Source organism: Candidatus Saganbacteria bacterium (assembly GCA_026387835.1).
Classification (GTDB): Bacteria; Margulisbacteria; WOR-1; order JAKLHX01; family JAKLHX01; genus JAPLKZ01.
Genome location: JAPLKZ010000010.1, coordinates 317,879 through 363,715 on the forward strand (window position 1 = coordinate 317,879; position 45,837 = coordinate 363,715).

The following is a 45,837-nucleotide window of genomic DNA, read 5'->3' on the forward strand; positions in this document are numbered from 1 at the left end:
CAAAAGTGAAGTCTCTACAGGCTACGCCACTTTATACGGGGATATGGCCGGAGGCCTTTCGGTAATTAAAGATGTCCCTAAAACCACTGTTTATGAGCTTGCGGATTATAGAAATTCGGTCTCGCCGGTCATACCGCGCACAATAATCGAAAGAGCGCCCACGGCGGAACTAAAGCCGGGCCAGAAAGACCAGGACACCCTGCCTGAGTATGATGTGCTGGATAAAATAATCGATCAATATGTCGAAAAGGATAAAGGCGCCGGCGATATAGCAAAAAAAGGGATTAGCAAAGAAGTCGTTGAAAGAACGGTCCGCATGATAGACATGAATGAATACAAAAGACGACAGTCCGCCCCCGGGATAAAGATCACTCCGAAAGCTTTCGGAAAAGACAGAAGGCTGCCCATAACAAACCGTTATCCCGGATAACATATCCGGATTTGTCTGTTTACATTCTTTATAAATGAATATATAATTTCTAAAACAATGAGTTTGGAACGCGTCACTATCCCGCGGATGCTGAAAGACTGCGCCGACAAGTTCGGGCCTTATGTCGCGCTGCAGATGAAGGCTGAGAATGGCGGTTATAAAAAGATCACCTACGCCGAGCTTCACGCTGCCGTACAGGACATCGGATTCTTTCTTCTTAAAAACAGGATAAACAAAGGCGACAGGATCGCCTTGTTCTGCGAGAACAGGCCTGAATGGCCTTTTGTTTATTTCGGTATAACTAGTATCGGAGCGATAGTGGTGCCGCTCGACCCGAAATTGGAATCCGGAGAGATATTAAATCTTTTAGAGAACAGCGGAGCACTGATGGCCTTTTGTTCGGACACGCTTCTTTCAAAATTGGAAAATATAAAGGCGCGGGTCCCGTCATTGAAAGAGATCTTGAACATCGACAAAGACCTTGAGGGCATCTTGAGCTCGTCTTACTTTGACGCCATGCCGGTCGACCGGGCGGAACCCGATGATATCGCGTCCATAATCTACACGTCCGGAACGACCGGCAATCCCAAGGGAGTTATGCTTTCGCATAAAAATATTCTTTCGAATGTGGTTGAAATAGCCCCGATATTTCACATGATAGGCCCGGGCGATAATTTCCTGTCGGTGCTGCCGAACTATCACGCTTTCGAGACGACGGCCGGCATGTTCTGCCCGATCTATTTGGGCGCGACGATCACTTATGCCGAAAGCCTTAAATCTTACAGCCTCATCAAGAACATGCAGGAGACCAAGGTGACGGTCCTTTGCGCCGTGCCGCTTTTATACAAACTTTTCCTTGACGGGATCAAGCGGCAGGTAGAGGAGAAAGGGGGGTTCGCCAGGGTCCTTTTTGCCCTTCTTTTTCTGCTTTCGCGGCTGTCACGGTTATTCCGGGCCAATATCGGAAGGTTTCTTTTCGGCATGGTCCACAGGACGTTCGGAGGAAATATAAAATTCTTTGTCTCGGGCGGAGCCGCGATCGACCCGGATATAATAAAAGAATTTGACCTGATGGGTTTTACCATCCTGCAAGGTTACGGTCTTACGGAGACAGCCCCCATCCTTTCCGCCTGCACCCTGGATAATAATGTCTTTGGTTCAGTCGGAAAGGCCCTGCCCGGCATTGAGATAAAGATATCGAATCCAAACAGCCGGGGAATAGGAGAGATCACGGCAAAAGGCCCCAACATAATGAAGGGATACTATAAAAACCCGGAAGCGACCGCAGAGATCTTAAGGAATGATTGGTTTTATACCGGCGATCTCGGGCGGATCGATGACAAAGGCAATATCTACATCACCGGCAGGTCCAAAGATGTGATAGTGCTGGGGTCCGGCGTCAATGTATATCCTGACGAGGTTGAATTCATCCTTTCCAAAAGCCCGTTCATTCAGGAGATCTGCGTCTTCGGCGGTTCTATCAGAAAAGGTGCAAAGGCCGGGACAGAAGAAGTCCGGGCCGCGGTGGTGCCGAATATCGAAAAGATCGCGGATTGGGTACTAAAAAGAAATTCCCATCTGACGGACGATCTGATATCCGAGATCCTCGGCAAGGAAATAGACAGTTACGGAAAGTTGTTGACGGAATATAAAAGGGTCTCTAAATATTATGTTTCGAGAGAAGAGCTCCCAAAGACCGCGACAAAAAAGATAAAAAGGTTCCGGGTAAAACAGACTTTTAAGGAGTAAACATGGAAAACCTCGATCAGGAAATAAGATCCATCATTTCAAGGGTGATAAAACTCCCCGAAGACAAGATCGAACCGAACACGGACCTTTTTAGGGACCTGGGGGTGGATTCCCTTCTCGGGGTCGAGATATTTGCGACGCTCGACAAAAAATACAAGATCGATCTTCCGGAAAAAAAGCTGGAAAAGATCCGGACTCTAAATGACATAATAAGCCTTGTCAAAGAAAAGACGGGCGGATGAAACCGTGAATGAAGACACCTCTTCATATTGGCGGAAGGTCCTGAAACTTGACGAATTGAACATTTGTGATGTCGCCTTGAAATGCGACAGGCATCTGATATCGCTCAGACGGCCTTTAAGGGCTTTTGCATCTTTGTTGTTCTTCAAGATGTTCCGCCTGTCTTCATCCGGGGTGGAAAACCTTCCCGAAAAAGCGCCTTTCATCATCGCATCCAATCATGCAAGCAGTTTTGATTTCCCTGCCGTCTTTTTGTGCCTTCCAAAATTTCATCGGGATAAGGTTTGCGTTATCTATAAGGGGCTTTACGATAAGATCCCTTTTGCAAGGATGTTCATAAAAAGTTTTGCCCCATCATTCTCCGTGGACAGCAAAAGTGATTTTTTGAGCGCGATGTCCACCGCTGCGAATGCTCTGATGTGCGGCAGGATCCTTTATATAGCTCCCGAAGGGACCAGGAACTCGGGGGAGATCCTTCCTTTTAAGGTGGGGGTCGGTGCTCTCGCAGTTGAGACCGGGACTCCTGTTGTCCCGGCTTATATTAAAGGCTCCGACAAGGCTCTGCCTAGAGGCAGTTTCATCCCGAGGAAGCATCCCATAAAAGTATTTTTCGGAAAACCGCTTGATCCGCGGCCTTATTTTGAGAAAAAAAAGAGCACTGCTGCTTATGATGTATATAAAGAATTCGCGGACGACCTCCGGCTTTCAATAATAAGGCTTAAAGAAAAGGCCTAAGAATGATTTGATTTACAATATCGGGATCTTGTTATATCATATCCTTAGCTTTCACTTTTATTCATCAAGGAGTAATAAATGAAAAGAGTTTTCGTTTTGGTTTTCGTTCTTATGTTCCTTTCTTCCTTGGTTTTTGCGTCGCCCCGTCCTGTCCCTGGCATCTCACCCGCCAAAGGGAAGGTCATTCCCGAGACCCCTTTCCTGAAACAGGATGAGCAGAATACGCCCACTATGGGAGAGCTGTCTCAGCCTATGGTGATGAAAAGGCTGAACCTTCCTGCGCTTCTCACCAGAAAGGATTACCGTCTCGGGATAAGGTTCGGCTTGATGGCCCCTTGCGACAGCGTGTCCGTCACGAAGGATTGGCCTTTTGCCATCGGTTTTGATTTTGACGGCAAGCTCAATAAAAATCTTGATATCGGGCCCAGGATCACTTATGTGAACAAGAAATTCAATAATGGCACAAGCGTCAATGCTAACTATGGTTTTCTCATGCTCGGCTTCGGCGGCAGGCTATACCTTGCATATTTTGGTGACTATGGCAGCGCACACGGTTTTCTCAACGCTTACCTAGCGGGGGATATTAATTATGCGATAGCAAATAAGGGCTTTGATCTGTTGCCCTCTTCGTCTTCTCCTTCGTCTTTCAGCGGTTTCGTGGCAAATGCCGGCATTGGTATGGAGGCGGCATTTAGCCCCAATAACACCGGGTTCGTGGATGTCCGTTATCAAAAAGGCAGCACTAAGGACTCGAACGGGATAAGTTTTCCTGATGAAGGGTTCTTGTTAAGTCTCGGAACACGATTATCCTTCTTTTAAGAAGGGCTTGAATTGATATAACATTTGCTATATAATTTAATAAATTTTTTATAAGGGGGTAATCATGAAAAAAGTATTGTTTGCAGCGCTTGCCGTTTCTTTTATTATCATTGGCCTTTCCGCTGTATCCCAGGCCGCCACACCTGGCAGTGTTGCCGTCCCGGTGGGGGAAAGCATGTCAAAAGCTACTCTTGTCACGCAGGTAGATCTCCCCGCATTAATGAACAGAAAAACGTACAGGCTTGGGGTAAGGGGCGGGCTTATATCTGTTTCAGACACGACAAACATTCAAGCCGAGGGTACCGCTACATTCGGTTTTGATTTTGACGCGAAGCTTAATGAAAACCTCGATACGGGCCCGAGATTCACTTACATCTGGAAACGTTATAACAACGGGACCACCGTCAACGGGAGCTACGGCATAATGGCTTTCGGTTACGGGGCAAGAATATATGTCACCTATTGGGGCGATTACGGAAGCACTCACGGGTATTTGAATGCTTACCTGACGGGCGATATTAACTACTGCGCCGCAAACAGATTGACGGACAGTCGGACGGGTGGTTCTCCGTCCTCATTTTCCGGATTCGCGGCCAATGCCGGGGCCGGAATAGAGGCGGCATTCGGACCAAACACGACGGGTTTTGTCGAATTAAAATATCAGAAGAGCGGGCTTCGGGATTCTAATAATGTAGAACTTCCGCTCGACGGATTTGTGTTTAACCTTGGGACAAGGCTGGCATTCTTTTAGAAATTGATTTAAAAGGAGAGGATTATGAATAGACGCGTGTTTTGGGGATCATTGGTGATCTTGATCGGCATTATTCTGCTTCTTGAGGCTGCGGGAATTGTCACAGGGAATATCTGGAGATATTTCTGGGCGGTATTATTGGTCCTTATCGGAATAGGAATACTGGTACCTGAAAAATAGTGTTCACCGGACTGCTGTTGCCCTTCTGAAGAACAAAAAGAGTGCCGGTAAAAAACTTATTACGGCTCCTATCAGAAGCGTGTGCGGGGCACCTATGAAATGCGCCAATGCTCCCGCCTGAAATGCCCCTATCGGCATCAGCCCCATAAAGGACATCGAATAAAAGCCCATAATACGCCCGCGCAATTCATCCGTGACCGTGTACTGCAGAAACGTGTTGACCGATATGGCCTGTGTCACTATATTAAACCCCAATATCAGCAGCGCCGCGCATGAAAGAAGGTAGTTCCTTGAAAACGAGAACAGCACGGCCGCCAGCGCCATCATCGTCGTGCTTACGATTATCGTCCTGGTAAAATCTTTTTTTGCCCCGAACTGTGCAAGAAAGAAAGCCCCGAGCAACGCACCAACCCCTGAAAATGACATCAGGACCCCAAGTCCTTGCGCCCCTACATTTAGTATGTCTTTTGCAAATACGGGCATAAGCACGGCATAAGGCATTATGAACAATGACGTGAACGCCATGAGCACCAGCGAGAGCAGCACTTTCCTGTTTTGCAGCACATATTTTACTGAATCCATGAACGCTTCTCCAAAGTTCGCCTTTTGCATGGTTTTTACTTTGAATATACCTTTTATCATAAGCAGGCTTACTATAACTGCCAGGAACGAGACTGCGTTAAGATAAAAACAAAGTCCGACGCCGAAAGCTCCGATCAGATATCCCGCAACAGCCGGACCGATCACCCTTGCACTGTTGAAGGAAAGTGAATTGAGCGCTATTGCATTTGAAAAATGATTGCGTTCCACAAGGTTCACTACGAACGCCTGCCTTACCGGAGAATCGACAGCGTTGGCCAATCCAAATACAAGCGCCAAAAGACATAGATTAAAATAGTTGATCTGCCCGGTGGATATCAAAAGTCCTATCAAGAAAGAAGCAATGGCAAATACTATCTGTGTGGCAAGGAGCAGTTTTCGCCTGTCCATGCGGTCCGCCATGAACCCGCCCAGCGGGGACAAAAGAAGCACCGGGATGCCCGCGATAAAGTCCACCAGCCCCAGAAGGAACTTTGAATTTGTTATGTCATATGCAAGCCACCCTTGCGCTATCATCATCATCCAAAGACCCACAAGAGAGACGAACTGGCCGATCCAGAAAATGCGGTAATTCTTGAACCGCAGCGCATGGAACGCTTGCGGCAGTCTTTCCCAGATATCTTGAGCTGCTTTATTATTTGCCATATTTATATAATAACTTTGATGGATCGCGAGAAATTGCTTGTTTTGACGTTAGAGCACGGATGTTCTTTAATCAGTTAAAAGTTAAAGAACTTTGTCCCCGAAGAGGTCCCCGGATTTTCCTGCTTTCTTAACGGCTTGACGCTGGGCATTGCCTGCTTCGGCAATATAGGATTAAACGCTGCGGCGGATGGTCTTTTCTGCTGGGGCTCTTTTTGCATTTCATCCCGCATTTTCTGGAAGTTTAGCACCACTTTATCCGCGCTCTCGGTCGAAATTCCGCTTTTTTTATCCGCAAAATAGATTATGTCGGTGTCCCTCACCGGTCCGTAGACCTTTATCCCGACTCCGTCGCCCTTTTCGCCTTGAGGACGCGGCTGTGTTCTATCTGGATGGATTCGACGGTCTGGACCATGTCCGTTGTGTGCCCTTTTATATGTATTATATCCCCGACCTTTAACGGCCTCTTAAGTGTTGTTGTTACTACATGGAGCTTGTCAAAGTAATGCTCGGCGCTGCCGATGACTTTTTCTTTTGGCTTGGACGCCTTCCTGGATGCCGTTTTTTTCGCTTTCTTTTTTAATACCATAGAAATTTTCCTCCTTTTTATGTTTTGGCGAAATTATAGCATAATTTTTCACCAAAAGTATTTAATGGTATATCGTCTTGCGTGATATACTAAAATCATGACAACCTTGATACTTATGCGCCACGGCGAAACGGCCTCAAATGTGGAACAGATCTATCAGGGTCAAGGCGATGGAGAGCTTTCGAAGAATGGGATAGAACAAGCCGGGCATGCCGCCAATTTTCTTAAAAAGACCGGCATTTGCGCTGTATACTGCTCTGACCTTAAAAGATCTGTCGATACGGCAAGAATTATCGCCAAACCGCATGGGCTCAAGGTCAGGCCGCTTAAAGATCTGAGAGAAAGATTTTACGGGGAATGGGAAGGGTTGAAATATTTTGAGATAGAGAAAAAATATAAGGGCCTTTATAAACTGTGGCTTATCCATCCAAATAAAGCTGACATTCCAGGGGCTGAAAAACTAAAGGGGCTGCAAAAAAGGGGCGTAAGAGCGGTTGAAAAGATAGCAAGATCTCATAAAAATAAAACGGTTTTAATCGTAGGCCATGGGGGCATTAACCGCACCATATTATTCCATTATTTAATGCTCGGCCTGGACAACTTCTGGCGTATTAGGCAGGAGAACTGCGGTATGAATATAATCAAGTTCGCGGCTCCCTATCCGAGGATCGTCCTGCTCAACAGCACTTCACATCTCGGTAAAGATCACATAAAAGAGAACACTTTATCATAACCTTTCGGGCCCACAAACGCCTTTCTTTTTCTGATAAAATAGAAATTGGCGCGAATTTTATTGAAAGGAGAAACTGATGTTCGAGAACATAGCGAAAAAGTACTGTAAGAAGAACTCAAAGGCTGCCGGGATGACAATTGAAAAAGTTATCGGCAGGGAGGTCCTTGATTCAAGGGGCAACCCGACCGTTGAAGTGGATGTCATAACAAAGAACGGCACGCTCGGAAGGGCGATAGTGCCTTCCGGCGCATCAACAGGCATCCATGAAGCGCTTGAACTCAGGGACGGCGATAAATCAAGATATCTTGGCAAAGGCGTTCAAAAAGCCGTTGCCAATGTTTCTATTATTGAAAAAGAACTCAAAGGGAAGTCCGTGACAAGCCAGGTAGAGATAGACGAATTGATGATAAATCTCGACGGCACGGCGAACAAGAGCAAGCTCGGGGCTAACGCCATTCTCGGCGTTTCTCTCGCGGTCGCAAGGGCTGCGGCAAACGGGCTCGGGATCTCATTGTATAAATACTTCGGCGGTAAAAAAGGCGTAACTCTTCCCGTTCCCATGATGAACGTCCTGAACGGCGGCGCTCACGCCGGGTGGAATACAGAGTTTCAGGAATATATGATCACCCCTACCGGCGCTACAAGCTTTAAAGAAGGGCTCAGGATCTGCGCGGAAGTCTATCACAACCTTAAAAGTCTTGTAAAAGCAAAAGGCGCGCCTACGACTGTCGGCGATGAAGGCGGCTTTGCTCCCGCGCTCGGTTCGAACGAAGGAGCCCTTAAACTTATTGTTGAAGCTATCGAAAAGGCGGGATATAAACCCGGGGCCCAGGTAAATATCTGCCTCGATCCTGCTTCATCGGAGTTCTTTAAAGACGGGAAATACGAACTGAAAAGCGAAGGGAAGTCCCTCTCGCCTGCCGAGATGGTTGACCTATATGTGGAATTAGTTTCCAGATATCCTATCATTTCAATAGAAGACGGCCTCGCGCAGGAAGACTGGGAAGGCTGGTCGCTCATCACAAAAAAGATAGGCAAAAAGATACAGCTTGTGGGTGATGACCTTTTTGTCACGAACATCAAGCTCCTGGAAAAAGGTATCGAGCAGGGCGTCGCGAACTCCATTCTTATCAAGCTTAACCAGATCGGATCGCTGACCGAGACGCTGGCTGCCATCGAGATGGCAAAAAAAGCAAAGTATACTGCGGTCGTTTCTCACAGGAGCGGAGAGACCGAAGACACAACAATAGCGGATCTCGTAGTCGCAACGAACTCCGGAATGATCAAGACCGGCGCGCCGGCCAGGTCTGACAGGGTCTGCAAATATAACCAGCTGCTGAGGATTGAAGAAGAACTCGCCACAGAAGCTGTTTATCCGGGTCTTTCGGCTTACAAAAATCAATAGAAGGAGGAAAACATGTCTGAAGCAAGTATAGTTCTGCCGATTTTGAGGCCTCTTGAGATCCATCTGCTCTGGTTCGTTCTGGGTTCCGCGGTGATCGCTCTTTTGTACGGTATGTATATGGCGTGGAAAGTCCTCAGGGCCCCTCAGGGTTCTAAGGAAATGGTTGATGTGGCCAAAGCGATCCAGGAAGGATCCACGGCATATTTGGCCCGACAGTTCAAAGTAATGGGCATATTTATCGCCCTCATAACTGTCGGCCTTTACTTTATGTACGTGCCTGTTTATCCGAACAACCCTTCGCTCCCGATCGGCATTGCGGTCGCATTTCTGCTGGGAGCCTGCGCTTCGGCAGGAGCGGGATTTGTGGGCATGAGCCTTGCCGTCCGCGCTAACGTGAGGGTGGCAAACGCCGCACTCACCAGTTTTAAAAAAGCCCTCGAAGTCGCTTTTCAGGCCGGCACTGTTTCAGGGATGTTCACGGTGGGTCTCGGTCTTTTGGGTGCGACAATAATATTCATGATATTCAAGCAGGACGCGATGAAAGTATTGGTCGGGTTCGGGTTCGGAGGATGCCTGGTCGCGCTTTTTATGAGGATAGGCGGCGGTATCTATACAAAAGCTGCTGACGTCGGAGCTGACCTGGTCGGTAAAGTTGAAAAAAATATCCCCGAAGACGATCCCAGGAACGCAGCTGTCATCGCTGATAATGTAGGCGACAACGTCGGCGACTGCGCCGGTATGGCCGCGGATGTTTTTGAAAGCTATGAAGTCACGTTGGTTGCCGCATTGATACTTGGTGCGGCGACTCTGGCTGACAAGGGCTTTCAGGCTCTCTTTGGCGGAATGGCCGCTCTTATGGCCCTTAAGCTTATAATGTATCCCCTGCTGGTCAGGGCCGTGGGCGTATTTGCATCGATCTTAGGGACCTGGTCAGTCAGAGGAAAAGATACTGAGGAGATCGGTGATCCGATGAAGCCCATCAATTTTGGTTTTTGGGTCGCTTCAATAACTTCTATCATCGGTTTTGTGGCTATCTGCTATCTATATCTGAATTATCCCGTCAAAGGCGCTGAATGGTGGAGGTTTGCACTGGCAACTTTTGTAGGTATAGTTCTGGCGGTCGTGATAGAAAACCTGACCAATTACTTTACTCACACAGAAAATAATCCTATTAAGGAAACGGTTGAATCTGCCAAGACCGGCCCGGCAACACTGATACTGTCGGGTTTTGCGCTCGCTCAGGAATCTTCTGTTTGGTCCATTGTCGCTATCGCGGCAACGATCTTCGCATCAATGGCAATATTCGGCGGGAATTTGGCTCTATCCGCATACGGCGTTGCGCTGGCGGGCCTTGGGCTTTTGACAACGACGGGGTTCATTCTTGCTATGGACACCTACGGACCTATATCGGATAACGCTAACGGCATATTTGAAATGTCCGGAACTTACAGGGGCGAAGGCAGCAAAGCTGAAAAAATAGTCACCAAGCTGGATGCCGTAGGCAACACGACAAAAGCTCTTACAAAAGGTTTTGCTATCGCGACAGCGGTGATCGCTGCGATCGCACTGTTTCGGTCCTTTGTTGAAGAAGGAGGACTGCTTAAAACGGGTATCCAGCTGAATATGTCCGACGTGTTTATCGGTCTGCTCCTTGGCGGCGCCGTGACGTTCCTTTTTTCTTCATTCCTTATCAAAGCGGTGGGAAGAGCTGCCCAGCTGGTCGTTGAAGAAGTCCGGAGACAGTTCAGAGAGATCCCGGGGATCATGGAAAGAAAGAACAAACCGGAATATTTTAAGTGCGTTGATATCGTAACCTTTGCCGCGCAAAAAGAATTGATCGGTCCCGCACTGCTGGCTATCTGCACCCCGATTGCTGTGGGTTTTGCTTTGGGAACAGCAGCACTCGGAGGTTTTCTCGCGGGAGCAATCTTAGTCGGGCAACTGCTTGCGGTTCTTCTGGCAAATTCAGGCGGCATCTGGGATAACGCGAAGAAATCTATCGAAATGGGGATGTTAGGCGGAAAGGGCTCCGAAGCTCATAAAGCGGCTGTCATAGGCGACACGGTCGGAGATCCGTTCAAAGATACCGCCGGACCGGCGCTTAATCCTCTTATCAAGGTAATGAACCTTGTTGCTCTTTTGATAGTACCTATCATATTTACCGGCGTGGAAACAAAGGTCAAATGGACAATAGTGACCGTTTCAGTATTGCTCATAATACTTGCTGTCTATTTGAATAAGAAGGGTAACGCGGCAAAAGTTTAAAGCTGAAGATTTGTTAAAGGAGCCTGAACCTTAACGGTTCGGCTCCTTTTTTAATTTGACAAGATGACCCTGTTGTTCTCGCTTAAGCACCTTGGGTTGAGTGCAGTCGAAGCCCTCATCTCCATCATGCTATAATATCCTCAAATCATGCATGATTCCCATCTTTTTAAGAATCTGATAAAGTATCTTGAAAAAGAAGAATCTTCCTGCGGCAAAATCAAGAAAATATTCATAAATATATCTGAATTCGGCTCGTTGACAAAAGAGCATTTTATCGGCCATTTCAAGGAATTCTCCAAAGGGACAAAATGGGAAGGTCTGAAGATCGACCTGAAAAAGATCCCGTACGGTCCGGAGTTTGAACTGACAAAGATCGAGTACGCAAAATGAAATACGCAGTAATTAAAAAAACTGACCTTAATAAATGGCTCGAGCGCCTGATGAAAAAGGCCCGCGTTTACGGCCCAAAGAAAAAAGAGAGTCTTTTCGTCTTCAGGCCTATCAAAGACCCGGAAGAGATCAGTCTGCAGTATATCCCGACTATTCTTCCCCCGAAAAAATATTACTTCCCGCAAAAGGAAAAGCTGATCAATTTCAACGCCGAAAAGTTCACCGAGGAAAAAGGGACCAAAGACCCGGAAGAGTTCATCCTTTTTGCTGTGCATACCTGTGATATTGCCGGTATTCAATGCATGGATGTCGTCTTCAGGGAAAATCCCGCGGATCCATACTATCTCAGCAGAAAAAGCAAGATGACGATCATCGGCCTTGAATGCCTGAAATACTGCGATGATATCGCCAGCTGTTCTTCAATGGGCAATCATGAGCCCCGCGGCGGATATGACCTGATGATGGTAGATATCGGGAACAGTTTTGCCCTTCATGTGAACTCCGAAAAGGGTGAGAGCCTTATCAAAAATCTCAAATACATACGCGAGGCAAACGATAAAGATATGGCCGCTCTTGCCTCCGTCAGGGAGGAAAAGAAAAAGGTTTTTAAAGAAGAGCTTAAGGCCCCTCTTTCAAAAATATACGAGGCATTCGACAATTCTTTCAAATCCCCGGTATGGGAGGATGTCGGAAAGCGGTGCGTCGGCTGCGGGAATTGCACTGCCTCCTGCCCCACCTGTTACTGTTACGATGTCATTGATGAGATGGAGCTCGATTTGACCAATGGGACTAGATACAGGATTTGGAACTCCTGCCAGATGGATGATTTTGCTAAAGTCGCCGGCGGAGAAGATTTTAGAAAAGGCCGCGATTCAAGACAGCGCCACAGATATTATAGAAAATTCAAATATCCGGTGGACAAGTTCAACAGATATTTCTGCACGGGCTGCGGGCGCTGTACAAGGGCTTGCGTTGCGCAGATCAGCCTTCCCGAAACAGTGAATGCTGTGATAGACGGGTACAGGAGTAAAAATGCCGGCTAAAGAAAAATTAAAAGAAAAGATCCTTTCTTTTCCGCACAAATCGGTGAAAGCGGAAATAATAGACGCCTATATGGTGGGTGCGAACGAGAAATTCTTCAAAATTAAACTTGAAGAAGGCAAAGAACTTGGGCACGAACCGGGACAGTTCGTTATGGTGTCTATCTTTGGTTTTGGTGAAGCGCCAATCTCGATCGCCTCCTCCCCCACTGATAAAGGATACTTTGACCTGACCGTAAGGAAGGTCGGGGTTTTCACAAATGAACTTCATAAATACGGCAAGGGCGATGTGATCGGCATCAGGGGACCTTACGGAAAAGGATTCCCAATCGATAATATGTTCGGTTACGATATCCTGGTCGTCGGCGGAGGGCTTGGCATGGTGCCGCTGCGTTCATTGATACGCTATGTAATGGCAAACCGCAATGATTTCGGGAACGTTCAAATACTTTTGGGGTGCAAGTCGCCAAATGAGCTCCTCTTTAATGAAGAAGCGAACGAATGGATGAAAAGGGCCGAAATAAAAAGGAACTGCACCGTAGACAAGGCCGATGAAGAATGGAAAGGTAACGTCGGGGTAATTACGACCCTGATCCCTGGTGTCGATATAATCCCGGAGCGCACTTACGCTGTGGTCGTCGGCCCGCCTATCATGATGAAGTTCACCCTTGTCTCACTTCTCGAAAAGAAAATACCTGAACACCAGATAGTCCTTTCTTTGGAGCGGAGGATGAAGTGCGGGCTTGGAAAATGCGGGCATTGCCAGATAGAGGGCGTGTATGTCTGCCAGACAGGGCCTGTTTTTACATATAATCAGTTAAAGAACTTTAAAGGGGAATGCTATGAAAAAGGTCTTTAAAAAACCGAAACTTGCGTTCTTCGACTTTAGCGATTGCGAGGGCTGCCAGCTCCAGTTCGCCAATATGGGAGAAACTCTGCTGGAGCTTCTAAAACTCGTCGACATCGTGAGCTTCCGCGAGATCATGTCTGAGAACGGTCAGGACTACGACATCGCTTTTGTTGAAGGCAGCATAACCTCTGATAACGACGTGAAAAGGATCAAGGCTATCAGAGAAAAAGCAAAAGTTGTAGTCGCCCTTGGCGCGTGCGCTACCATCGGAGGCGTGAACGGCATGAAGAACCGCACGCCGCTTGAAGACGCGAAAAAGCTTGTCTACGGAGATATGGCCGGCAGCATCAACACGATAAAGACAATGCCTTTGCGCGAGGTCATAAAAGTGGATTATTTTATCCACGGGTGTCCCGTGTATATCCCGGAAGTGGTCACAGTTGTCAAATGTCTTCTGCTGGGTAAACCCTATGTGGTCCCGACCTATTCCGTCTGCAACGAATGCAAAACAAACGAGAATGTCTGCAGGTATGAAAAGGACGAGGATTGTTTCGGTCCCGTGACAAGGGCCGGCTGCAACTCCTGGTGTATAAATAATGGGAACAAATGCTACGGCTGCAGGGGGCTTGTGGACGATCCCGCCGCCAACGGACAAAAAGAGATCCTGAGCAAATACGGGCTTGATCTTAACGAGATCCTGAACAGGTTTACTTTATATAATGACAGCCTTGGAGTAAAATATGACAAAGAGTTCAAGCAGTAATTCAAAGAACGTAAATATTGATATCCACTACCTGACAAGGGTGGAAGGACACGGTAATATCGTCGTTGATGTAAAAAACGGCGTGCTGGAAAAATGCGAGTTCCAGGTCATAGAATCTCCGAGGTTCTTCGAATCTATGCTCGTTGGCAGATCGATATGGGAAGCGCAGCATATTACGAGCAGGATCTGCGGCATCTGCGCCTGCGGTCACAGCCTTGCCAGCATTAAAGCGGCGGAAGCGGCGCTTGAAGTGACCCCGTCAGACGATACGGCTTTGCTCCGAAAACTTTTATTGAACACGGAAATGCTCGACAGCCATATACTTCACATTTACATGCTTGTCGCGCCCGACCTTCTCGGCGTAAAGAGCATTTTCCCTCTGGTCAAGACCCACAAGAGCATGATAGAGATGGCGCTTAAGATGAAAAGGATGAGCGATTTCGCCGGGGAAGTGCTTGCCGGCCGTCATATCCACCCCATTAGCTATGTGATCGGAGGCCTGACCCAGGTCCCGGCAAAAGAAAACCTGCAAAAGCTTCTTTCTATGATGATAGAATGTCGGGGATACGGAGAAAAGACCGTCAAAACTTTTAAAAAATTGAGCTTCCCCTCTTTTGAGCATCCGACACAGTATCTTTCACTTACAAACGAAAGTGGTGAATATCCTATGTACGACGGTGACTTGGTAGTGTCCGGATCGCAAAGGACCGGCATAAAAGATTACAAAAGATTATTACACGAAAAACCTGTCGGTTATTCAAGGGCAAAACTTTCTTTTATTAACGGACAACCTTATTCTGTGGGGGCCCTTTCGCGCCTTAATAATAATTTTAAAAAGCTTAATAAAAAGGCAAGGCTTGTCGCGGAAGAGCTGGGTTACAAAGTCCCGTGTCACAATCCGTATTTGAACACCGTTGCGCAGCTCATAGAATGGGTGCATTGTCTTGAAGATTCGATCTCTATCCTCGAAAGGATCTTAAAGGAAGGAATAGATAGCGCTAAGGTCGTGGTGTCATCCTGGCCAAAAAAGGGAGAAAAGCGTTCGTACAGGCCAAATTCGGGAACCGGATGTGTCGAGGTGCCGAGAGGTTCTCTGTTTCATGAATATACCATTGATGAGACCGGCCATATAACCGCGGCTAATTGCGTCATCCCTACGAACCAGAACATTGCCAACCTTGAAGAAAACATGAGAAAGATCGTGCCTGAGATGCTGCCTGAAAAGTCCCAGGATGAGATCCGTCTCGGACTTGAGATGCTCGCGCGTGCTTACGACCCCTGCATTTCCTGCGCCACGCACATGCTAGATGTCAAATTCATCTGAAAAACTGGCCATTATCGGCCTTGGCAACCCTTTAAGGAAAGACGACGGAGTCGGAATAATCGCACTTAATCGTTTGAAGTTATGCCTAAAAAGGCCTGATATCGACTATTTTGATTTCGGTACGGGGAGTTTTGATATCCTTTTCAAGATAAACGAATACAAGGCCATTCTTATAATCGATGCCGTAAATGCCGGCATGGAACCGGGGGACCATAAGATATTTCCTCTTGAGGCCGTTGAATCGGAGATCATCACGGACATGGGGTCTACGCACGGGTTCGGCCTCAAGCAGCTGAGGATGCTATGCTCTTCTTTCGGGTCTTCTGGCAAGGTTTTTGTCGCGGGCATCCAGATCGTTGATGTTTCCGAGGGGAACGGAACCTCGGACCTTGTCAACAAAAAACTTGACTCCGCTATAGATAATATTTCCCTCTATATCAACAAATACCTGTCATCCTAAGCATTGGGATATTGAAAAATCCCCGGGATTGTTATACAATATCAGTTAGTAATTTCTTTGAGGAGGTTCAACATGGCACACAGGATCAATGATACTTGCATCGCCTGCGGGACTTGCGAACCGGAATGCCCGGAAAAAGCAATAAGTGTTGGCGATCCTATATACATAATAGAGGCGGCAAAATGTACTGATTGCGGAAAGTGCGTGGAAGTCTGTCCCGTCAGTTCGATTGAAAAGGCATAGGGCCTGATGTTGTTATCATGAATACTCGGTTATCATAATAACGTTTTTGGGCGCAATTTTGCGCCCTTTTGATTTTTTTGGAGGTATTAATAATGAAACTGTCTAAAAACGCCGAGATCATCATTGAAAAAAGATACCTTCAAAAGGACAAGAACGGAAAACCGGCCGAGACAGTCTCCCAGTTTTTTAAAAGGGTCGCAAAAACAATAGCCGCCGTCGATAAAAAATATGACCCCGGATCAAAGGTCTCCGATATAGAGGCTGAATTCTATAAAGCGATGAGCGAAGGGGAATTCCTGCCTAACTCTCCCGCCCTTATGAACGCCGGCGCGGAAGCCGGGCAGCTTTTCGCCTGTTTTGTGCTTCCTGTCGAAGACCGCTTGAAAGATATATTTGAGACCCTCAAGAACACGGCCCTTATTCAACAAAGCGGCGGGGGAGTAGGGTTCAACTTCGGCCGCCTCAGGCCCAAAAGCTCGGCGGTAAAGTCGACACGAGGGGTATCTTCGGGCCCCGTTTCGTTCATGAAGGTTTTTGATGCCGCGACAGAAGTGATCGGACAAGGCGGCAGAAGACGCGGCGCGAATATGGGCATTTTACCGGTGGACCATCCCGACATAATGGAATTCATTTCTTCCAAACAAAAAGAAAAAGCCCTTTCAAATTTTAATCTTTCTGTTGCTGTGACCGATAAGTTCATGGAAGCCGCAAAAAAAGGCGCTAAATACAATCTAATTGATCCCAGGACAAAAAAATCCGCCGGGAACCTTAATGCGGGAGACGTCTTTTCCGAGATCGCCCGCTGGGCCTGGGAATGTGGAGATCCCGGAATTGTCTTTATCGATGCCATCAATAAAAACAACCCCGTCAAAAAGATGGGGGCCATAGAAGCGACAAACCCATGCGGGGAGCAACCATTATTGCCGTATGAATCCTGCTGTCTCGGCTCCGTCAACCTTTCAAAGGTCGTAAAAAACGGGGGGCCCGATCTTAAGCATCTTAAAGAGCTTGTCCGGTTAGGGGTTCACTTCCTTGATAACTTGATAGATGCAAACAAGTTCCCTATTGCCGAGATCGAAAAGGCGACCCTGGCCAACAGAAAGATCGGGCTCGGGGTAATGGGATTTGCTGATATGCTCATCAAGCTGGGCATCCCTTACGACAGCCCAAAAGCTGTGGCTCTCGCTGAAAAGCTTATGAAATTTATCAGGGAAGAAGCGCAAAAGATGTCCCAGGAGCTCGCGGCGACAAGGGGTTCGTTCCCTAATTTCAAAGACAGCGCTTATAAATCAAAGGTCAAGGCTATGCGCAATGCCACCGTTACCACGATCGCTCCGACCGGAACTATCAGCATAATCGCCGGCTGTTCTTCCGGGATCGAACCAATCTTTGCGGTGGCTTATGTCAGGCTGCTCGCTGACGGTCAGGAGATCGTCGAGTGCTGCCCTCTTTTTGAAGAGATGATGAAAAAGCGCAAACTTTACAATCACGAATTCTGCAAAAGGGTCCTTTCCGAAGGCGGAATAAACGAGATGTCCAGCATACCCGAAGATATAAAAAAACTATTTCTCCCGGCAGTCGGGATCTCATATGAATGGCACGTGGCCATAGCGGCAGCATTTCAAAAATATACCGACAATGCCGTTTCAAAGACCGTCAATCTTCCTTCGTCCGCATCAAAAGAGGATGTTAAAAATGTGTTTCTCTCCGCATACAAGAACAAATGTAAGGGCATTACCGTGTTCCGGCAGGGATGCAAAAAAGAGCAGGTCCTTTCCATCAAACCCGAAGATACGGGGCGCATTGCGGTTGAAAGCGAATTCGCCGGAGGGTGCCCCGTGAGTTACTGCGTAGATTGAAATATCCCCTTGACAGCCCATATATGTAGCGTGATATACTCATAGTCCCCACTAAATAGGGTGGTTTTCCATGAAAAGGTAAAAAGGGCTATGAAGTGTCCCGCGTGCGGAAAAGACGATGATAAAGTGCTTGAGTCCCGCTCTATAGACGACGGCTCTGCCGTCAGGAGAAGGAGAGAATGCATCGACTGCAAAGCGCGTTTTACTTCTTATGAAAGAGTGGAAGAAAAGCCTCTCGTAGTAATAAAAAAGGATAATACCCGTCAGCCCTACAGCAGAGAAAAACTTGTGGGCGGCATCAGGAAGTCCTGCGAAAAAAGGCCGGTCTCTTCGGATGATATAGAACAGATCGCCGACGATGTCGAAAAGTTTTTGTACTCCGAGTACGGCAGGGAGGTCCCGACGTCCCAGATCGGCGAGATCGTGATGGACAAGCTTCAGAATATCGACCAGGTCGCCTATGTGCGGTTCGCATCCGTATACCGGCAGTTCGAAAAAGTCACGGACTTTGTTAAAGAGATAAAAAGCCTGAATTAACGGCCAATCAACAGAAGGGGGAATTACCATGTCCAGCGAAGAATTGAACTTGTCCGAAAACGCGATAAAGGTCCTTGAAAAAAGATATTTAAAGCGCGACGAGAAAGGGAATGTGACGGAAAATCCGGAGGATCTTTTCCGCAGGGTATCAAAAAATATCGCCTCTGCGGAAGTGAGGTTCTCGTCGACAATAGAGGCGAAGCAGGTGGAGGACGAATTTTTCCGGATGATCTCCTCACTGGAATTTCTTCCGAATTCCCCTACTCTCATGAACGCCGGGAGGGCCTTGCAGCAATTATCCGCGTGTTTCGTGCTGCCTGTCGATGATTCTTTGGAAAATATCTTCGAGACGGTAAAAGAGACCGCGATGATCCACAAGAGCGGCGGCGGGACCGGGTTTTCTTTTTCTCATTTGAGGCCAAAGGACGACATCGTCCTGACGACCAAAGGGGTTTCTTCGGGACCTGTATCTTTTATGACCGTATTTGACGCCGCGACCGAAGCGGTAAAACAGGGCGGCACCCGCCGCGGCGCCAATATGGGCATACTTCGCGTGGACCATCCGGATATCCTTGATTTTATTACCTGCAAAAGAGATAACAATAAAATAAACAATTTTAATATTTCGGTAGCTGTCACTGACGAGTTCATGGAAGCGGTGGAAGAAGGCAGGATGTACGATCTTGTTAACCCGCGGACAAAAGAAAAAATGCGCAGCCTTAACGCCAAAGAGGTTTTTGACCTTATTACCGAGATGGCATGGAAGAACGGCGATCCGGGGATCATCTTTATCGACAGGATGAATGCTTTTAATCCCACTCCTCTTATAGGGGAGATCGAGGCTACAAATCCCTGCGGGGAGCAGCCTCTGCTCCCTTACGAATCCTGCAATCTCGGCTCGATCAATCTTGCAAAGATGGTAAAGAAGTCTTCGGGCGCGCAGCATGAAATAAACTGGGAAAAGCTGAAAAAGACCGTTCATTTGTCGGTAAGATTCCTTGACGATGTGATTGAGATGAACAAATACCCGCTTAAAAAGATCGAGGATATGACAAAAGCCAACCGCAAGATCGGCCTCGGGATAATGGGATTTGCCGATATGCTGATCATGCTCGGCATTCCTTACAACACGAAGAAGGCTATGTCGACAGCCGAAAAAGTGATGCGGTTCGTCCAGGAAGAAAGCAAGAAGGCGTCGGAAAAACTTGCATTTGAAAGGGGTGAGTTCGCGAATTTCAAGGGCAGCATATATGATGTCCAGAACGGGCCAAAGATAAGGAACGCAACGACCACGACCCTTGCTCCGACAGGGACCATCAGCATAATCGCTGCCTGTTCTTCCGGAATAGAGCCCCTGTTCGCCATCTCATATATAAGACGGGTGATGGACAACGCTGAGATGGTGGAAGTGCATCCGTTATTCAAAAAGATAGCAATGGAAGCGGGCTTTTACAGCGACGAACTTATGAAAAAGATCGCGGAACACGGCAGCGTGCAGGGGATAGAAGAAGTTCCCGAAGATATCAGGAGGGTATTCGTTACGGCTCACGATATAAACGCCGACTGGCATATAAGGATGCAGTCCGTTTTCCAGAAATACACGGACAATGCCGTTTCAAAGACCGTCAACTTCGCGAATAACGCGACAAAAGACGACATCAAAAACTCGTATCTTTTCGCATACAAAGAAGGCTGCAAGGGCATAACCATATACCGAGATAAAAGCAGGGAGACGCAGGTCCTGAACATCGAAAGTAGAAAAGAAGAGAACAGGAAGCCTCACGGAATAGTCCCGAGGGAAAGGCCGAGCCAGACGCTCGGCAAGACGATCCGCATCGGGACCGGCTGCGGCAATCTTTACGTGACCGTAAACGAGGACCAGTCGGGGTTGTGCGAGGTATTTGCAAAGATGGGGAAATCAGGGGGATGCGCGGCATCGCAGTCGGAGGCGATCAGCCGTTTGATATCCTTGTGCCTAAGGTGCGGGATAGATAAGGAAGCTATCTTAAAACAGGTGAAAGGCATCAGATGTCCTTCTCCTTTATGGGTGAACGGCGGAATGATCCTTTCCTGCCCCGATGCTATCGCGAAGACGATCGAGCAGTACATCGGCAACGGGAACGGCCACGGCCACGTCGATGATATGCCGGATATCGATCCGGTTATCGCCGCAGCAGCCACCGCAAAAGCAAAAGAACCCGTTCCCGTGACCGTTTCTTTCATGGAAGAAAGAGATATCAAGACCGACATGTGCCCGGAGTGCCCCGAGTGCGGCAGTATGGTCGATTTTACGGAAGGATGTATCGTCTGCAGGTCGTGCGGATACTCTAAATGCTGGTAGCTTTCATCGGTGACGGAGAAGGCAAGACATCCGCGGCAATAGGCCATGCTATTCGCGCAGCCGGCCACGGCAAAAAAGTTGCCGTTATTCAGTTCCTTAAAGGCCGGACAAATACGGGTGAATATAAATATTTTTCTAAGTGTCCTTCGATAGAACTTTACCTCGCCGGCGAATCGTCTTTTGTCCTTGATAAAACTCCGAAGGAAACCCACACAAAAAAAGCAAAAGAAGGGATTGCTCTTGCAAAAAAGCTTGCCGGCTCACAGAAATATTTCCTTCTTATCCTTGACGAGATACTGGACGCGCAGGCCGCGGGATTGATATCGACAAAGGATATTGGGGAGATCATTGATTTGGTGCGGGTCCCGATCGGATCGGTGACTCTTCATGCAATTTTAACCGGCCGCGTCCTGCCGCCGGAGCTGTCAAAGAAGATCGATCTTATCACCCAGATGAAGAAGATAAAACACTATTATGATCTTGGGGATAAGGGGATAGAGGGGTTGGATTGGTGATTTTATCCCGTTTTCGCTTCGAGCTTTTTCTCCTATTTCTTAAGACTGTTCGGTTTTAGGCCTTTCCCTTTCCAGAAACTGCCGAAAGATCTTCGATAAGGCGAACTGTACATTTGCGGCTGAGCTGCTTTTCCATATGCAAGTCATCTCGGCAATTTCGGAAGCCGCGAAAAACACAAAAATCTCCTCCCCTAGAGGATTCTGTCCACTCCTTTCTGTTGCCTGTTAAATCATCTCTTGCCACTGCGTTTGTCTCTAGCGAATCGTCGATTTTTAATGTGGCATTTTCCCATTCTTCCTCATACGGGATTCTAAGGTTTCTCCCGGTAATACCGCTCAACCACTTTGCATATGCCCGGCCATCCTCCAGGTTTAAAAATACCGCGCTCCTTTGTTGCGATGAACCTGCGAGAGCTTTTATGAGGAGATCCGCACCATCACCTGTGATTGGATATGACGTGCTTTTTACAAATCGACCGAATTGACCGGCCGTAAGTTCCCCCACCATAATATTAAAACCCTGAGGATAGGCTCCTATGAAGTTTGGGACCCCCTTATATGATGCCCCTAGTTTCTTGTCAACAACTATCTTCATTTCTGTTCTTGCATAATATTTTTCTTTGTCGTTCATTGCTTCATATATTGCATCTTTCTCCCTCATCAAAGATAAAACTTCTTCTCTTTGTGGATATATTTGTGAATATATTGTCCCCTTATCAACAAATATGCTTATTTGTCTTGCTCCTCTTAATGTTCTTAATGCCTCTCTCATTTGGACCCTTGTTATTTTTGTTCCGTCTGAATTTCTCCATTTTTCACCAATATTAATTTTGATAATCATGTTACATCCTTTTTTGCTTTGGTATTACCATCTGATAATATATCGAACGGCTTTTCAAGATATTTCAATGGTTTTGGGTGGGTAAGAATATTTTAGGTTATTTCGATCGATCGCCGTTCCGGGCGACGACAGATGATTATTATCGTGGAGCCGATACTAAATATTGTTGTTTTTGTCTGCGCGCGAATGCAATCGCGAGATCGTTTCCTGTAGCGTTCCCATCGGGCATATCACGCACCAGCTTCTCGGTTTATAGATCGCTCCGACAATAGTCCCTAATACAGTTGTTAATATACACATTGATATAAAAGCCGCTCCTATGGTGATCCAGTTCCCTCCCGTTCTAATGATAATTGATATCAAATACCCAATTAATAGAACAAATACCGACCATCTGAACCATTTCTTTGAGAATATTCCGGGCAAATTATTCTTCCGGCTGAAGAACGGGACAACAATTTCCAGAAAAGATCCGCGCGGGCATAAGAACCAGCACCAGTATCTTTTTTTGAAGAATGAAAGAGCTGAAAAGAATATTATCATGCCAAGGACCAGATAGCCGATCACGGGCCATATAAGGCCGCCGATCAAGATGATAGGTAAAAGCCATATCATTATTAATTGCGATGTTTTATATTTAGCGGTAACCATTTATTTTCCCTTCAATACTTGTTCGAGCGCCACGGAAGCCATCAGCGCCGCGCATGCTATCACCCTCGGGGCCAAAGGGGGGGTTTCTTTTCCGGCATATGTTTCCTCATCTCCGACTATATAGACGTTTTTTCTGGCTTTCCTGATCTTGATATGCGTCTCATTTTTTATGCCCGCCATACCGCTCCCCATGATCAGGATCTTGTCTGTATTTCCGAAGCTCTCAAGGAATAGTTTCTTTGACTGAGCATTATCAAAAGCTTCGAAAATAACATCTCTGTCTTTGTAGTATTCTAAAATATTGCTTCTGTCGAGATGGATCTTTTTTGCCTTTATCTTTGCGTCGGGATTTATAAGGAGTATTTTCTTCGCTGTTGTATCGACTTTAGAGGCCCCTATCTCGCCGAGAAAATAATTCTGCCTGTTAAGATTGCTTGCTTCAATGACGTCCTCATCAATGATCTCAAAGTCCTTGAACCCTGACCTTACTATGGCATTGGCTATATTTGAACCTAACCCTCCGCAACCCGCAATGCCAATCTTTGTCTTTTGAATGATGCCGAGCTGTTCTTTTGTAAAGTATTTTAGTAGCCCTTTTTCAAATTCGTTCATTTACCCGCCCCCGACAAAAGATATTATTTCGATCTTGTCGTTCTCGTTCAAATAAGTCTTGCCCCATTCTTCACCTTTAAGGATCTTCCCGTTGTGCTCGATAACGGCTCTCGCGGAGTCGAGTTTGTGCATGCTTGCCAGATACCTGATGTTCACGGACCGGGGAGTTTCTTTTTCTTCGCCGTTTACTATAATCTTCATTTTTCTCCTCCGTTTTTCCGCGACAGCACGAACAGTCCTGTTGTTGCGAACATGTTGGGAAAAATGAAGGCTTTTTTCTTTTCCCCGATAAATATCTTTCTTTCAATGTTTATCCTGTTCTTTTTGCAGAAATCGATAAAATCATATATCGTCAAGAATCTCACGTTCGGTGTTTCGAACCATTTATAAGGGAGTGATGCTGTGACCGGCATCCTTCCTCTTAAAACAAGCTGTAATCTTGATTTATAGTAGGCGAAATTCGGGATCCCTACGATGACCTTATTGCCCACCCTGATAGCGTCGTCAAGGACCTTTTCCACGTGCGCTACCTGCTGGAGACTCTGGTTAAGTATGACGTAGTCGAACGATTTATCCCTGTATTCAGAGAGGCCTGAATCGATGTCGCCGTGAAAAACGCTCAGCCCTTTTTCAACGCACTCCCGGACAGCTTTTTCGTCGATCTCTATGCCGACGATCCTGGCCTTTTTTTCCTGTTCAAGCAGCTGCATCAGCTCGCCTGGGCCGCATCCGAGATCAAGGATGCTTGTCCTTGCATCTACGATCTCAAGTATCTGCCTGTGGTCCGGCCTTAGTTTCCCCCAGTCGATCATGTTAATCTCTGCCCCTTTCGACTTTCGCCAGAAAATGTTTTATCAGGTGTGTAAGTTCTTTTGTCTCAAGCAGAAAAGCATCGTGTCCGTATGTTGAATCGATCTCGCAATAAGATGTGTCGAGCCCTGCTCTTTTGCATGCTTTGACGATCTCCTTTGAGTGGTGCGTCGGATAAAGCCAGTCCGATTTCATCGCGATTGCAAGGATTTTTACGTCGCCTCCAATGAGCGCTTCTTCGAGCGGTTTGCCTTTAGATGCATCATAATAGTCCATGGCCTTTGTTATGTAAAGATATGAGTTCGCATCAAATCTTTTTACAAAACTATCCCCTTTGTATTGCAGGTATTTTTCAACCTCGAAATGCGCGTCAAACTTGGCCGGCAGTTTCTTTTCATTCTTTTGCCTGCCGAATTTTTCTTCCATCGAGACATCGCTCATATAAGTTATGTGCCCAAGCATGCGTGCAAGCGCCAGCCCTTTTGCCGGAATTTCCTGCCCGTAATATTTCCCCTCGTTCCAGTTTGGGTCAGACATTATTGCTTGTCGTCCCACTTCGTGGAACGCTATCTGCTGCGGGGAGTGCTTTGATGATGTGGCAATCGGTATCGCGCTGTGTATCATGCCCGGATATTTTACCAGCCATGAGACTGCCTGCATGCCGCCCATCGATCCTCCCGCAACCCCCAGAAGTTTCTTTATGCCAAGATGCTCGACCAGTTTTTTCTGTGCACTGACCATATCTCCGATCGTTATGAACGGAAAATCCAGAGAATAAGGATTGCCGGTGGCCTGATTTATTGATGATGGCCCTGTGGATCCGCTGCAGCCGCCAAGCACATTTGAACATATGATGAAATACTTATCCGTATCAAAAGCTTTTCCCGGACCGACCATTTCATCCCACCAGCCCGGCTTTTTATCATCTGCACTGTATCTTCCGGCAACATGGCTGTCTCCTGAAAGTGCGTGAAGAAGCAGGATGCCATTTTCCGCATCTTCATCAAGCTTTCCGTAAGTCTCGTATGCGAGGGTTATCGGGCCAAGCTTCTCCCCGCTTTCGAGGATTAAGCCATGCGAGCCTTCCCCAAAAGTGAAGTATTTCTTTTCTACGGTCCAGATACTCCCCTTTTTTATCATATTTTTCTACTCTTCAAATAACCAGGTCGAAAGGTACCTTTCCCCGGTATCAGGAAGAAGGACGATTATCGTTTTGCCTTTGGATTCCGGTCTTTTTGCCACTTCAATCGCTGCCCAGAGTGCGGCGCCGCTCGAAATGCCGACCAAAAGTCCTTCTTTTTTTGCAGCGAGTCTGGCCAACTGTCCTGCGTCTTCATTCGAGACCTTTATTATCTCATCTACCGTCTTTGAGTTGTAGATCTTAGGAACAAACCCCGCCCCTATCCCCTGTATCTTGTGAGCTCCAGGAGAACCGCCCGACAGTACCGGAGAATCTTTCGGTTCCACTGCTATGATCTTTACGTCGTTCTTCTTTTTTTTGAGGGCTTCACCTACTCCGGTAATTGTCCCTCCGGTCCCGACTCCCGCGATAAATATATCAACCTTTCCGTCGGTATCGCTCCAGATCTCTTCGGCAGTGGTCTTCCTGTGGATCTCGGGGTTTTCCGGGTTCTCGAACTGCTGCGGTACAAAGCTGTTGGGAATGCTCTGGTGCAGCTCCTGTGTTTTCGCAATAGCTCCCGACATTCCTTTTGTCCCGTCGGTCAGGACAAGTTCCGCGCCGAAGATCTTGAAAAGCTTTCTTCTTTCGATGCTCATGGTCTCGGGCATCGTAAGTATAAGGCGGTATCCTCTTGACGCGCAGATAAATGCCAGGGCTATGCCGGTATTACCGCTCGTCGGCTCGATTATCACGGTGTCTTTTTTTATAAGCCCTTTCTTCTCCGCGTCTTCGATAAGGGCTATCCCGAGCCTGTCTTTTACGCTTGAGAGTGGGTTGAATGATTCGAGCTTTGCAATGACCGTTGCCCCCAGACCCTCGGCTAATTTGTTGATCCTGACCAAAGGCGTTCTGCCGATAGTCTTAGTTATGTCTTCAAATATCTTTGTCATCGGTTCATCCTCCTTTTAAGCTTTGTTTAATGCCTGGTCAATATCTTCTATTATATCCTCAACATTTTCTATCCCAACAGACAGCCTGATAAAATCGGGCGTTACCCCGGTCGCAAGCTGCTCCTCGCTTGAAAGCTGCTGATGGGTCGTCGTGGCCGGGTGTATCGCAAGGGTCTTCGCATCCCCGACATTGGCAAGATGCGAAACCAGCTTTAGAGAGTTGATGAACTTTTTGCCGGCCTCAAGCCCCCCTTTTATTCCGAACCCGATTATCGCTCCCGCACCTTTTTTTAGATATTTTTTTGCCCTTTCTCTTTCTGGGCTTGAGTCGAGTCCCGGATAATTGACCCAAGATACTTTGTTGTTACACTCAAGATGTTTTGCGACCGCAAGCGCGTTCTCGCTATGCCTGATCATCCGCAGATGCAACGTCTCCAGGCCCTGGATAAACAGGAACGAATTGAACGGCGATGGCGCCGGGCCCAGATCACGCAGAAGCGTGACCCTGGCTTTTATAATGTAGGCAATATTGCCCATTGGTTTCAGGGCCTCGACAAAGTTTATCCCGTGATAGCTTGGGTCCGGATCGGCAATCAGGGGGAACTTTCCGTTCGTCCAGTCGAATTTTCCAGAGTCTACTATGACTCCGCCGAGCGACGTACCGTGACCCCCTATGAATTTTGTCGCCGAATAGACGACTATATCGACTCCGTGCTCGATCGGCCTCAATAAATATGGGGACACGGTGTTGTCAAGAATGAACGGGACCCCGTTTTCGTGAGCTACTTTTGCAATAGCTTCCAGATCGGCCACATCCAGTTTCGGGTTGCCGATGGATTCGGCATAAACTGCCTTTGTCTTCGGGGTGATCGCTTCTTTCAATGCCTTGATATCGTTCGATTTTACGAACTTCACTTTTATGCCGAACTTGGGGAACGTATAATGAAAAAGATTGTAGGTGCCCCCGTAAAGATTATCGGCAGAAACTATCTCGTCCCCGGCTTGCGCTATGTTCAAAAGGGCCAGCGTTATCGCCGATTGTCCGCTTGACAGCGCGAGTGCGCCGACCCCTCCGTCGAGCAACGCCATTCTTTTTTCAAAAACGTCCGTCGTCGGGTTCATCAGCCTTACATATATATTGCCGAACTCCTTCAGCGCAAATAAATTGGCAGCATGATCGGTTGATTTGAACTGATAGGATGTGGTCTGGTATATAGGCACGGCTCTTGAACCTGTTGTCGGATCCGCTTCCTGTCCCCCGTGTAATAATACCGTTTCGAGTCTTATCTTTTTTCCCTCATTTGTCATCTTTGTTCTCCTTTATTTTTTTGCCGGTCCTTTAGGCCTTGTTTTTCCCAAGCCTAAGAGGACCCGCTTTTAATTTTGCTTAGACTGGTTTTTCCCGACACGCATACCGTCATCGTCCATAGGTCCACCTCCTTTTATATAAAGTAATTTGTCCCCTTGCTTTTTAACTGGTTTTTTTCAATAAGGTCCTGTAATGTAATCCCGGACAGGTATTTTTTTATGTTTTGTGCCATCCCGTCCCACACGTCCATTGTCACGCATTGAAGGGCCCTTTTGCATGAATCGGGATCGTCAACACAATCGACAAAATTGATTGGCCCCTCGAGTAATGATACGATTTCTTCCAAATTTATCTTTGCCGGCTTTTTTGCCAAAATATAGCCGCCCTTTGAGCCGCGGATCGAATTTACCAGCCCCGCATTTTTAAGCGGCGGGATAAGCTGCCATAAATATTTTTCCGAGATCTCCTGTCTTTTTGATATGTCCTTCAATAAGGCCGGCCCCTGGCCGAAATGGAGCGCCAGATCGAGCATTAACCTCACTCCATATCTCCCTTTTGTAGACAGCTTCATAAATAAAACCTCGGATAATCTATCTCTACTAATTCTATCGCATTACTAGACATTATACTTGCATTTAATTTCCCTGTCAAGGCCTTACTTTTTATTTAGTTAATCTGCATTATTGGCTGTTCCAGAGAGGTAGTCCCGTGGCTTTGTCTTTTCCCCTGATAAGTTCTCCTCCTGTCAACTCTTGAACGTGAAATTCTGCCACAAATATCTCCGTTCCCGGTATCAAATGCCGCCGAAAGCTTTTCCGTCAAAATCCGCAAGAGTGATGTGGGCATGCACAAATATTTCGCCGTCTTTGATCGATATGTTGCCTGTACATGAAGATATCTCAAGCTTTTTATTGATCTCGACGCAGCCCGTGTACTGTTTTTGTTCCTGGTCATAGTACCCGAGCTTTGCATTTCTGACCGCTCCGATCAGATTAAAAACGCCAAGGCGGATGTTTTCTTTCTTGCACAGATCGTTCAATGACGCAAGCAGGTCTTCGCCTGATTCGAACCTGCCGATGAATGACCTTCCCTCCTGCGGTTTTATATACATGTCTTTATTATACTAATGTTATAATTTGATTGCCAATGCAAGACCAAAAAGAACATGCAAACAGGATTATCGGCATATTATCAAAAAAATATCCGGATGCCGGCATAGCACTTCAATATAAAACCCCTTTTCAGCTTTTGGTCGTTGTTATCCTGTCAGCGCAATCGACAGATAAACAGGTCAACAAACTTTCTCCTGCCCTTTTTAAAATACTTAAGACGGCGAAAGACTTCGCGAAGGCCGACGTCAAAGAGATAGAAAAATATATCTATTCTTCCGGGTTTTTCAGGGCAAAAGCAAAAAATATAAAGGCTATGGCGCAGATGCTGCTTTCTGATTATGGCGGCGTTGTCCCCGATTCAATGGAAGCGTTGATAAGGCTACCAGGGGTTGCAAGGAAAACTGCGAATGTAGTTCTTTTTAATGCTTTTAATAAGAACGAGGGGATTGCTGTGGATACTCACGTTATCAGGCTTTCTCAACGTCTCGGCCTTTCAAAATACTCAGACCCGGTAAAGATAGAGCGGGACCTTATGGAGCTTTTCCCTAAAAATATGTGGGGCAAGATAACATATTATCTGATCGAGCACGGCAGGAATATCTGCGACGCGAAGAGGCCTAAATGCGAGATATGTCCGGTAAAAAAGCTTTGCCCCTATTTTAAGTCGGTTCTATACTAGCTGTTATTCCAGCGGTATCGATGTTCTTTCAATATCCTCTTCGGCCTCATCCCTATATTGTCCCGGTTTGTCCTTCGCGTGCAGTATTTGAATTGATATTTTTGTAAGCCTTACGTCGTGAACGGTTTGCACGTCCGGACCAAGGGCAAATATGACAAATGATTTTGTTATGCTACTTTTGCAGGAGATTACATCAACAGTGCGGTCTCCGAACATTGTTTCTCTTTTTATTGCTTCTTCCAGCGAAACCGGGAAAGCCGTATTGGCAAATTCCCAGCCTATAGCTCTTGTCCTGGGATGGCCTACGGTCTCTGCCCAGGGTGTATTCCATCTTGCCAGGTTCTCTGCCCAGCGCACCAAAAACGGATATTGTTCCCTGCTCCAGATACATCCCAGAGAGATCCCCAGCTTTAAATTCCTTACAACGAACCACCCGAAGGGGCTTGTTTTTGGCATGTGCATCGTGGCGCAGTCGCTTTCCGGAACTTTCGGGAACACGCTCAGGTCGATCAGCGACCCGTCTTCCGCGGGCGCCAAAGGATATTCAAACTCTTCCCCTCTTGTTAAAAGCTGCTTTGTCGGTTCGCCTGCCCGCGGAGTAAAGAATTCATAAGGAAATGTCACGCCTCTCGTTCCTTTTGGCAGGTATGTCACTGAATCTGCCATAAATTCCCAGCTGAATGTCATATGCTGGGCAATGGTCGCTATTCTTGTTGTGCTTGCTAGTCTGTTGGAAAATGTGTCATCGAAGCCTATTGCCTGTGCTCCCCTGGAAAATCCGATCTCCCTGTTCACTGCTGTATTTGTGATCGGCAGTTTTGCGTTCATTGTCAGGCCGTTTCTGTTTATTTTAGACAAGGCGGCTGTCCATGGAACTTTATTGACTTCGCCGTGAGCGCCCCCAAAAACTTTCAGCTCTCCTCCGCCGAAAATCGGGAAACACATGTTCAGTCCGGTTATTCCGGCGAGTAGCGGGCCGTCGCATCCCGCACCAAAAATTTGGTATTCCGGTCTCCTGAGATCGAATTTGTCGGGTTCCTGTGATTGCCACGGCGGTATCCATAGCGGGTTTATTGTTTTCCCTGCACTTTGTATCAGTATTTCCGGGATAGATCCGCCTACTTTGTGTATTGTAATTCTGTCGATATTTGTCCCTTTTCTGTCAGTTGAAAGTGCCGCCTGAACTGCCTTCCTCCCGTTAAAAACAGTATCCCGGGTTATTGTGGCCGAAAACGTCGTTTTCATGATATTAGTCTCCTTTAAGTTTTATCGTCAATATATCTATCGAATGGATTATTTGAAAATTTCAGTGAATTTTGGGGTCGGGTTATTTTGTTCTAGAAAAGAGAGTTTGCCGTCATATCCGCGGGTTTTTTAAGGCTCATGAGGCCGACAATTGTTGTTCCGATATCGGGAATAATCCCTTCGCTTTTCAAGCTGACTTCTTTCCCGATGATCCAGAACGGAACTTTGTTTAATGAATGCTGGGTGCTGACGATCTCTTTCCCGTTCGTTTCAAAATACATCTCGTCACAATTGCCGTGATCCGCAGTTAAGATAAAGACCCCGCCTTTTGAAGTCCACGCCGGCACGAGCTTTTCAAGGCATTTGGAAATATCGCATATCGCTTCTGTCGCAGCTTTTAAATTCCCCGTATGTCCGACCATGTCGCCGTTCTGGAAATTGTGCACTATGAGGGAATATTTGCCGCTTTCTATAGCTTTAAGTGAATAATCGGTCTCAAGGAAGGCCGTCATCTCCGGCACCCAGTCGTAATGTTTTCCCTCCTGAGTTCTTTCCTTGAGCTTCATGTCCTGGGCTAGATGCCTGTCTTCTCCCGGAAAAGGTTCCGCCCTTCTTCCCGAGAACCAGGCTGTTACGTGCGCGAATTTTTCCGGGCCTGCAAGACGCAGCTGTTTCAGCCCGGCCCTCGAGATGACTTCTCCAACGGTGTCCGGTATTTCCTTTTCCGGAAAGGCTGTCAGCCCGTGAAGACCGGGATAATACTCTGTCATCGCCACAAAAACGAACGGCTGGATACCTTTTTGAAGGCCAAGTATTTGTTTATATATATCTTCATCTATAGGCTTCGTGCCTTTTTTGTAATCAAAGAATTTTTTATCCTGCTCGCAGAACGTCGTTGTCAGCTGTATCGTCCTGTCCTGCCTGAAATTAAAGTAGATAACGGAATCTTTTGGTTTTATGCCTTTATAATCGCCGATTATCGTCGGTCTTATGAATTCGTCCGTATCCCCTCTTTTGTACGAATCCTCTATCGCCTGCCTTGCAGTATCGGATTTATATTCTCCCTGTCCGAGCACTAAAGCTTTCATTGCGATCAGCGTCTTGTCCCATGCCGTGTCGCGGTCCATCGCGATCTCGCGCCCCATCACTGAAGCAATCTTTACCACACCGGAAAGCCCGAGCTCCGCAATCTTATCCTCGAGCATCTTCAGGTAGATCTCTCCCGCAGCCTTAGGGTTTGTATCGCGGCCGTCGGTGAATAAATGAATTTTGACGTTTTTGAGCGTGTTCCTTTTTACAAGATCGAGAAGTGCATAAAGATGCAGGATGCTCCCGTGGACTGTCCCGCCATGCCCCTGGAGTATTCCCATAAGATGGAGCGTTGAATCGTTCTTTTTACAGTTGTCTACAGCTTTCGTCAAAGCTTCGTTCTTGAAAAAACTCCCATCGTTTATCGCGACGTTTATCCTCTCGATCGATTGGTATACAACCCTTCCTGCTCCCATATTGAGATGATTTACCTCGGAATTGCCCATCGTTCCTGCCGGAAGGCCGACAGCCAGGCCGCTGCATTCCAGCTTTGAATAAGGGTGTTTTTCAAAAAGTTCTTTTATAAAAGGTGCATTGCCTGACTTTATCGCGTCATAGATCGCGTTGCTTTCGTCCTGTTTCCCGAGCGCGAAGCCATCGAGGATGCATAGATATACCCTGTTATTTCCCACAGCAATATTATACTACAAGTTGGCCATATGATACTTGACCGTTTCGCTCAAGTATAGTATTATTTTATTATGAGACTCACAACTAAAGGCGAATATGCGGTAAGGGCCCTGATCTATCTTCTTCAAAAATCAGAAGAAGGTCCGGTCCAGATAAGAGAAATATCGGATAGCGAGTCGATGTCAAAGTCCTATATCGAGCAGCTTTTTAACAAGATGAGAAAGGCCGGGCTGATAAAAAGTTCGCGCGGGTCAAGGGGCGGCTATGTCCTCGGGAAAAGCCCGAAGAAGATAACCATCGGGGATATTATACGGTGTGTTGAAGGCCCGATTTATCTTACTCTCTGCAGCGGAAGCGGCGGGAACAATTGCAGCAGGGCTTCAAGCTGCAAGTCGTACCCTATGTGGAAAAAGATAAACGAAAAGCTTGAATCCGCTTTGGACTCGGTCAACCTTGGGGACCTAAAATAATTGCGTCTCCCCCTGACAAGGGGGAGAAACCGCCGAAGGCGGAGAGGGGGTTTATGAAAAGAATATATTTAGACTATGCCGCGACTACGCCCGCGCACCCGCAGGTCGTTGAGGTGATGCAGCCGTACTTCAATGAAATTTTCGGAAATCCCTCTTCGATCCATTCTTTCGGACAAGAAGCACGGGCCGCGGTCGAAGTTTCCCGCGAGAAAGTCGCGGGTTTGATCGGCGCCAGGACAGATGAAGTTGTTTTTACTTCCGGCGGTACTGAGTCGGATAATTTTGCTGTTAAAGGCGTTGCTTTTGCTAACCAGAAAAAGGGAAATCATATAATAATCTCGGCGATCGAGCATCACGCAGTGACAGAGCCGTGTGCTTTTCTTAAAAAGCTGGGGTTTGATATTACTGTACTCCCCGTTGATGAACAAGGGCTTGTTGATCTTGAAAAAGTCAAACAAGCAATTACAGATAAGACTGTTCTGGTATCTGTTATGCATGCTAACAACGAGATCGGCACAATAGAGCCGGTCGAAGAGATAGGAAAGATTGCCAAAGAAAAAGGTGTCTTTTTCCATACAGATGCCGTACAAACTGCGGGTGCTATCCCAATAGATGTAAATAAGATGAACGTTGACCTTCTTTCAGTTTCTGCCCATAAACTTTACGGGCCTAAGGGTGTTGGCGCTTTATACATCAGAAAGGGAACCAAGATGGTCCCCTTCATGCACGGCGGCGGCCAGGAAAAGAACCGTAGGGGTTCGACCGAAAATGTTCCCGGAATAGTCGGTTTTGGAAAGGCCGCGGAACTCGCCGCCTTGGAAATGAATGAAAGGGCAAAACATCTTATTCCTCTGAGGGATAAACTGACTACGTCCTTGTCTGAAAAAATAGGCGACAGCATCCTGAACGGACATCCGGTTAAAAGGCTTCCGAATAACGTGAATTTCTGTTTTAAATTTGTCGAGGGTGAATCAATGCTTTTAACCCTTGATATGGAGGGGATCGCAGCATCCACGGGTTCCGCATGCTCTTCCGCAACACTTGAGCCTTCTCATGTGCTTCTTGCAATAGGAAGGCCGCATGAGATCGCCCACGGCTCGATCAGGTTTACTTTAGGAAGGCTGACTACAGAAGAAGATATCGACCATGTTATAGATGTGTTCCCGAAGATCGTCGAAAAGCTGAGGAAGATGTCGCCGTTATACAAAGGAGGATAATAAATGCCCACTTACAGTGAAAAGGTGATGGACCATTTTAAGAACCCCAGGAATGTAGGCGAGATAAAAGATCCTGACGGCGTTGGGCATGTCGGCAACCCTGTCTGCGGGGACATAATGGAGCTCTATATTAAGGTAAAAGATAAAATAATAACGGATGTTAAGTTCAAGACGTTCGGCTGCGGCGCGGCAATAGCCACTTCTTCGATGATAACCGAGCTTGTTAAGGGCAAAAATATCGATGAAGCTCTTAAAATATCAAACCGCGCTGTCGTCGAAGCGTTGGGCGGCCTTCCTCCGGTAAAGCTTCACTGTTCTGTGCTCGCGGAGGACGCCTTGAAATCCGCGATAGACGATTATCTGAAGAAAACTACAGGAAAAGGTCTGGAAGGATTCAAACCTCACGATGACCAACCGCCGCAGTAAAAAAGTCCTTGCCGCGATGAGCGGCGGTGTCGACAGCTCCGTTGCTGCCGCGCTTTTAAAACAAAAAGGATATGATGTCGTCGGCATTACGCTGGATATCTGGCCTTCAAGGCCCGGCCGGTTCGCCGGCTGCTGCAGCGCAAGTGCTGTCGATGATGCGAAAAGTGTCGCGGACAAGCTCGGTATCCCGCACTACGTGCTAAATTTTCGGGATGTTTTCAAAGAATTTGTGATCGATGATTTTATTTCGCAATACTCATCCGGAAAGACCCCCAATCCCTGTGTCAGGTGCAATCAATATATCAAATTTGACCGTCTTATAAAAAAAGCTGACGAGCTCGGGGCGGAATTCGTGGCGACCGGCCATTACGCGATGATAAAAAATGTCAAAAAAAGATGGCAGCTGCAAAGATCTCCCGACAAGCTCAAAGATCAATCTTATTTTCTCTACCCTATCAGCCAAAGCGCTATGCCGAGAATTTTATTCCCTGTCGGCAGTATCACAAAGACGAGGACAAGGCAGATAGCAAGGGCACTCGGTCTGAAGGTTGCCGATAAAAAGGATAGCCAGGAGATCTGCTTCGTTGAAGACAATAATTACGGGCGGTTCCTTTCCGAAAATATCGAAGGTATATCAAAGCCCGGCCCTATTTTTGATACCGACGGGAACCGTGTCGGGATGCACAGGGGAATAGCTTTTTATACGATCGGCCAGAGAAGAGGCATCGGACTTCCGTTCGGGAAGCCTTTTTACGTTGTCAGCATCGATAAAGACAGCAATTCGATCGTTGTCGGCGATGAAAAGGCTACTTTCGGAAAAGAACTCTTCGCTGATAACCTCGTCTGGACATCCATAGATGCCCCGGCAAAGCCTTTCAACGCAAATGCAAAGATCCGGTATGCTTCTGAAGAATCGCCCGCTACGGTCATCCCGGCCGCTGATGGCAAGGTCCTGGTCAAGTTCAAGAGACCTGTAAAATCGATAACGCCGGGGCAGTCGGTCGTGTTCTATAATAAAAATATTGTTTTGGGGGGTGGGATAATTTGCAGCAAGAGTTGACATCAAAGATTGCCGAATTAAAAAAACAAAAGAACGCTGTTATCCTCGCGCATAATTACCAGCTGCCTGAAGTACAGGATGTCGCTGACTTTGTAGGGGATTCGCTCGGCCTTAGCATGGAAGCATCAAAGACAAATGCCGATATAATAATTTTTTGCGGCGTGCATTTCATGGCGGAGACGGCGAAAATCTTAAATCCCAAGAAAAAGGTTTTGATGCCGGATCTGAAGGCCGGCTGCCCTATGGCAAATATGATAACTGCGGATCAGCTTGTCGGATTAAGAAAAAAACACCCGGCCGCAAAGGTCGTATGTTATATCAACACTACTGCTACGGTAAAAGCTCATTGTGATATCTGCTGTACTTCCGGCAACGTGCTTAAAGTTGTCGGTTCATTAAGGGATGGGGAGATCATCTTTATTCCGGACCAATACCTGGGCAGCTGGGTATCAAAGCGGCTAAATAAGCAGATGGTCCTCTGGCCCGGGTTTTGCAATATCCACGTGAAGATACTTCCGGAACATATAACCGCGAAGAAAAGGCTTTACCCGAACGCACTCGTAATGGTCCACCCGGAATGCACGCCTGCCGTCATTGACCTCGCTGATAAAGTGGCCAGCACTTCCGGGATGATAGATTTTCCCCGGACCTCTCCCGCAAAAGAGTTTATCGTGGGAACGGAGACCGGGATTATCCACCGGCTGAACAAAAAATATCCCGACAGGAAATTTTATCCCGCTTATGAAGGGGCCATTTGCCCCAACATGAAACTGACAACGCTTGAAAAAGTCATGTGGTGCCTCGAGGAAGAGGAAGATGAGGTCTTTGTTTTGGCTGATATCGCAGAAAAAGCCGGGGCCTGCATCGGCAGAATGTTGGACTTATAATTCGTTTTTATCTTTTACCGCTCCTGCAGCAATGACGGCTTTATTCAGGTGTTTATCTCTCCATATCAAGGCTGCCGAAAGCGCCGCCTGCATAAGTGCCGCTGCCAATAAATTCGTGAAGCAATCTATCAAAGAAGCGGTCCTGCCGCGCACAAGGGCCTGATGAAGTTCGTCCGTCAGGCCGTATATATATGTTAGAAAGACGCAGTACACTACCTGCCAGTTATAGGGGATTTTACACGACATCCTTACTGCAAAGAATATGAGGGCGTAAAGGGCCGAATATTCTATTATATGCACCAGTTTGATATGAACGAGCATGGGCGCGTGTTTTGCCGGCTCGGGGGGCGCGCCCGAAGATAAATAAAATATCATCGCCATATATAAAAGCGCGGGGATCCAGTAGATCGTTTTTTTCATGTCTTGCCGCCGGTCAGGGGCTTACGTCTTTTCTGGTTAGCGGCTTGTCGATTATCAGGCCCTCACTGCCAAGCGATATCTCACGTTTTCCGTTTATAATTATCTGGACCTGCTTTATCCCCTGCAGCGCTGTCAGCGTGTAAACTATCTGGGCGAGGCTTCCATACACTTTTGAAGTCCCTCCTCCGTACATTTCCAGCTCTTTTGTAAAATCGACGTTGACTATATTGCCCTTTTTATATGCCACCCTGACCTTCGTCCCTTCCGGTATTTGAGAATACAGCCCTTTTGCTTTTTCTTCCGAAGTCGGGCCCTGGAGCAGCTGCTCGATCGCAAAATAATAAAGGTCGGCTTTTTGGGCCGGGGTCCTTTTTTCGTAACCTTAACTTGCTTTCCCTGCTGCCCGATGTTCTGCGTAAAGACTATGGCCGCTACCGCGACTACCGCGAGTATTAAAACCGCCCATAACAGCTTTCTCATCGAAACCGCCTCCTTTTTGTCATAAATGGCTTAATTCTTCTTGTTTTTCCCTTTTTTTTCTTTCTTGGGGGGTTCGCTTTCCTCTGCTTTTTGTTCTTCTTTGGCCGGGGATTCATTTTCTTCCCTTGGAACTATTACGATATCAACAACCTTGTCTCCTTCGTCCATCCTCTGGACCCGTACTCCGCTTGCCGCCCTGCCCTGAGAAGATATCGCGTCCGTTTTCTGCCTGCTCATGGTGCCGTTCTTTGTCGTTATGAGTATCTCGTCACCGGGAAGCACTATAAGAAGCTTTGAAACTTTGTCGCCTTTCCTGAGCTTCATGAGCCGTATGCCCTTACCGCCGCGGTGCTGTACTCTGAAATGTTTTTCGAGCGTTCTTTTCCCGTATCCGCTTTCTGTTATTCCGAGAAGGCTTGAGCCTTCTTCAATCACTCCCATCGAGATCACCTTGTCTCCTTTGCTTAAGTTTATCCCCCTTACGCCGCCGGCTGCCCGGCCCATGTCCCTCACGTCCTTTTCTTTGAACCTTATGGCTTTGCCTTCTACCGTGACGAGCATTATTTCTCTTGATCCGTCCGTCTCTCTTACCCAGTTGAGTTCGTCTCCGTCTTTAATGCCTATCGCTATTATCCCGCTCCTTCTGATGTTCGCAAAATCTTCGAGTGGTGTTTTCTTGATGACCCCGTTCTTGGTTGCCATCATCAGGAATGATTTTTGCTCGAAATCCTTTACGGGAAGTGCCGATGTGACCACTTCTTTCTCCGCGAGCTGAAGAAAATTGGCGATAGACTGGCCCTTTCCGACCCTGCTTGTTTCCGGTATTTCGTAAGCTTTGATCTTATAGACCTTCCCTAAATTTGTGAAGAACAGTATAAAGCTTTTTGAGGAGGCTATGATCAGTTTTTCTATCTGGTCCTCCTCTCTCGTGTTCATCCCCGAGATCCCGCGCCCGCCCCTGTGCTGTGATTTAAAGGTCGTGACCGGCATCCTCTTTATGAACCCGTCCTTGGTGATCGGGATCACGACATCCGTATCCGCGATAAGGTCTTCGATGTCGATATCTTCCGCTCCGGCTCCGATATGCGTACGTCTGTCATCCCCGTATTTTTCGTTGATCTCCCCGAGTTCTTTTTTTATGATGTCCATTATTTTCTGTTTACTCGCCAATATCGCTTTGAGTTCGGCAATAAGTTTTAATACTGCCTTGTATTCTTCCTGGATCTTCGTCCTCTCCAGCTGGGTCAGTTTTTGCAGGCGCATGTCAAGGATGGCCTGGGCCTGTATCAGAGACAGACCAAAGCTTTTTATCAGCCCCTGCCTTGCCTCTTCAACGTTCTTTGAAGCTCTGATCAGCTTGATCGCCTTGTCCAGGTTGTCAAGGCAAATTATCAGACCTTCCAGTATGTGCGCTTCCGTTTCCGCCTTTTTCAGGTCGAATTTTGCCCTTCTGGTGACAACTTCGTCCCTGTGCTTTATATACTCGGAAAGCATGTCTTTTAATGTAAGAAGCCTCGGTTCTCCGTCCACCAGTGCGACGGAGTTGATCCCGAAAGTTGTCTGCATGTTGGTATGCTTATACAGCTGGTTGAGAACGATTTCTTTGTTCGTGTCTCTCTTCAACTCTATATAGACCCTGGTACCGCTCCGGTCGGATTCGTCCCTTAGGTCCGATATTCCCTGCAATTTCTTTTCTTTTACAAGAAAAGCTATCTGCTCTACCAGGTTCGCTTTGTTGACCTGATAAGGAAGTTCGTTAATAATGATCGCCTCTTTCCCGCTCTTCAGCTCTTCAAAGATCACCTTCGCCCTTATAGTAAGGATCCCTCTTCCGGTCGTATAGCCGTCCTTTATCCCCTGTCTTCCGCAGATTATCGCGCCTGTCGGGAAGTCGGGGCCTTTGATGATCTTCATCAAGTCTTCGTTCGTGGCCTCCGGATTGTCGATCAGTTCTACCGCTCCGTTTATGACCTCGGTCAGGTTGTGAGGGGGTATGTTTGTGGCCATGCCGACTGCGATCCCTGAAGATCCGTTCACCAAAAGGTTTGGAAATTTTGAAGGGAGGACTTTCGGCTCTTCCAGGGATTCATCAAAGTTGGGCATGAAGTCGACTGTTTCTTTTTCGAGGTCGGCCAGCATTTCTTCCGCCATCGCCGAAAGACGCGTTTCGGTATATCGCATCGCCGCTGCGCTGTCCCCGTCGACGGAACCGAAATTCCCCTGGCCGTCTACCAGCATGTACCTTAGAGAAAAGTCTTGCGCCATCCTGACCATCGCATCGTATACCGCCATGTCTCCGTGCGGGTGGTATTTACCAAGGACTTCTCCGACAAGTCTGGCGGATTTTTTATGCGGCTTGTTGTGCGCAAGGCCCAGCCCGTCCATAGCGTACAGGATCCTGCGGTGGACCGGTTTTAAGCCGTCGCGGACATCCGGCAGCGCGCGCCCCACAATAACGCTCATCGCGTAATCTATGTATGACGAGCGCATTTCGTCTTCTATATTTATTTTATCCGGTCTGGCTTTTGGCGGGCCGTCATCCCCTGCCGGCGGCAAAGGATCGTTCCCGTCGCTGCCGCCCCCTTCTGTTTTCGTTTTCTCCTGTTTTTTCTTTTTCTCGGGGTTTGTTTTTGCCGCGCTTTTGGAGGGGCCTTTTTTTGTTTCCTTTTTAAGTTGCTCTTCCTGTCTTTTGTCCGCGATCTTTTTATCTATCTCGCCATCAACTTTGGCCATGAGCTCTTTCGAAAATTTTTCCTCCGGCTTATCCGGGCCCTTTGTAAAATCTATTTCCTGTAAAAACTCCTCGTCTCCCAATGTCGTTCCCCTTTCTGTTTGACTGTCGTACGGGCCCCGATCTGATCGGGGCCCCTCCATTTATATGTCCAGCCAGCGCACCTTCTTGGCAAACTGCACAATAAAATCTTTTCTGGGCCCTACTTCGGATCCCATCAGCATCGTAAATATTTCGTCCGCCGTTTCTCCGTCCTCTATGTCCACCTTAAGCATCGTTCTTTTGTCGGGATTCATGGTTGTCTCCCATAACTGTTCAGGGTTCATTTCTCCCAGCCCTTTATATCTTTGGATCGAAACGCCCTCTTTCCCCGACTTTTTCAGCGTAGTTTCCATTTCTTTTTCGGAATAGATCCATGTTTGGGCCTTGCCTTTTTTTAACAGATACAGCGGCGGCTGGGCAATGAACAGGTTCCCGTTCTCGATTATCAGCCTGGCGTACCGGAAAAAGAACGTCAGAAGCAGTGTTCTGATGTGGGCTCCGTCGACGTCCGCGTCTGTCATTATTATTACTTTGTGGTATTGGAGTTTTTTCAGAAATTCTTCATGGGACAATTCCTCTTCTTTTTCTTCGCCCCCGTTACATCCGCCCCGTAACCCTGTTATGACCCCGCTTCCTATAGCTGTGATCATTGTCCGTATCTCGTCGTTATTCAGTATTTTGTCTAGTCTCGCTTTTTCGACGTTCAGGATCTTTCCTTTCAACGGCAGTATCGCCTGGAACATCCTGTCGCGGCCCTGTTTGGCGGACCCTCCCGCGGAATCGCCCTCTACAAGGAATAATTCGCATTTTGCGGGGTCTCTTTCCGTGCAGTCCGCCAGTTTGCCCGGCAGTGTCGCCGTATCGAGCGCGCTTTTTTTTCTCTCCAGTTCCTGAGCTTTTCTCGCGGCCGCCCTCACGCGCATGGCTATCAGGGATTTGTCCGTTATGGCCCTTCCTGCCGCCGGATTTTTTTCAAGATAATTCGTTATCCCCTCATCTACGAGCGAATCCACGATGCCTTTTATCTCGCTGTTGCCGAGCTTCGTCTTTGTCTGGCCTTCAAATTGGGGGTTTGGGACGCGGAGGCTGATGACGCACGAAAGCCCTTCTCTCACGTCATCCCCGGAAAGGCTTTCGTTGTCGGATTTGATCAGTCCGTATCTTTTTGCAAAGTTGTTGACGGCCCTTGTTATTGCTGTTTTGAATCCGATAACATGAGTGCCGCCTTCTTTTGTTTTTATGCAGTTTACAAAAGAAAAGACGTTCTCGTCATAATAATCCTTGCAGTGCTGGAGCGCCACTTCGACGACGATATTATCCTTTTCCCCCGAAACATAGATCGCCGGTTTATAAAGCGGGTCTTTGCCTTCGATTATATGCTTTACGTACTCCGCGATGCCTCCGTCATATTTGTATGTTTCTTCTTTCCCCTTCCCTCTTTCTTCGGTGAACTTTATTTTCAGCCCTTTGTTCAGATATGCCATCTCTTTCAGCCTGTGCGCCACGGTCTCGTAATCATAATCCGTTTCTTCGAATATCTCCTTGTCCGCGAGGAACGTCACCTTTGTCCCCGTTATTTCTTCCGCCGCCTTGTCTTTGGTTCTTTTCGGAAGAAAAGCCTCGCCTCTTTCAAATTTCTGCTCGTATACCTCGCCGTCCCGCCTTATTTCTACCTTCATCCACTCCGAGAGGGCGTTCACGACCGAAACGCCGACACCGTGAAGGCCTCCGGACACTTTATAGCTCCCCGCGCCGAACTTGCCGCCGGCATGCAGTGTTGTCAGGACCACTTCGGCGGCCGGTTTTTTTGTTTCTTTATGGATATCTATCGGGATCCCTCTCCCGTTATCCTGCACCGTGACTGAACAGTCCTTGTGTATCGTCACTTTAACGTCGTCGCAAAAACCTGCCAGAGCTTCATCCACGCTGTTGTCAACGACCTCGTATATTAGATGGTGAAGCCCGGACTTCGATGTCGAGCCTATATACATGCTCGGCCTTTTTCTGACCGCTTCTATGCCTCCCAGTATTTTTATTTTAGAAGCGTTATAATCGCTCTTTTTCGCCATTTATTTAGTTCCTCTCCTTTTCTTTTTTACAGCCTATCCTCACTTTTATGTCCTTTACGACCGTTTCGCCGAGTTCATCGTTGATCTTTTTGATGCTCCCGTTTTTATGAAAGACGATTTCCTGGCTTAATGACGGATTTTCCGTTACTATGAACAGAACCCCTTTTGAAATTCTTTCCGCCCAGCTTTTCCCGCTCGCGTCTATATTTTTGTCCCAGACATCTAGAGCCCCGTAGCTTTTCAGTTTCCGGTCCAGGGCCGGGTTTTTTTTGACCAGCCCTGCCAGCGCTTCTTTCGCCGTCTCTATCATGCCGGCGTATCCGTTGTCCTTATCGGCATTATTATATAGATATAATTTTCGTCTCCCTCGGGCCTTATGATGCCCGGGCTGATCGGTCCGGCAAATTCCAGCGTCACTTTCTCGCTGTCGATCACTTTTAATGCGTCCGTTATAAGCCTTACATTGAAGGCCACGTGTGATTTGGCCTCGCCTTTTAAGTCCACATCCACTACCTCGTCGACACTTCCCACGTCCGGCGAGTTCGCTATTATATGCAATTTCCCTTGTTCGATCCTGAGCTTCACGATATTCGAGCTGCTTCCCGCTATAACCGCCGCCCTTTCGGTCGCCTCAAGAAGTGCCCTTGTTTCGGTTGTCAGCTTGACCTCGCTCGATTTAGGCAATACCTGCTTGTAATCCGGGAACTGCCCCTGTATCAGGCGGGAAACAAGATAGACATCTTTGAATTTGAATGCTATCTGTTCATTGGATATGCTTATCTTTAATTCTTCGTCGTTCCTGTTCTGGATTATCCTGCAAACTTCCAGCAAAGCTTTTGCCGGCACGATCACGCTCGACACTGCGAGGACCGTGCCTGTATTTGCCCCCCTTTTCGCGAGACGGAACCCGTCCGTCGCTACCATCCTTATATTGCTGTCGTCCTTTTCCTGGGGGTTTTTGCCCGTCTCTAAAAGCACCCCGTTCAGAATATACTTATCTTCGCTGGTGGACACGGAAAAGGCCGTTTGTTTGACCATATCGGTAAATGTCTTTGGTGATACAGTTATTGTCTTCGCGTCTTTTATTCTTGGCAATAAGGGGAATTCTTCGGCCGACATCCCGTTTATCGTTGATGTCGATTGTTTGTAGGATATTTTTACGGCGCCTTTGTCTGTTTTTTTAATATTTATGTTTGTCGCCGGCAGTTTTGCCACGATACCTGCCAGTGTCTTTGCCGGAATAAGTACGGATCCGTCCTCTTTTATCGACGCGGGTATTGTTACCTCAAGTCCCATCTCAAGGTTGTTGGCCGACAGTTTTATCCCGTCCTTTTTTGTTTCAAAAAGAACGTTCCCTATTATCGGCAGAGTGCTTCTTGTGGCAACAATGCGCTCGACGGCCTGCATTCCTCCAAAAAGATCGTCTTTTACACAGAGAACATCCATGATTATCTCCTTCTTTCTATTTATTAAATAAGACAGTATTAGTTATAGTCGCTGTGCATTTGTTGATAACTTTTTTATTTAAATAACAAAAGCAAAAAACACAATCGCAGCCAACAACAAACTGTTGACGCGCACAGGACAAACTATGGACAACTATTAATATTTTTTCTCACCCCCCTTTTCAACAGGTTCCCAACACTTTACTGACAAAGAGACTTGACCAGCTGAGTTATAGTATTTACCGCACCCGCGATATCCTTGTCGTCTTTAATACAGGCGCGTATTTTTTCTATCGCATGCATGACCGTAGTATGGTCCCTTCCGCCGAAAGAACTGCCGATCTTGGGAAGAGAAGCGCTGGTGAGCTCCCTTGACAGGAACATGGCTATCTGACGTGCGGTAGCGATCTCCCTTGTGCGGGTTTTTGCGGACATATCGTCGATCTTCAGGCTATAATAGTCCGCCGTAGCTTTTTTGATCATTTCTATGGTTACCGGCGGCTTGCTTTTCGCAGGAGAAAAGATGTCTTTCAGAAACTCTTCCGCGTTCGAAGAAGTGATGTCCCGGCTTTCTATGGCGCTATGCGCGATCAGCCTGATAAGCGCCCCCTCGAGCTCCCTGATATTAGCCGTTATTTTTGTCGCGATAAGCGTAAGGACATCATCCGGCACGGAGATCTCTTCCAATTCGGCCTTTTTCTTCAGGATCGCAACGCGCGTCTCAAAATCAGGCTGCTGAATATCGGCGATCAGCCCCCACTCAAACCGGTTCCTTAACCTTTCCTCTACGTCTTCGATCTCCTTTGGAGGCCGGTCGTTGCTGATAATTATCTGTTTATTGGCTTCATAAAGTGCGTTGAATGTGTGAAAGAATTCCTCCTGGGTCCGTTCTTTTCCTTTTATGAACTGAATGTCATCAATCATAAGCACGTCCACGCCGCGGTATTTGTTACGAAAAGCATTCATCCTGTCGTACCTGATGGAATCTATGACCTCGTTTGTGAATTTTTCGGATGTAAGATAGGCGACCTTGGCCTTGGGATTGGTCTTTAGTATATGAAAACCTACGGCCTGCATCAAATGGGTCTTTCCCAGCCCTACCCCGCCGTATAAGAACAAAGGATTATATGCTTTGCCGGGCGACTCGGAAACGGCAAGTGTCGCCGCATGGGCAAACCTGTTGCCGTGGCCGACAACAAAATTGTCGAAAGTATACCTCGGATTAAGGAAAGGCGCGGTGATGACCGCGGACTTTAAAGATGCCGGGTTTTTTTCTTTCTCGTCGTCCATGTCCGAAAGATCATCTCTGGGTATGACCACAAATTTGATCGCCCTTACATTGCCGCCCCCGGATTCATTTATCGACAGCAGGATCGAAGAATCGCATTTTTTTTCGATCAGCCAGTCCTGAGAAAAGACATTAGGGACGGCAAGAAGAAGGATCCCGTCTTCTATGGCGATAGGCCTTGTAGATGAGATAATGGTTTCGTAGATGGGCTTACTTAATCGCTTGATCAAAGCAGCCGACGCCCTTGACCAGAGATCTTTCAAAGCCGTTTCAGTAGTCATAATTTATTACAAATTATCCACAGACAGCATCTCATTAATAATCATTTAATGCTACCTCTTTGATATAAAACATCATCAAATTTACCCTTTAATATGAACAAAAACCAAAGTTATCAACAACCATATCCACAGGCAGCAAAAAGTTGTGGAAAACCAGAAAACGACTAGCATTAATATTTACTGAAACAATCATATTCTTTCAAAGATATTATAACACACAAAACCGCCGTTTGCTTGACATAAAACAGATGAATATGTATAATAAAAACACAGGGGAATATGGTAAAAAGAACTTTTAAACCGAGCAACATCCACAGAAAAAGAGTGCACGGATTCATGTCAAAAAACTCCAGCATGGCCGGAAGAAAGGTCTTGTCAAGAAGGCGCAAAAAGGGAAGAAGCCGGCTTGCCCCTTGAAAAATGATCGTTCACGCTCAAAAGCATCCCCGGGCATGAATACAAAAGACAGAAAGTTCTTCGGAGACATTGCGACCGTTAAACTGCTGAACC

The 45,837-nt window shown here is 47.2% G+C and carries 49 protein-coding genes and 1 pseudogene (1 of these 50 running past the window's edge); 28 read left to right on the forward strand and 22 right to left on the reverse strand.

The window, feature by feature from the left end; all coding sequences use genetic code 11:
* The 7 genes from NTZ10_05660 to NTZ10_05690 all read left to right on the forward strand — a co-directional run.
* Window positions 1–430, forward strand: partial view of an NAD+ synthase gene (locus NTZ10_05660; GenBank protein ID MCX5749710.1) — the 3' end only. 1,190 nt of this gene lie to the left of the window's left edge; only the last 430 of its 1,620 coding nucleotides appear in the window; its start codon lies off the left edge, out of view; the stop codon is at window positions 428–430.
* Between the two features lie 57 nt (window positions 431–487).
* Window positions 488–2,179, forward strand: a complete 1,692-nt coding sequence (locus NTZ10_05665) for an AMP-binding protein (GenBank protein MCX5749711.1) — start codon at window positions 488–490, stop codon at window positions 2,177–2,179.
* 2 nt (window positions 2,180–2,181) lie between these two features.
* Window positions 2,182–2,421, forward strand: a complete 240-nt coding sequence (locus NTZ10_05670; GenBank protein ID MCX5749712.1) for an acyl carrier protein — start codon at window positions 2,182–2,184, stop codon at window positions 2,419–2,421.
* A 4-nt stretch (window positions 2,422–2,425) separates the two neighbouring features.
* Window positions 2,426–3,154 carry a lysophospholipid acyltransferase family protein gene (locus NTZ10_05675; protein MCX5749713.1) on the forward strand — a complete coding sequence of 243 codons (729 nt, stop codon included), beginning with the start codon at window positions 2,426–2,428 and terminating at the stop codon, window positions 3,152–3,154.
* A gap of 78 nt (window positions 3,155–3,232) precedes the next feature.
* Entirely contained in the window at window positions 3,233–3,973 is a 741-nt protein-coding gene (locus NTZ10_05680) for a hypothetical protein (GenBank protein ID MCX5749714.1), read from the forward strand.
* 64 nt (window positions 3,974–4,037) lie between these two features.
* Entirely contained in the window at window positions 4,038–4,724 is a 687-nt protein-coding gene (locus NTZ10_05685) for a hypothetical protein (protein MCX5749715.1), read from the forward strand.
* 24 nt (window positions 4,725–4,748) lie between these two features.
* A complete protein-coding gene (locus tag NTZ10_05690) occupies window positions 4,749–4,904 on the forward strand; it encodes a DUF5668 domain-containing protein (GenBank protein MCX5749716.1) in 156 nt (51 codons plus the stop codon).
* A 3-nt stretch (window positions 4,905–4,907) separates the two neighbouring features.
* Here NTZ10_05690 and NTZ10_05695 read toward each other — a convergent pair whose 3' ends face one another.
* From NTZ10_05695 to NTZ10_05705, 3 genes are all read right to left on the reverse strand, one after another.
* The gene (locus NTZ10_05695; GenBank protein MCX5749717.1) at window positions 4,908–6,149 is read right to left on the reverse strand and encodes an MFS transporter; all 1,242 of its coding nucleotides are present in this window, start codon (window positions 6,147–6,149) and stop codon (window positions 4,908–4,910) included.
* 74 nt (window positions 6,150–6,223) lie between these two features.
* A complete protein-coding gene (locus NTZ10_05700; protein ID MCX5749718.1) occupies window positions 6,224–6,469 on the reverse strand; it encodes a hypothetical protein in 246 nt (81 codons plus the stop codon).
* 14 nt (window positions 6,470–6,483) lie between these two features.
* Window positions 6,484–6,735 (reverse strand): translation elongation factor-like protein, encoded by a 252-nt coding sequence (locus tag NTZ10_05705; GenBank protein MCX5749719.1) that lies wholly within the window; start codon window positions 6,733–6,735, stop codon window positions 6,484–6,486.
* Window positions 6,736–6,832: 97 nt separating this feature from the next.
* Here NTZ10_05705 and NTZ10_05710 point away from each other — a divergent pair, with 97 nt between their 5' ends.
* From NTZ10_05710 to NTZ10_05775, 14 genes are all read left to right on the forward strand, one after another.
* Window positions 6,833–7,468, forward strand: coding sequence for a histidine phosphatase family protein (locus tag NTZ10_05710; protein MCX5749720.1), 636 nt, complete (start codon window positions 6,833–6,835; stop codon window positions 7,466–7,468).
* A 130-nt stretch (window positions 7,469–7,598) separates the two neighbouring features.
* Window positions 7,599–8,873: a phosphopyruvate hydratase gene (eno, locus tag NTZ10_05715; GenBank protein ID MCX5749721.1), complete on the forward strand. Its 1,275-nt coding sequence runs from the start codon at window positions 7,599–7,601 to the stop codon at window positions 8,871–8,873.
* 12 nt (window positions 8,874–8,885) lie between these two features.
* Window positions 8,886–11,138, forward strand: coding sequence for a sodium-translocating pyrophosphatase (locus NTZ10_05720; GenBank protein MCX5749722.1), 2,253 nt, complete (start codon window positions 8,886–8,888; stop codon window positions 11,136–11,138).
* A 147-nt stretch (window positions 11,139–11,285) separates the two neighbouring features.
* Window positions 11,286–11,528 (forward strand): hypothetical protein, encoded by a 243-nt coding sequence (locus NTZ10_05725; protein ID MCX5749723.1) that lies wholly within the window; start codon window positions 11,286–11,288, stop codon window positions 11,526–11,528.
* Window positions 11,525–12,571, forward strand: coding sequence for a 4Fe-4S dicluster domain-containing protein (locus NTZ10_05730; GenBank protein MCX5749724.1), 1,047 nt, complete (start codon window positions 11,525–11,527; stop codon window positions 12,569–12,571). Before NTZ10_05725 ends, NTZ10_05730 begins: the two co-directional genes overlap by 4 nt.
* A complete protein-coding gene (locus NTZ10_05735; protein ID MCX5749725.1) occupies window positions 12,561–13,427 on the forward strand; it encodes an FAD/NAD(P)-binding protein in 867 nt (288 codons plus the stop codon). Before NTZ10_05730 ends, NTZ10_05735 begins: the two co-directional genes overlap by 11 nt.
* Window positions 13,411–14,181 carry a cytochrome B gene (locus tag NTZ10_05740; GenBank protein MCX5749726.1) on the forward strand — a complete coding sequence of 257 codons (771 nt, stop codon included), beginning with the start codon at window positions 13,411–13,413 and terminating at the stop codon, window positions 14,179–14,181. Before NTZ10_05735 ends, NTZ10_05740 begins: the two co-directional genes overlap by 17 nt.
* A complete protein-coding gene (locus tag NTZ10_05745; GenBank protein ID MCX5749727.1) occupies window positions 14,159–15,505 on the forward strand; it encodes a Ni/Fe hydrogenase subunit alpha in 1,347 nt (448 codons plus the stop codon). Before NTZ10_05740 ends, NTZ10_05745 begins: the two co-directional genes overlap by 23 nt.
* A complete protein-coding gene (locus NTZ10_05750) occupies window positions 15,489–15,965 on the forward strand; it encodes a hydrogenase maturation protease (GenBank protein ID MCX5749728.1) in 477 nt (158 codons plus the stop codon). Before NTZ10_05745 ends, NTZ10_05750 begins: the two co-directional genes overlap by 17 nt.
* Window positions 15,966–16,037: 72 nt before the next feature.
* On the forward strand, window positions 16,038–16,208 hold the full coding sequence (locus NTZ10_05755) for a 4Fe-4S binding protein (GenBank protein MCX5749729.1): 171 nt from the start codon (window positions 16,038–16,040) through the stop codon (window positions 16,206–16,208).
* A 92-nt stretch (window positions 16,209–16,300) separates the two neighbouring features.
* A complete protein-coding gene (locus tag NTZ10_05760) occupies window positions 16,301–18,067 on the forward strand; it encodes an adenosylcobalamin-dependent ribonucleoside-diphosphate reductase (GenBank protein ID MCX5749730.1) in 1,767 nt (588 codons plus the stop codon).
* Window positions 18,068–18,157: 90 nt separating this feature from the next.
* On the forward strand, window positions 18,158–18,604 hold the full coding sequence (nrdR, locus tag NTZ10_05765) for a transcriptional regulator NrdR (protein MCX5749731.1): 447 nt from the start codon (window positions 18,158–18,160) through the stop codon (window positions 18,602–18,604).
* A gap of 28 nt (window positions 18,605–18,632) precedes the next feature.
* The gene (locus NTZ10_05770; protein MCX5749732.1) at window positions 18,633–20,945 is read left to right on the forward strand and encodes a vitamin B12-dependent ribonucleotide reductase; all 2,313 of its coding nucleotides are present in this window, start codon (window positions 18,633–18,635) and stop codon (window positions 20,943–20,945) included.
* Window positions 20,936–21,460, forward strand: coding sequence for a cob(I)yrinic acid a,c-diamide adenosyltransferase (locus tag NTZ10_05775; GenBank protein MCX5749733.1), 525 nt, complete (start codon window positions 20,936–20,938; stop codon window positions 21,458–21,460). Before NTZ10_05770 ends, NTZ10_05775 begins: the two co-directional genes overlap by 10 nt.
* 55 nt (window positions 21,461–21,515) lie before the next feature.
* On the opposite strand, the gene NTZ10_05780 is transcribed toward NTZ10_05775, so the two are convergent.
* From NTZ10_05780 to NTZ10_05825, 10 genes are all read right to left on the reverse strand, one after another.
* A complete protein-coding gene (locus tag NTZ10_05780) occupies window positions 21,516–22,301 on the reverse strand; it encodes an SUMF1/EgtB/PvdO family nonheme iron enzyme (protein MCX5749734.1) in 786 nt (261 codons plus the stop codon).
* Between the two features lie 156 nt (window positions 22,302–22,457).
* On the reverse strand, window positions 22,458–22,952 hold the full coding sequence (locus NTZ10_05785) for a 4Fe-4S binding protein (protein MCX5749735.1): 495 nt from the start codon (window positions 22,950–22,952) through the stop codon (window positions 22,458–22,460).
* Complete coding sequence (gene thiF / locus NTZ10_05790; protein ID MCX5749736.1) at window positions 22,953–23,564, reverse strand: sulfur carrier protein ThiS adenylyltransferase ThiF; 612 nt, start codon at window positions 23,562–23,564, stop codon at window positions 22,953–22,955. It lies immediately after the preceding gene.
* On the reverse strand, window positions 23,565–23,765 hold the full coding sequence (gene thiS / locus NTZ10_05795) for a sulfur carrier protein ThiS (protein ID MCX5749737.1): 201 nt from the start codon (window positions 23,763–23,765) through the stop codon (window positions 23,565–23,567). It lies immediately after the preceding gene.
* The gene (gene metW / locus NTZ10_05800) at window positions 23,762–24,376 is read right to left on the reverse strand and encodes a methionine biosynthesis protein MetW (protein ID MCX5749738.1); all 615 of its coding nucleotides are present in this window, start codon (window positions 24,374–24,376) and stop codon (window positions 23,762–23,764) included. Before metW ends, thiS begins: the two co-directional genes overlap by 4 nt.
* A gap of 1 nt (window position 24,377) precedes the next feature.
* Window positions 24,378–25,514 (reverse strand): homoserine O-acetyltransferase, encoded by a 1,137-nt coding sequence (locus NTZ10_05805; protein ID MCX5749739.1) that lies wholly within the window; start codon window positions 25,512–25,514, stop codon window positions 24,378–24,380.
* Window positions 25,515–25,520: 6 nt separating this feature from the next.
* Window positions 25,521–26,447, reverse strand: coding sequence for a cysteine synthase A (cysK, locus tag NTZ10_05810; protein MCX5749740.1), 927 nt, complete (start codon window positions 26,445–26,447; stop codon window positions 25,521–25,523).
* A 15-nt stretch (window positions 26,448–26,462) separates the two neighbouring features.
* Window positions 26,463–27,755, reverse strand: coding sequence for an O-acetylhomoserine aminocarboxypropyltransferase/cysteine synthase (locus NTZ10_05815; protein ID MCX5749741.1), 1,293 nt, complete (start codon window positions 27,753–27,755; stop codon window positions 26,463–26,465).
* Between the two features lie 134 nt (window positions 27,756–27,889).
* Window positions 27,890–28,327, reverse strand: coding sequence for an Rrf2 family transcriptional regulator (locus tag NTZ10_05820; GenBank protein ID MCX5749742.1), 438 nt, complete (start codon window positions 28,325–28,327; stop codon window positions 27,890–27,892).
* A 222-nt stretch (window positions 28,328–28,549) separates the two neighbouring features.
* On the reverse strand, window positions 28,550–28,867 hold the full coding sequence (locus tag NTZ10_05825) for a DNA-binding protein (protein MCX5749743.1): 318 nt from the start codon (window positions 28,865–28,867) through the stop codon (window positions 28,550–28,552).
* A gap of 35 nt (window positions 28,868–28,902) precedes the next feature.
* On the opposite strand from NTZ10_05825, the gene nth reads away from it, so the two are divergent.
* Window positions 28,903–29,547, forward strand: coding sequence for an endonuclease III (gene nth, locus NTZ10_05830; GenBank protein MCX5749744.1), 645 nt, complete (start codon window positions 28,903–28,905; stop codon window positions 29,545–29,547).
* 3 nt (window positions 29,548–29,550) lie between these two features.
* Here nth and NTZ10_05835 read toward each other — a convergent pair whose 3' ends face one another.
* Complete coding sequence (locus tag NTZ10_05835) at window positions 29,551–30,792, reverse strand: hypothetical protein (GenBank protein MCX5749745.1); 1,242 nt, start codon at window positions 30,790–30,792, stop codon at window positions 29,551–29,553.
* 92 nt (window positions 30,793–30,884) lie between these two features.
* Window positions 30,885–32,513 (reverse strand): 2,3-bisphosphoglycerate-independent phosphoglycerate mutase, encoded by a 1,629-nt coding sequence (gene gpmI, locus NTZ10_05840; protein ID MCX5749746.1) that lies wholly within the window; start codon window positions 32,511–32,513, stop codon window positions 30,885–30,887.
* Between the two features lie 69 nt (window positions 32,514–32,582).
* On the opposite strand from gpmI, the gene NTZ10_05845 reads away from it, so the two are divergent.
* From NTZ10_05845 to nadA, 5 genes are read left to right on the forward strand one after another with little or no spacing between them, the layout of a single operon-like run.
* Complete coding sequence (locus NTZ10_05845; GenBank protein ID MCX5749747.1) at window positions 32,583–32,981, forward strand: Rrf2 family transcriptional regulator; 399 nt, start codon at window positions 32,583–32,585, stop codon at window positions 32,979–32,981.
* Between the two features lie 53 nt (window positions 32,982–33,034).
* A complete protein-coding gene (gene nifS / locus NTZ10_05850; GenBank protein ID MCX5749748.1) occupies window positions 33,035–34,198 on the forward strand; it encodes a cysteine desulfurase NifS in 1,164 nt (387 codons plus the stop codon).
* Between the two features lie 3 nt (window positions 34,199–34,201).
* Entirely contained in the window at window positions 34,202–34,624 is a 423-nt protein-coding gene (gene nifU, locus NTZ10_05855) for a Fe-S cluster assembly scaffold protein NifU (GenBank protein MCX5749749.1), read from the forward strand.
* The gene (gene mnmA / locus NTZ10_05860) at window positions 34,605–35,684 is read left to right on the forward strand and encodes a tRNA 2-thiouridine(34) synthase MnmA (GenBank protein ID MCX5749750.1); all 1,080 of its coding nucleotides are present in this window, start codon (window positions 34,605–34,607) and stop codon (window positions 35,682–35,684) included. Before nifU ends, mnmA begins: the two co-directional genes overlap by 20 nt.
* On the forward strand, window positions 35,681–36,571 hold the full coding sequence (gene nadA / locus NTZ10_05865; protein ID MCX5749751.1) for a quinolinate synthase NadA: 891 nt from the start codon (window positions 35,681–35,683) through the stop codon (window positions 36,569–36,571). The genes mnmA and nadA overlap by 4 nt, the downstream gene beginning before the upstream one ends.
* On the opposite strand, the gene NTZ10_05870 is transcribed toward nadA, so the two are convergent.
* The 7 genes and pseudogenes from NTZ10_05870 to dnaA form a co-directional block, all read right to left on the reverse strand.
* Window positions 36,566–36,991, reverse strand: a complete 426-nt coding sequence (locus NTZ10_05870; protein ID MCX5749752.1) for a VanZ family protein — start codon at window positions 36,989–36,991, stop codon at window positions 36,566–36,568. The two genes, nadA and NTZ10_05870, sit on opposite strands and share 6 nt — an antisense overlap.
* A gap of 13 nt (window positions 36,992–37,004) precedes the next feature.
* A pseudogene (locus NTZ10_05875) lies at window positions 37,005–37,334 on the reverse strand (GerMN domain-containing protein).
* A gap of 167 nt (window positions 37,335–37,501) precedes the next feature.
* Window positions 37,502–40,285 (reverse strand): DNA gyrase subunit A, encoded by a 2,784-nt coding sequence (gyrA, locus tag NTZ10_05880; protein MCX5749753.1) that lies wholly within the window; start codon window positions 40,283–40,285, stop codon window positions 37,502–37,504.
* A 60-nt stretch (window positions 40,286–40,345) separates the two neighbouring features.
* On the reverse strand, window positions 40,346–42,313 hold the full coding sequence (gene gyrB / locus NTZ10_05885; protein ID MCX5749754.1) for a DNA topoisomerase (ATP-hydrolyzing) subunit B: 1,968 nt from the start codon (window positions 42,311–42,313) through the stop codon (window positions 40,346–40,348).
* A gap of 4 nt (window positions 42,314–42,317) precedes the next feature.
* A complete protein-coding gene (locus tag NTZ10_05890) occupies window positions 42,318–42,623 on the reverse strand; it encodes a DciA family protein (protein MCX5749755.1) in 306 nt (101 codons plus the stop codon).
* Complete coding sequence (gene dnaN / locus NTZ10_05895; protein ID MCX5749756.1) at window positions 42,620–43,759, reverse strand: DNA polymerase III subunit beta; 1,140 nt, start codon at window positions 43,757–43,759, stop codon at window positions 42,620–42,622. The genes NTZ10_05890 and dnaN overlap by 4 nt, the downstream gene beginning before the upstream one ends.
* Before the next feature lie 200 nt (window positions 43,760–43,959).
* Window positions 43,960–45,327, reverse strand: a complete 1,368-nt coding sequence (gene dnaA / locus NTZ10_05900; GenBank protein ID MCX5749757.1) for a chromosomal replication initiator protein DnaA — start codon at window positions 45,325–45,327, stop codon at window positions 43,960–43,962.
* A gap of 279 nt (window positions 45,328–45,606) precedes the next feature.
* On the opposite strand from dnaA, the gene rpmH reads away from it, so the two are divergent.
* Window positions 45,607–45,744: a 50S ribosomal protein L34 gene (rpmH, locus tag NTZ10_05905; protein ID MCX5749758.1), complete on the forward strand. Its 138-nt coding sequence runs from the start codon at window positions 45,607–45,609 to the stop codon at window positions 45,742–45,744.
* Window positions 45,745–45,837 lie beyond the last annotated feature (93 nt).

Excerpts from the sequence above, each read along its gene's own strand:
- NTZ10_05665 (MCX5749711.1), top strand. The coding sequence starts at position 488 with ATGAGTTTGGAACGCGTCACTATCCCGCGGATGCTGAAAGACTGCGCC.
- NTZ10_05670 (MCX5749712.1), top strand. The coding sequence starts at position 2,182 with ATGGAAAACCTCGATCAGGAAATAAGATCCATCATTTCAAGGGTGATA.
- NTZ10_05680 (MCX5749714.1), top strand. The coding sequence starts at position 3,233 with ATGAAAAGAGTTTTCGTTTTGGTTTTCGTTCTTATGTTCCTTTCTTCC.
- NTZ10_05685 (MCX5749715.1), top strand. The coding sequence starts at position 4,038 with ATGAAAAAAGTATTGTTTGCAGCGCTTGCCGTTTCTTTTATTATCATT.
- NTZ10_05690 (MCX5749716.1), top strand. The coding sequence starts at position 4,749 with ATGAATAGACGCGTGTTTTGGGGATCATTGGTGATCTTGATCGGCATT.
- NTZ10_05695 (MCX5749717.1), bottom strand. The coding sequence starts at position 6,149 with ATGGCAAATAATAAAGCAGCTCAAGATATCTGGGAAAGACTGCCGCAA.
- NTZ10_05705 (MCX5749719.1), bottom strand. The coding sequence starts at position 6,735 with ATGGTATTAAAAAAGAAAGCGAAAAAAACGGCATCCAGGAAGGCGTCC.
- NTZ10_05710 (MCX5749720.1), top strand. The coding sequence starts at position 6,833 with ATGACAACCTTGATACTTATGCGCCACGGCGAAACGGCCTCAAATGTG.
- eno (MCX5749721.1), top strand. The coding sequence starts at position 7,599 with ATGACAATTGAAAAAGTTATCGGCAGGGAGGTCCTTGATTCAAGGGGC.
- NTZ10_05720 (MCX5749722.1), top strand. The coding sequence starts at position 8,886 with ATGTCTGAAGCAAGTATAGTTCTGCCGATTTTGAGGCCTCTTGAGATC.
- NTZ10_05725 (MCX5749723.1), top strand. The coding sequence starts at position 11,286 with ATGCATGATTCCCATCTTTTTAAGAATCTGATAAAGTATCTTGAAAAA.
- NTZ10_05730 (MCX5749724.1), top strand. The coding sequence starts at position 11,525 with ATGAAATACGCAGTAATTAAAAAAACTGACCTTAATAAATGGCTCGAG.
- NTZ10_05735 (MCX5749725.1), top strand. The coding sequence starts at position 12,561 with ATGCCGGCTAAAGAAAAATTAAAAGAAAAGATCCTTTCTTTTCCGCAC.
- NTZ10_05740 (MCX5749726.1), top strand. The coding sequence starts at position 13,411 with ATGAAAAAGGTCTTTAAAAAACCGAAACTTGCGTTCTTCGACTTTAGC.
- NTZ10_05745 (MCX5749727.1), top strand. The coding sequence starts at position 14,159 with ATGACAAAGAGTTCAAGCAGTAATTCAAAGAACGTAAATATTGATATC.
- NTZ10_05750 (MCX5749728.1), top strand. The coding sequence starts at position 15,489 with ATGTCAAATTCATCTGAAAAACTGGCCATTATCGGCCTTGGCAACCCT.
- NTZ10_05755 (MCX5749729.1), top strand. The coding sequence starts at position 16,038 with ATGGCACACAGGATCAATGATACTTGCATCGCCTGCGGGACTTGCGAA.
- NTZ10_05760 (MCX5749730.1), top strand. The coding sequence starts at position 16,301 with ATGAAACTGTCTAAAAACGCCGAGATCATCATTGAAAAAAGATACCTT.
- nrdR (MCX5749731.1), top strand. The coding sequence starts at position 18,158 with ATGAAGTGTCCCGCGTGCGGAAAAGACGATGATAAAGTGCTTGAGTCC.
- NTZ10_05770 (MCX5749732.1), top strand. The coding sequence starts at position 18,633 with ATGTCCAGCGAAGAATTGAACTTGTCCGAAAACGCGATAAAGGTCCTT.
- NTZ10_05775 (MCX5749733.1), top strand. The coding sequence starts at position 20,936 with ATGCTGGTAGCTTTCATCGGTGACGGAGAAGGCAAGACATCCGCGGCA.
- NTZ10_05780 (MCX5749734.1), bottom strand. The coding sequence starts at position 22,301 with ATGATTATCAAAATTAATATTGGTGAAAAATGGAGAAATTCAGACGGA.
- NTZ10_05785 (MCX5749735.1), bottom strand. The coding sequence starts at position 22,952 with ATGGTTACCGCTAAATATAAAACATCGCAATTAATAATGATATGGCTT.
- thiF (MCX5749736.1), bottom strand. The coding sequence starts at position 23,564 with ATGAACGAATTTGAAAAAGGGCTACTAAAATACTTTACAAAAGAACAG.
- thiS (MCX5749737.1), bottom strand. The coding sequence starts at position 23,765 with ATGAAGATTATAGTAAACGGCGAAGAAAAAGAAACTCCCCGGTCCGTG.
- metW (MCX5749738.1), bottom strand. The coding sequence starts at position 24,376 with ATGATCGACTGGGGGAAACTAAGGCCGGACCACAGGCAGATACTTGAG.
- NTZ10_05805 (MCX5749739.1), bottom strand. The coding sequence starts at position 25,514 with ATGATAAAAAAGGGGAGTATCTGGACCGTAGAAAAGAAATACTTCACT.
- cysK (MCX5749740.1), bottom strand. The coding sequence starts at position 26,447 with ATGACAAAGATATTTGAAGACATAACTAAGACTATCGGCAGAACGCCT.
- NTZ10_05815 (MCX5749741.1), bottom strand. The coding sequence starts at position 27,755 with ATGACAAATGAGGGAAAAAAGATAAGACTCGAAACGGTATTATTACAC.
- NTZ10_05820 (MCX5749742.1), bottom strand. The coding sequence starts at position 28,327 with ATGAAGCTGTCTACAAAAGGGAGATATGGAGTGAGGTTAATGCTCGAT.
- NTZ10_05825 (MCX5749743.1), bottom strand. The coding sequence starts at position 28,867 with ATGTATATAAAACCGCAGGAGGGAAGGTCATTCATCGGCAGGTTCGAA.
- nth (MCX5749744.1), top strand. The coding sequence starts at position 28,903 with ATGCAAGACCAAAAAGAACATGCAAACAGGATTATCGGCATATTATCA.
- NTZ10_05835 (MCX5749745.1), bottom strand. The coding sequence starts at position 30,792 with ATGAAAACGACGTTTTCGGCCACAATAACCCGGGATACTGTTTTTAAC.
- NTZ10_05845 (MCX5749747.1), top strand. The coding sequence starts at position 32,583 with ATGAGACTCACAACTAAAGGCGAATATGCGGTAAGGGCCCTGATCTAT.
- nifS (MCX5749748.1), top strand. The coding sequence starts at position 33,035 with ATGAAAAGAATATATTTAGACTATGCCGCGACTACGCCCGCGCACCCG.
- nifU (MCX5749749.1), top strand. The coding sequence starts at position 34,202 with ATGCCCACTTACAGTGAAAAGGTGATGGACCATTTTAAGAACCCCAGG.
- mnmA (MCX5749750.1), top strand. The coding sequence starts at position 34,605 with ATGACCAACCGCCGCAGTAAAAAAGTCCTTGCCGCGATGAGCGGCGGT.
- NTZ10_05870 (MCX5749752.1), bottom strand. The coding sequence starts at position 36,991 with ATGAAAAAAACGATCTACTGGATCCCCGCGCTTTTATATATGGCGATG.
- gyrB (MCX5749754.1), bottom strand. The coding sequence starts at position 42,313 with ATGGCGAAAAAGAGCGATTATAACGCTTCTAAAATAAAAATACTGGGA.
- NTZ10_05890 (MCX5749755.1), bottom strand. The coding sequence starts at position 42,623 with ATGATAGAGACGGCGAAAGAAGCGCTGGCAGGGCTGGTCAAAAAAAAC.
- dnaN (MCX5749756.1), bottom strand. The coding sequence starts at position 43,759 with ATGGATGTTCTCTGTGTAAAAGACGATCTTTTTGGAGGAATGCAGGCC.
- dnaA (MCX5749757.1), bottom strand. The coding sequence starts at position 45,327 with ATGACTACTGAAACGGCTTTGAAAGATCTCTGGTCAAGGGCGTCGGCT.
- rpmH (MCX5749758.1), top strand. The coding sequence starts at position 45,607 with ATGGTAAAAAGAACTTTTAAACCGAGCAACATCCACAGAAAAAGAGTG.